The organism is Pseudoalteromonas sp. SG43-3, from assembly GCF_014164385.1.
Lineage (GTDB): Bacteria > Pseudomonadota > Gammaproteobacteria > Enterobacterales > Alteromonadaceae > Pseudoalteromonas > Pseudoalteromonas distincta.
Map to the genome: position 1 here is coordinate 57,672 of NZ_JACJFC010000013.1, position 57,671 is coordinate 115,342.

47 protein-coding genes (2 of these 47 cut by a window edge) are annotated in these 57,671 nt (G+C 40.4%); 25 read left to right on the forward strand and 22 right to left on the reverse strand.

The window, feature by feature from the left end:
- Positions 1 to 145, forward strand: partial view of a GTP cyclohydrolase I FolE gene (folE, locus tag H5157_RS13145; protein WP_002962341.1) — the 3' end only. 410 nt of this gene lie to the left of the window's left edge; only the last 145 of its 555 coding nucleotides appear in the window; the start codon falls outside the window, past its left edge; it ends in the stop codon at positions 143 to 145.
- A 4-nt stretch (positions 146 to 149) separates the two neighbouring features.
- Complete coding sequence (gene folX, locus H5157_RS13150) at positions 150 to 506, forward strand: dihydroneopterin triphosphate 2'-epimerase (protein ID WP_002962340.1); 357 nt, start codon at positions 150 to 152, stop codon at positions 504 to 506.
- A gap of 16 nt (positions 507 to 522) precedes the next feature.
- Here the strand turns inward: folX and H5157_RS13155 are convergent, their stop codons facing one another.
- Complete coding sequence (locus tag H5157_RS13155; RefSeq protein ID WP_024595772.1) at positions 523 to 957, reverse strand: YqaA family protein; 435 nt, start codon at positions 955 to 957, stop codon at positions 523 to 525.
- A gap of 228 nt (positions 958 to 1,185) precedes the next feature.
- Entirely contained in the window at positions 1,186 to 1,551 is a 366-nt protein-coding gene (locus H5157_RS13160) for a DUF4870 domain-containing protein (protein ID WP_024595771.1), read from the reverse strand.
- Between the two features lie 185 nt (positions 1,552 to 1,736).
- Here H5157_RS13160 and H5157_RS13165 point away from each other — a divergent pair, with 185 nt between their 5' ends.
- From H5157_RS13165 to H5157_RS13180, 4 genes are all read left to right on the forward strand, one after another.
- Entirely contained in the window at positions 1,737 to 2,438 is a 702-nt protein-coding gene (locus H5157_RS13165; RefSeq protein WP_154903805.1) for a spondin domain-containing protein, read from the forward strand.
- Positions 2,439 to 2,448: 10 nt separating this feature from the next.
- Positions 2,449 to 3,183, forward strand: coding sequence for a spondin domain-containing protein (locus tag H5157_RS13170; protein ID WP_024607274.1), 735 nt, complete (start codon positions 2,449 to 2,451; stop codon positions 3,181 to 3,183).
- Between the two features lie 62 nt (positions 3,184 to 3,245).
- Complete coding sequence (locus tag H5157_RS13175; RefSeq protein WP_024595587.1) at positions 3,246 to 3,971, forward strand: response regulator transcription factor; 726 nt, start codon at positions 3,246 to 3,248, stop codon at positions 3,969 to 3,971.
- 10 nt (positions 3,972 to 3,981) lie between these two features.
- A complete protein-coding gene (locus tag H5157_RS13180; protein ID WP_024595586.1) occupies positions 3,982 to 5,469 on the forward strand; it encodes a cell wall metabolism sensor histidine kinase WalK in 1,488 nt (495 codons plus the stop codon).
- A 43-nt stretch (positions 5,470 to 5,512) separates the two neighbouring features.
- Here H5157_RS13180 and H5157_RS13185 read toward each other — a convergent pair whose 3' ends face one another.
- Entirely contained in the window at positions 5,513 to 7,687 is a 2,175-nt protein-coding gene (locus H5157_RS13185; RefSeq protein WP_024595585.1) for a S9 family peptidase, read from the reverse strand.
- A 190-nt stretch (positions 7,688 to 7,877) separates the two neighbouring features.
- On the opposite strand from H5157_RS13185, the gene H5157_RS13190 reads away from it, so the two are divergent.
- Entirely contained in the window at positions 7,878 to 8,348 is a 471-nt protein-coding gene (locus tag H5157_RS13190) for a DUF2721 domain-containing protein (RefSeq protein WP_007377300.1), read from the forward strand.
- A gap of 92 nt (positions 8,349 to 8,440) precedes the next feature.
- On the forward strand, positions 8,441 to 8,893 hold the full coding sequence (locus H5157_RS13195; RefSeq protein WP_182724833.1) for a cytochrome c: 453 nt from the start codon (positions 8,441 to 8,443) through the stop codon (positions 8,891 to 8,893).
- A 112-nt stretch (positions 8,894 to 9,005) separates the two neighbouring features.
- Here H5157_RS13195 and H5157_RS13200 read toward each other — a convergent pair whose 3' ends face one another.
- From H5157_RS13200 to H5157_RS20945, 3 genes are read right to left on the reverse strand one after another with little or no spacing between them, the layout of a single operon-like run.
- A complete protein-coding gene (locus tag H5157_RS13200) occupies positions 9,006 to 12,161 on the reverse strand; it encodes an efflux RND transporter permease subunit (protein ID WP_182724834.1) in 3,156 nt (1,051 codons plus the stop codon).
- A gap of 14 nt (positions 12,162 to 12,175) precedes the next feature.
- The gene (locus H5157_RS13205) at positions 12,176 to 13,354 is read right to left on the reverse strand and encodes an efflux RND transporter periplasmic adaptor subunit (protein WP_182720426.1); all 1,179 of its coding nucleotides are present in this window, start codon (positions 13,352 to 13,354) and stop codon (positions 12,176 to 12,178) included.
- Between the two features lie 6 nt (positions 13,355 to 13,360).
- The gene (locus H5157_RS20945) at positions 13,361 to 13,486 is read right to left on the reverse strand and encodes a hypothetical protein (RefSeq protein ID WP_259395782.1); all 126 of its coding nucleotides are present in this window, start codon (positions 13,484 to 13,486) and stop codon (positions 13,361 to 13,363) included.
- A 156-nt stretch (positions 13,487 to 13,642) separates the two neighbouring features.
- On the opposite strand from H5157_RS20945, the gene H5157_RS13210 reads away from it, so the two are divergent.
- Positions 13,643 to 16,150, forward strand: coding sequence for a zinc-dependent metalloprotease (locus tag H5157_RS13210; RefSeq protein WP_182720425.1), 2,508 nt, complete (start codon positions 13,643 to 13,645; stop codon positions 16,148 to 16,150).
- Positions 16,151 to 16,221: 71 nt separating this feature from the next.
- Here the strand turns inward: H5157_RS13210 and H5157_RS13215 are convergent, their stop codons facing one another.
- The gene (locus tag H5157_RS13215) at positions 16,222 to 17,010 is read right to left on the reverse strand and encodes a PhzF family phenazine biosynthesis protein (protein WP_182720424.1); all 789 of its coding nucleotides are present in this window, start codon (positions 17,008 to 17,010) and stop codon (positions 16,222 to 16,224) included.
- 72 nt (positions 17,011 to 17,082) lie between these two features.
- Positions 17,083 to 17,697 carry a PQ-loop repeat-containing protein gene (locus H5157_RS13220; RefSeq protein ID WP_182720423.1) on the reverse strand — a complete coding sequence of 205 codons (615 nt, stop codon included), beginning with the start codon at positions 17,695 to 17,697 and terminating at the stop codon, positions 17,083 to 17,085.
- A gap of 290 nt (positions 17,698 to 17,987) precedes the next feature.
- Here H5157_RS13220 and H5157_RS13225 point away from each other — a divergent pair, with 290 nt between their 5' ends.
- Positions 17,988 to 19,121 carry a PepSY domain-containing protein gene (locus H5157_RS13225; RefSeq protein ID WP_024605420.1) on the forward strand — a complete coding sequence of 378 codons (1,134 nt, stop codon included), beginning with the start codon at positions 17,988 to 17,990 and terminating at the stop codon, positions 19,119 to 19,121.
- A gap of 49 nt (positions 19,122 to 19,170) precedes the next feature.
- Positions 19,171 to 20,331, forward strand: a complete 1,161-nt coding sequence (locus H5157_RS13230) for a lipopolysaccharide assembly protein LapB (RefSeq protein ID WP_182720422.1) — start codon at positions 19,171 to 19,173, stop codon at positions 20,329 to 20,331.
- A 16-nt stretch (positions 20,332 to 20,347) separates the two neighbouring features.
- Here H5157_RS13230 and H5157_RS13235 read toward each other — a convergent pair whose 3' ends face one another.
- From H5157_RS13235 to H5157_RS13250, 4 genes are all read right to left on the reverse strand, one after another.
- Positions 20,348 to 23,164 carry a PD40 domain-containing protein gene (locus H5157_RS13235; protein ID WP_182720421.1) on the reverse strand — a complete coding sequence of 939 codons (2,817 nt, stop codon included), beginning with the start codon at positions 23,162 to 23,164 and terminating at the stop codon, positions 20,348 to 20,350.
- Positions 23,165 to 23,286: 122 nt separating this feature from the next.
- Entirely contained in the window at positions 23,287 to 24,834 is a 1,548-nt protein-coding gene (locus H5157_RS13240) for a PH domain-containing protein (protein WP_182724835.1), read from the reverse strand.
- Positions 24,827 to 25,360: a PH domain-containing protein gene (locus H5157_RS13245; protein WP_182712512.1), complete on the reverse strand. Its 534-nt coding sequence runs from the start codon at positions 25,358 to 25,360 to the stop codon at positions 24,827 to 24,829. Before H5157_RS13245 ends, H5157_RS13240 begins: the two co-directional genes overlap by 8 nt.
- Before the next feature lie 36 nt (positions 25,361 to 25,396).
- Complete coding sequence (locus tag H5157_RS13250) at positions 25,397 to 26,245, reverse strand: D-hexose-6-phosphate mutarotase (protein ID WP_182712511.1); 849 nt, start codon at positions 26,243 to 26,245, stop codon at positions 25,397 to 25,399.
- A 427-nt stretch (positions 26,246 to 26,672) separates the two neighbouring features.
- On the opposite strand from H5157_RS13250, the gene H5157_RS13255 reads away from it, so the two are divergent.
- The 10 genes from H5157_RS13255 to H5157_RS13300 all read left to right on the forward strand — a co-directional run bounded on the left by H5157_RS13255 (position 26,673) and on the right by H5157_RS13300 (position 39,823).
- Positions 26,673 to 27,155, forward strand: coding sequence for a MarR family winged helix-turn-helix transcriptional regulator (locus H5157_RS13255; RefSeq protein ID WP_182692757.1), 483 nt, complete (start codon positions 26,673 to 26,675; stop codon positions 27,153 to 27,155).
- A gap of 100 nt (positions 27,156 to 27,255) precedes the next feature.
- Positions 27,256 to 28,575, forward strand: coding sequence for a porin (locus tag H5157_RS13260; RefSeq protein WP_182720419.1), 1,320 nt, complete (start codon positions 27,256 to 27,258; stop codon positions 28,573 to 28,575).
- Between the two features lie 129 nt (positions 28,576 to 28,704).
- Positions 28,705 to 29,100: a YbaN family protein gene (locus H5157_RS13265; RefSeq protein WP_024596096.1), complete on the forward strand. Its 396-nt coding sequence runs from the start codon at positions 28,705 to 28,707 to the stop codon at positions 29,098 to 29,100.
- Positions 29,101 to 29,224: 124 nt separating this feature from the next.
- On the forward strand, positions 29,225 to 29,857 hold the full coding sequence (locus H5157_RS13270) for a PepSY-associated TM helix domain-containing protein (protein WP_182692760.1): 633 nt from the start codon (positions 29,225 to 29,227) through the stop codon (positions 29,855 to 29,857).
- Entirely contained in the window at positions 29,857 to 30,366 is a 510-nt protein-coding gene (locus tag H5157_RS13275; protein WP_024596098.1) for a DUF2271 domain-containing protein, read from the forward strand. The genes H5157_RS13270 and H5157_RS13275 overlap by 1 nt, the downstream gene beginning before the upstream one ends.
- Positions 30,367 to 30,400: 34 nt before the next feature.
- Positions 30,401 to 31,246 (forward strand): DUF4198 domain-containing protein, encoded by an 846-nt coding sequence (locus H5157_RS13280; RefSeq protein WP_024596099.1) that lies wholly within the window; start codon positions 30,401 to 30,403, stop codon positions 31,244 to 31,246.
- 280 nt (positions 31,247 to 31,526) lie between these two features.
- Complete coding sequence (locus tag H5157_RS13285) at positions 31,527 to 34,055, forward strand: TonB-dependent receptor (protein ID WP_220491463.1); 2,529 nt, start codon at positions 31,527 to 31,529, stop codon at positions 34,053 to 34,055.
- A gap of 203 nt (positions 34,056 to 34,258) precedes the next feature.
- A complete protein-coding gene (locus H5157_RS13290) occupies positions 34,259 to 35,152 on the forward strand; it encodes a hypothetical protein (RefSeq protein ID WP_182724836.1) in 894 nt (297 codons plus the stop codon).
- Positions 35,153 to 35,372: 220 nt separating this feature from the next.
- Complete coding sequence (locus H5157_RS13295) at positions 35,373 to 37,769, forward strand: PKD domain-containing protein (RefSeq protein ID WP_182724837.1); 2,397 nt, start codon at positions 35,373 to 35,375, stop codon at positions 37,767 to 37,769.
- A gap of 164 nt (positions 37,770 to 37,933) precedes the next feature.
- Positions 37,934 to 39,823: a monovalent cation:proton antiporter-2 (CPA2) family protein gene (locus H5157_RS13300; RefSeq protein ID WP_182696064.1), complete on the forward strand. Its 1,890-nt coding sequence runs from the start codon at positions 37,934 to 37,936 to the stop codon at positions 39,821 to 39,823.
- 99 nt (positions 39,824 to 39,922) lie between these two features.
- Here the strand turns inward: H5157_RS13300 and H5157_RS13305 are convergent, their stop codons facing one another.
- From H5157_RS13305 to H5157_RS13350, 10 genes are all read right to left on the reverse strand, one after another.
- Positions 39,923 to 40,306, reverse strand: coding sequence for a hypothetical protein (locus tag H5157_RS13305; RefSeq protein WP_002960201.1), 384 nt, complete (start codon positions 40,304 to 40,306; stop codon positions 39,923 to 39,925).
- Between the two features lie 2 nt (positions 40,307 to 40,308).
- Positions 40,309 to 40,830 carry a YcxB family protein gene (locus H5157_RS13310; RefSeq protein ID WP_182696065.1) on the reverse strand — a complete coding sequence of 174 codons (522 nt, stop codon included), beginning with the start codon at positions 40,828 to 40,830 and terminating at the stop codon, positions 40,309 to 40,311.
- 130 nt (positions 40,831 to 40,960) lie between these two features.
- The gene (locus H5157_RS13315; RefSeq protein WP_182696066.1) at positions 40,961 to 41,395 is read right to left on the reverse strand and encodes a hypothetical protein; all 435 of its coding nucleotides are present in this window, start codon (positions 41,393 to 41,395) and stop codon (positions 40,961 to 40,963) included.
- 293 nt (positions 41,396 to 41,688) lie between these two features.
- Complete coding sequence (locus tag H5157_RS13320) at positions 41,689 to 42,402, reverse strand: hypothetical protein (protein WP_024589603.1); 714 nt, start codon at positions 42,400 to 42,402, stop codon at positions 41,689 to 41,691.
- A gap of 139 nt (positions 42,403 to 42,541) precedes the next feature.
- Positions 42,542 to 44,332: an alkaline phosphatase gene (locus H5157_RS13325; RefSeq protein ID WP_182720416.1), complete on the reverse strand. Its 1,791-nt coding sequence runs from the start codon at positions 44,330 to 44,332 to the stop codon at positions 42,542 to 42,544.
- An 11-nt stretch (positions 44,333 to 44,343) separates the two neighbouring features.
- Positions 44,344 to 45,933, reverse strand: a complete 1,590-nt coding sequence (locus H5157_RS13330) for an alkaline phosphatase (RefSeq protein WP_182720415.1) — start codon at positions 45,931 to 45,933, stop codon at positions 44,344 to 44,346.
- 209 nt (positions 45,934 to 46,142) lie between these two features.
- Positions 46,143 to 48,578, reverse strand: coding sequence for a TonB-dependent receptor (locus H5157_RS13335; protein WP_182720414.1), 2,436 nt, complete (start codon positions 48,576 to 48,578; stop codon positions 46,143 to 46,145).
- A gap of 208 nt (positions 48,579 to 48,786) precedes the next feature.
- Positions 48,787 to 50,526 (reverse strand): solute:sodium symporter family transporter, encoded by a 1,740-nt coding sequence (locus H5157_RS13340; RefSeq protein WP_182720413.1) that lies wholly within the window; start codon positions 50,524 to 50,526, stop codon positions 48,787 to 48,789.
- 101 nt (positions 50,527 to 50,627) lie between these two features.
- A complete protein-coding gene (locus tag H5157_RS13345) occupies positions 50,628 to 52,688 on the reverse strand; it encodes an alpha-xylosidase (protein ID WP_182724838.1) in 2,061 nt (686 codons plus the stop codon).
- A gap of 107 nt (positions 52,689 to 52,795) precedes the next feature.
- Positions 52,796 to 53,563: a sulfite exporter TauE/SafE family protein gene (locus H5157_RS13350; protein WP_024595864.1), complete on the reverse strand. Its 768-nt coding sequence runs from the start codon at positions 53,561 to 53,563 to the stop codon at positions 52,796 to 52,798.
- 180 nt (positions 53,564 to 53,743) lie between these two features.
- Here H5157_RS13350 and H5157_RS13355 point away from each other — a divergent pair, with 180 nt between their 5' ends.
- The 4 genes from H5157_RS13355 to H5157_RS13370 all read left to right on the forward strand — a co-directional run.
- On the forward strand, positions 53,744 to 54,493 hold the full coding sequence (locus tag H5157_RS13355) for a GntR family transcriptional regulator (RefSeq protein WP_024595865.1): 750 nt from the start codon (positions 53,744 to 53,746) through the stop codon (positions 54,491 to 54,493).
- Between the two features lie 215 nt (positions 54,494 to 54,708).
- Positions 54,709 to 55,671, forward strand: a complete 963-nt coding sequence (locus H5157_RS13360) for an aldo/keto reductase (protein WP_024595866.1) — start codon at positions 54,709 to 54,711, stop codon at positions 55,669 to 55,671.
- Positions 55,672 to 55,680: 9 nt separating this feature from the next.
- Positions 55,681 to 56,676, forward strand: a complete 996-nt coding sequence (locus H5157_RS13365) for a TauD/TfdA family dioxygenase (protein ID WP_024595867.1) — start codon at positions 55,681 to 55,683, stop codon at positions 56,674 to 56,676.
- On the forward strand, positions 56,676 to 57,671 hold the 5' portion of the coding sequence (locus H5157_RS13370) for a YeiH family protein (RefSeq protein ID WP_182724839.1). The gene runs 9 nt beyond the window's last position; only the first 996 of its 1,005 coding nucleotides appear in the window; it begins with the start codon at positions 56,676 to 56,678; its stop codon lies off the right edge, out of view. Before H5157_RS13365 ends, H5157_RS13370 begins: the two co-directional genes overlap by 1 nt.

Consider the following 57,671-nt stretch of genomic DNA (forward strand, 5'->3'; position numbering starts at 1 on the left):
CGTTATTGTTGAGGCAAAACACATGTGTATGATGATGCGTGGTGTAGAAAAGCAAAATTCAAGCATGCGTACATCAGTAATGTTAGGTAACTTTAGAAGCGATCCTAAAACACGTAACGAATTTTTGCAGCTTATAAAAGGTTAACCCTATGGCTAATGCAATTATTAACGTTACTAATTTACGCCTGCGTACGTTTATTGGCTTTAACCCCGATGAGCGTGAAAAAAAGCAAGATGTAGTGATCAATCTAGAGATTCACTACCCTGCTGATGATGCGTGTAAAACGGATGAAGTTGACCAAGCACTTAATTATAAAGTGATCACCAAAGAAGTTATTAGCTTAGTAGAGCAAGGGCACTTTTTACTGCTAGAAAAATTAGTTGCTGAAATTCTTGCCGTTTGTCACGCACACCCAAGCGTTCATTACGCTAAAGCACGTGTTGATAAACCACATGCACTGCGTTTTGCCGACTCAGTGTCGTTAACGCTTGATTGGGCTAAATAAGCACTTAAAAACTTATTTAAAAAAGCTTTTCGAATCCTACGGCAAGGGCGATAACCGCTAAATAGCGAGCGCCTTTGCCTAGTGTTACTAACAATAAAAAGGTACTAAGTCGTACTTTAAATATGCCTCCAATCACCGTTAATGGGTCCCCCACAACCGGTAACCAAGCAAATAACAAACTATACACTCCATATTTATTAAATTGCTTTTGTGCGCTATCAAGCCCTTTTTGCGATACAGGAAACCATTTTTTATCTTTAAAACGCAGTACCTGCGTGCCTAACCAGTAATTAACACAGCTCCCTAACACATTTCCAAGTGTTGCTACGCACCACATAAGCCATAAATTAACTTTATCTTGAGTAATCATTCCCACCATTATCACCTCAGAAGAGCTAGGCAGTAATGTCGCAGATATAAATGCGCTAATAAATAACGTGAGATAAAGCATAATGCCCTTATGGCTAAACGTAAAAACCCAGCCTATAGCTGGGTTTATAATACCAATTTTATTAAAAACATGATCATTCTAGCGTATTAAATAACTCACTAACTACGTTAAAAATTATTTATATAGAACAACTATGTATCATAATTTTAGCCTTGTTATTGAGCTATTTTCTTATCGCTATAATAGGTCACTAATTTAATGCAATTGGTATAAAAATAAACTGTGTGTTTATTTTATCAAATTTAAACTAAACGGGTAATTAAACTCTTTACCTTCATTAGCTTTAATACTTGCCATTACAACCATTACAAACCCAAAAATTGCCACTATAGGTAGTAATATTAAGCCGACTGCTACAAACATCAGCACAAAACAAACTACATATGCAATTGCCATCGTTATTTGAAAGTTAAGCGCCTTTTTACCATGCACATCAACAATTGGCATTTCATCTCTTTTAATTAACCACACAATTAATGGCCCAATTATTGAGCCAAACGGCACAACAAACCCAGCAAGCGCACTTAAATGGCATAACATAGCCCACGTACGGTCATCTTTATTAACTGGTTCAACCTGCTGATTTTCTTCCATAACACTCTCCTTTTTGTTTTATGTATGTTGCCTCTTAACTAAACAAATGTCTACAAATCAACCAACGTATTTATGTTTAAAAATCACAGCGTGAAATCTTGTGATAAAAAAGTGATAAGTTTGTGAGAGTTTCTGGAGACGATTATTCAATACTCAACTCGAATCATCACTTACAGGAAATAATAATGAAAACTTCTACATTAACAATCGCAATTCTTTTAGCGGCAGCTAGCCAATCGACTATGGCCGCAGAATTAGACCTAAAAGTAACTAACTTAACCAAAGGTATTCACTTTACTCCACTGTTAATTACAGCACACAACAGCGAAGACACACTGTTTGAAGTAGCAACGCAAGCATCTACAGCACTACAAACAATGGCTGAAGGCGGCAATATTGAAGAGTTAGTTGCACAAGCAACTGCTGCGGGTAGTGATATGGCTGCAAACCCAGCTGAAGGTTTACTTGCACCAGCCGCATCTACAACGGCAACACTGAGCACGACTGACGGTAATGAGTACCTATCTTTAACTGCAATGATGCTACCAACTAATGATGGCTTTGTAGGCTTAAACAGCTGGAAAATCCCAACAGAAGCGGGTACTTACACAATTAATTTAAATGCTTACGATGCAGGCACAGAACAAAACAATGAGCTTGTAGTTGAAGGCTCTGGCGCACCAGGTACTCCGGGTATTCCTGCTGCTCCAGGTGGCGACGCTGGCACTGGCGGTACAGGTGTATTAAGTGGTGATACAAACACTAACATTCATATTCACCCGGGTAGCTTAGGTGATGACGATTTAGAAGCGGGTAATAGCGATTTAAGTAATACAGTACACAGATGGTTAAACCCAGTAGCACAATTAACCGTTACAGTTAAGTAGGAGCATGATTATGTCATCTGCTAACAACCTTAAAAAAAGTCTACTAGTGCTTGCACTTGCAACCACACTTGCAGCGTGTAGCGATAATGATAACGACCCAGTTGTTGAAGAGCCGGTCGTTGTTGAGCCAATTGTTGTAGAACCTGTGATCAGTGAGTTTACTATTACTTTTAGTAACTTAACTGCAGGACAGCCTTTGTCACCACTCTCTGTCATTGCTTTTGAAGATGAAGCACCTTGGACCTTCGGTACAACAGCTTCTGTTGGCTTAGAAATGCTTGCAGAAAGCGGTGCAAATGAAGAATACCTCAGCTACGAAAGTGCACTTGCTGCAGTTTCAGCTGAAGGCGCTATTGGCCCTGGTGAAACCACCACAGTAATCATTACTGTTGAAGAGCAAGAAACGCTTAATTTGTCATTTGCTGCCATGCTTGGGAATACAAATGATGCTTTTACCGGTCTTAGTTCTTTAGATGTATCAACATTAGAAGTTGGCGGTTCGTTATCACGCACTACGACTGCTTATGATGCGGGTACGGAAGCAAATACAGAAACAGCTGAAACTGTGCCAGGTCCTGCCGCTAGCGGTGAAGGGTTTAACGAAATACGTGACGATACAGCCGATATAATAACGATGCATCCAGGCATTGTTTCAAATCAAGATGGATTATCTACATCAGCACTTGGTGTTGAACATAAGTTTGATAACCCAGTATCGAAAATAGTAATTACGCGCACGCAGTAACGTTCCAGCTTGTAATGGGGAAGTAAGGGAGCACGGATGCCCCCCTTTTTACGAGGTTATACATGCGTCACGAAAAAATATTAGTAGTAGAAGATGACAGAGAAATAGGTAAGTTAATTACCACGCAGCTAACGTCGCTTAACTTACATGTTGATCATGTTGTAAGCGCAGAACTAGCTTTAAAAAAAATAGCTAAGCATCCCTACGGACTTATTTTACTCGATATAAACTTACCCCAAATGGATGGTTTGAGCTTATGCCGAAAAATAAAAGAGCATTACCCTACTACCTCCGTTATTTTACTCACCGCGCTGAGTAGCGATATGGACAGAGTTATTGGCCTTGAAATGGGCGCCGATGATTATATTTGTAAACCCTTTTTTGCACGCGAATTACAAGCCAGAGTCAAAACCCAATTACGCCACAGATCACAACTACTCGCAGGCCAAAACAACGACAACTCCCCCGTTGATAGCGAACAAACACTAAATGTAGGCTCACTCAATATAGAATTTAGTTCGCACCAAGTGTATTTAGGCAAGCAAGCCCTTAACCTTACCGCCACCGAATTTGATTTACTCGTTTACTTTGCACGCCATCCTAATCATGTTTTTAGCCGTCAGCAGTTACTCGATAAAGTATGGGGTTACCAACACAGTGGTTACGAGCACACGGTTAATTCACATATAAACCGCTTACGTGCCAAGCTAGAAGAACACCAACAAGCGCCTATCATCGAAACAGTTTGGGGGGTTGGTTACAAACTAAACCCTAGCCAACTCAATTAAGACACCTATTATGAAATTATCTTTGTATCAAAAATTAGCTATATCGCTAGTTGTCATTTTTTGTTTTATTTGCGCCCTAGTTTACGGCTGGAGCAAGCAATTAGAACTCACCTCAAAACATCATGCTGAGCAAAATTTACATTTGGCGCTTGCCGAGCATTTAGTACAAGATAACCCATTAATAAAAGAAGGTGTTTACGACTATAAAGCGCTTGAAAACCTCTTTCATACCTTGATGTTATTAGGCCCTGCGTTTGAATTTTATTTTGTAGACGAAACCGGAAAAATTCTTACTTACTCAGCAAAGCCGGGTAAAGTTAAACGCACGCATATTAGTTTAACGCCTTTAAAAAGGCTGATTAACGACCCAAGCGCTGCACCTATCTATGGTGATAATCCTCGTAATAAAGAGCAACAAAAAATATTTTCAGCCGCGCCAGTATTTAATCAAGATAAGCTACAAGGCTATTTATATGTAATTATTGGTGGTGAGGCTTACGACACCTCACTAAGTACAGTAAAAAATAATGATAAGTTATGGCTAGCCGCTTTATGGCTTGGCTCTGCACTCGCATTTTTATTTATTGCGATGCTAATTTTGCTACGCTTTTTTACCAACCCAATTCAGCGCTTAGCCCGCGATGTTAGTAATATTGAAGCCGCTAACTACAGCCTTACCGACACCAAGCTAAGTAACTACTCAACGCAAAAAAGTAACGAAGTGCATAGTTTAGAGCGAAGTATTCAAGCCATGCTTACCCGTATTAACGAGCAGTTTAAAGCACTTGAGCAAGGCGATAAGCAACGCAAAGAGTTACTGACTCACTTATCGCACGACCTACGCACCCCACTTGCTTCACTGCAGGGGTTTTTAGAAGTTTTAAATCAGTCAGGTGAGCAATTAAGTCAAAAAGAACAACAAGAATACTTACAGGTATCGATTAATAATTGTGGGCAATTAAAGCTACTCATAGAGCAAATATTTGAACTTGCTCACTTAGAAAATGGCGAAATAAGTATAAATAAAGAAACCTTTAATTTAGGTGAGCTTATTTACGATTGCATGGCAAAATTTAGTTTAGCCGTTGATAAAAAAGGCATTAGTTTGTCGGTAGAACCTTCGATTTGTGACTTTCCTGTGGTTGCCGATATAGCTAAATTAGAGCGCGTGTTAAGTAACTTAATTGATAATGCAATTAGGCATACCCCTCGCGGCGGCAGCATTGCAGTACATGTAAAACGCAGTGACGATAATCAACTATTTGTGCATGTATCAGACACAGGCGTAGGTATAAAAGAAGATGAGCTGAATGCTATTTTTGACCCGCACTACCAAGCAAGTAATTCTAATAAAGAAGGGCGCCAGCAAGGTGGTTTAGGATTGGCCATTTGCAGAGGTTTATTAAAACTGATGGATAGTGAAATTTACGTACAAAGTGAAATTGGTAAAGGCACTATGTTTAGCTTTAATTTACCACAAAATAAGGTGCTTTCTTAAAAAGCACCTTATTGAGTTAAATCTATTTAAATATATAAATTAATTACTTTTTAATACCCGCTAAATCAAGCATAAATGCATAGTTTAGCGCGGTATCTTCTAAGCGTTTAAAGCGACCTGATGCACCACCGTGCCCTGCTTCCATATCTATTTTAAACAGTAACTTATTGTCATCAGTTTTATAGTCACGCAGCTTAGCAACCCATTTTGCAGGCTCAAAGTATTGAACTTGTGAATCGTGCAAGCCAGTCGTTACTAACATATTAGGATATGCTTGCTTAGATACTTGGTCGTATGGCGAGTAAGATAGCATGTAATCGTAATACGCTTTTTCGTTCGGATTACCCCATTCGCCGTATTCATTTGTTGTAAGCGGAATACTCGCATCAAGCATCGTTGTTACTACATCTACAAACGGTACCGCAGCAACCATGCCTTTATAAAGCTCAGGCGCTTGGTTTGCTACTGCGCCCATTAATAAGCCACCAGCACTACCACCTAACGCAAATATTTCATCTTTTGCGCCATACTTTTGAGAAACCAATGCTTTAGTTACATCAACAAAGTCATTAAACGTATTCTTTTTAGTGAGTAGCTTGCCGTCTTCGTACCAAGGACGACCTAGCATTTGCGAGCCACGTACATGGGCAATTGCAAATACAAAGCCACGGTCAAGTAAACTCAAACGCGTGCTTGAAAAAGTAGGGTCCATGGTTGCGCCATAAGAGCCGTAACCATATTGCAGTAGCGGGTTAGTACCATCTTTTTTAAACGCATCTTTTCGATAAACTAAGCTTACCGGTACTTTTATGCCATCACGTGCTGTTACAAAAATACGCTCTGAGGCGTAATTATCAGCATCAAAATCACCTAATACAGCTTGCTGTTTAAGTAATTTTTTATCGCCAGTTGCTAAATCTACATCGTACGATGAACCAGGTGTAGTCATGCTTGTGTAGTAAACACGTAATGTGCTGCTATCTATATCGTTATTACCATAAGTACCAATTGTATAAGCGCTATCGTTAAAGCTCAGTGGTAACTCTTTACCTGTTTTTAAATCACGCGCAATCAACTTTGATTGGCCCATTTCACGCTCTTGGTAAACTAAGTAGTCATTAAATAAATCAATGCCTTCGAGCTTAATATCATCGCGCGCTGGGATCACACTTTGCCAATTTGCTTTGTCACCAGCTTTATCAATATCCACTTTCATCAGCTGAAAATTTACAGCATCTAAGTTAGTTACAATGTAGTAAGTATTTCCTAGCTTCGAAATTTCATATTCAAGCCCTGCTTCGCGCTCAATTAAGCGTTTAGGCATTGCCTTAGCATCATCAGCACTTAGTACCGATACGCCTGATGCTGCTGTGCTGCTGTGCCAAATATAAATTTCTGACTCATCTTTGCTTTTACTCATACCCATGTAGTAACTGGTATCAGTTTCTTCGTAAATTAGCTCATCATCAGCTTGTGGTGTACCTAATGTATGACGATAAACTTGATAACCTAATAAAGTTTGTAAATCTTTTTTAATGTAATAAACCGTTTTATTATCGTTTGCCCAAACTATACCGCCGTTGGTGCCCTCAAGTGTATCTTCGAGTAATTTACCGGTTGTTAAATCTTTTATTTTTATACTATAAATACGACGGCTAACAGTATCTTCCCCATAAGCCATTAAATTGCCATTCGGGCTTACATTTAAGCCACTTACTGCATAATAATCATGGCCTTTCGCAAGCTCATTTACATCTAAAATAACTTGCTGTTCGGTACCTGCAAAATCGCTGCTGCGTAAGTAAGTAGTGTACTCGTTATCGCCGCGTGTTTGCGTTGAGTAAAAATAATCACCGTTTTTAACTGGGACTGAATCATCGTCTTTTTGGATACGCCCTTTTAGCTCTTCAAACAATTCACTTTGCAGCGTTTTGGTATGTGCAAGCATTGCATCTGTGTATGTATTTTCAGCTTCTAAATAGTTAATCACCTCTGGCGCTTTACGTTCGTCATCACGTAACCAATAGTAATTATCTACACGTGTGTCACCATGAATAGTCATCTCATGAGGCACTTTTTTAGCAACTGGGGCAATAGCTTGGGCTACTTGAACCGTTTTAACTTGTGTATTATTTTTTTTGGTTTCTTCAGGGGCTTGATTACAGCCACTTAAAATAGCTAGCGATAATGCAGCAAGTGCGAATGGAGTACGTTTCATCAGTCAAAGTCCTTGTTGGTTTTTATTTTTTATTAAGTAATTAAATATACCTAAAAATAACCTGTGTTGTGATTTACTTTGTGAAGCTATGTAAAGTAAATCAACGTAATTCCTCTTTTCTTAATAAGCCTACATCAGGTACTCTGTAGATATATAAGTCATTTTCAAGCTCAACTGATTAAGGGTAGGAATGAATAACGAAGTAATAAATATTTTAACTATGGCTAAAGTAATTCAAACAGCTGTTGCCCCAGTATTCTTGATCACGGGTATTGCCGCTACTTTAGGTGTTTTATCTAATCGTTTGGCACGTATTACCGATAGGGCACGTCAGTTAGAACGCAGATTAAAAGTAAGTACTGACGAGGACTTTAATAAATCACTCGCTACAGAGCTGCGCGCTCTTTTAAAGCGTTCTCGATGTATTCATATTGCTTTTAGTTTAAGTGTATTAAGCGCATTACTTGTATGCGCTGTGGTTATGTTGTTATTTTTATCGCACATTCAATCTATAAACTTAGGCGTGACTATTGCTTGTTGTTTTGTAGCAGCAATGGCATTACTCATATGTGCATTTATGTCGTTACTTGGTGAGGTATTCTTAGCAACTAGAAGCATGCGTCGCGGGATGATATTTGCAGATATTGATATAAACGATTAAGTTTTAGTTAAATCTATCGTATTCACTTGAATAAATACGATGTTAGATACAAGATACCGAATTAAGAATTACAATTTTCAACAGGGGCAAACATGAAATTAAAAAAAGTATTAGCAACAATAGCACTGGCAACGTGTGCATTTAGCGTATCGGCAAATTCTGCATTTAAAGAGCCAAGTGACGCGATTGAATACCGCCAAGCAGCATTTTCAATGATCTCAGTACAAATTGGTGACATGGGCGCAATGCTAAAAGGTAAAGTACCTTTTGACGCAGAGCAATTTAAAAAGCGTGCTAACAACGCAGCTGCACTTTCAAAAATGCCATGGGAAGCGTTTTACGAAGGAACAGATAAAGGCGACACAGCTGCACTTGCTGCTGTTTGGTCTGAAAACGATACTTTTATGGAAAAAGCAACTGCATTCCAACAATACGCAGATGAGCTAGCAGTAGCGGCTCAATCAGGCGATAAGGCCGTAATTGGTAAAGCTTTTGGCGCATGGGCTAAAGGCTGTAAAGATTGCCATAAGCAATTTAAAGATTAATTATTGTTGTTTTAATACTTAATGTGTAACAACAAATGATAAAAAGCACTGAATGGTTAATCATTCAGTGCTTTTTGTACCCGGCATTTAAGCCCGTATGTTATTTATTGAGCTAAACCTTCTGCGGGCGACGTTTAAATACAGTCCTAATCCCACCCAAAATGCGTGTAAACACCTTACCAATATCACTTAATATAATGTACAAGCATGGCACTAATATAAGTGTTATTAATGTTGCAAACATCACTGCAAAACCAAGCGCTACCGCCATAGGTATTACAAACTTAGCCTGCAGGCTTGTTTCAAACATAATGGGCAATACACCTGCAAATGTAGTAATTGAAGTAAGTAATATAGGTCTGAATCGAGCACAACCGGCATCTATTACAGCATTTTTAATACTAACACCTGTTTTACGGGCTTGATTCACATAATCGGTCATAACGAGTGAGTCGTTTATAACCACCCCTGCTGCTGCAATAATACCAAAGCCAGACATTAAAGTTATATCCAAACCAAACCAGTAATGCCCCCATATTGCTCCCGTTAAGCTAAATGGAATCACCGACATAACAATAAGTGGTTGCGCATAACTCTTAAGGGGTACGGCTAATAAAATATACACCAAAATCATACCGCCGAAGAAAAACATCTTCTGCTGATTAGCCTGATCTTGTTGCTCTTCAATGGCGCCACCTAGTTCTGACTTAACACTTGGATACTCTTCTTTGAGTTGTGGTAGTAGCTTTTCTTTAATTTGATCTACAACTTCGTTTGGCTCAATCACTTCTTCATCTATGTTTCCATAAACATACACAGTACGATATCCCCCTTCACGGCGGATATAACTAATACCTGGTGTTTCAGTAAGTTCAACTACATCACCAAGCAGTACTTCACGGCCCTGCGGGGTAGTAACAACCGCATGCTTAAGTGACGAAAATGCCTCTCGAGTCAGTTTAGGGTAACGCACCATTACACGTACTTCCTCGCCTCGGCGAATAACACGTTGAGCCTCACCACCGTAAAAGCTTGCCCCAACTTGATTTGCAATAGAAGCTAAGTCTAAACCTAAGTCGTAAGCGACCGGTTTTAGGCTCATTTGCACTTCTTTACTTGCAGGATCTATTGTTGAGCTAATATCAAACAAACCTTCTTGCTGTTGCAGCAACTCTATAAAACGACGTCCTGCATTATTTAATGTATCAATATCAGAGCCATATAATAAATAACCAAATTCGCCGTCACTGCTCCCTCCATTTACATCATCATAAATGGTTAATGATTTAACACCGGCAATATCGGGCATCGCCTCGCGCCAACGTCGTGATAATTCAAACGCGTTATAAGGCCTTATACTTTCATCAACAAGGGGAACAAGCACTTGTGCTTCAGTTCGCCCTTGGTTAAATACTAAAATATCTCTTATGAGTTTTTGACCATATTTGCGTTCGGTATCTTCATCAATCGCAATCACCATCGCTTCTATTTCACGAATAGCATTTATTGTTTGTATGTCAGATACATTGTCATTCATTTCTAGATTTATTTGCGGGTAGTCATGCGGGATTTTTGGCATAAACCCGGTACGAACTTGATTTGATGAGATTAAAGCAAAGGTTACGATTAATAGAGCAATAAATGAAAATAACACTGACCAACGCCATTCAACACAACGTATAACAAAGCGTTTATATGGGCCATTTACAAAACCAAAAAATCGCGTATTAAACCGATCGCGCCAGCCACCCTCTTTTATTGGTGAAAAATGAGTGTGAGCAATATGGGCTGGCAGTATCAACTTTGATTCAATCAAACTAAAAACTAAACACAACATTACCACCACTGCTATACCATAAAAGAAGGCACTTTCTGGGCCTGTAGATAACGTAAACGGAGCAAATACTGCAATGGTAGTTAGTACACCAAAAGTTGCAGGGGTTGCTACGCGTTTTGCGCCATTAATCACATTAACAACACCACCGCCTTTTTTTTCTATTTCGGTGTAGGCACTTTCGCCTATGACAATGGCGTCGTCCACCACAATCCCTAGCACCATAATAAAGGCAAAAAGTGATAAAATATTAATGGTTACACCAAACAATGGCATCATCATCATTGCGCCCAAAAAGCACACTGGCAAACCAATCATCACCCATAATGCCAACTTAAAGCGTAAAAAGATTGATAGCATAATTGCAACCAAAATAGCGCCCTGAATGAGGTTTGTAACCATCATGTCTAAGCGGGCATTTAGGTAATACGTAAAATCCATTAGTGGCTCTAAACGAACCCCCAGTGGTAGCTCTTTGTTTTTTAATTCTATAAATGCTTTTACTGAATCAGCAACTGGGATAATACTTTGCTCTTCAGTCGCTTTTACCGATATATAAACTGCATTTTCACCATTGAATTTAAAGTAACGCTCACCTTCAGTGAACTGATCTTTAATCACGGCAATATCTTGCAGTAACACTTTAGCGCCATTAGCCCCTATTTTTACCGGTATTTGCCTAAATTCTTCACCAGAGTAAAACTGATTTTCGACGCGAACAGAAATAACACCTGCGTCTGTTTTTAGCTGCCCCGCCGAAAAGTTAGCTGAGTAACGACGCACTGCATTCATTACATCACTAAGGGTTAGGTTATACTGACGCAGCGTATCGGGTTCGATTTCAATTGCTATTTCATCAAGAGGAACATCGTTTACCACTAACGACACGTTAGATAGCTGTAGTAACTCATCCTCTATTTGGTTTGCTATAGGCTTAAGCTCAGTAAGCGGCAAGTCAGCAACGAGCGTCATACCTATAACATCTTGCCTAAACTCAACCTGACTTATGGTGACCGGTTCCATACCGGCAGGAAACGTTGCTATACCATCAACCCGTAACTTAACTTTATCGAGTATATCGGTCAGCTCTACATCAGTATTAATTTCAAGACTTGCTCTACCGCCATTTCTAAATGCCCTGTACACACCTTTTTTAATTTCGGTCACATCTTTTAGCGACTCTTCAATTTTTATAAGTATGCTTTCTTCTATTTCCTGAGGAGAGGCACCGGGGTAATTAGCCTCAATATTAATGTAGTTAATCTCTACATTAGGAAACATTTGGCGTTGGATATTTAGAAAACTAATAATTCCCATCACCACAATAAAAATCATCATTAGGTTGGCAGCAACGGAGTTATTAGCGAAGTAAGCAATAATACCGGTTTGTTTTTCAGCGTTAGGCGCTGTATTTGGTAGTTCAGTGTTACTCATAACTCAGCCTACCTTTATAATTTTTCAGTGGAAGCATTTTCAAGTGCCTCTGTATTTTTAGTATTTTGAAGGCCCGCAATTTTTACAGCCATGCCTTTTTGCGGATATTCTGGCAAAGTAATCACCAACTTATCATCTGTTTTCAAACCATCACTGATGTAAAAGTACTCACCCTCTTCACGAATAACTGTGACTTTGCGCGGCTCAAGTTGCTGCTCTTCATTAACGATCCATACGGTTTTGTTATTAACTAACTCTTGCGGTAAGCGGTAAATATTATTAAGCATTGCACCTGCAAAATTTACCTGTACGTAGCTACCAAACTTAATGGCTGGTTGTATATTCTTAAGACCGTATGGGTCTTCTATACGCACTACTAAACTGCTCATACGCGTAGCGTTATCAACAATCCCTAGGTCGCGGTCAATTACACCTTCACGGGTGAAGCTGTTTAGGCCTTTTTGAATAATCGTTGCGGTAATACCTTTAATACGCTCTGGCAAAAAAACGCTATCGAACCCTGCTATAGGAATAATCACTTCAGCGGTCTCAATATTATTGAGTTCAGCAACTTGCGAACCCATAGTGACAAATTGTCCAACACCTATATTTCGACTAATAACCAATGCGTCGTAAGGGGCTGTAACATCACAATTATCCAAATCACGTTGCGCGCGCTTTAATGCAGCTTGCGCCGACTTAACAGATGCTTGTGCACTGAGCACTTGAGGTTTACGTAAAAATAAATCTGTGCGCGCTTTACTCGGAAAGCGCTTGGCTTCGTCTTCGGCTACTTGAGCTTGAGCTTGTTCCTCTATTAAACCCGCTTGTGCGCGAGCAAGCTCGGCCTCTGCAACAAGTACTGCTGCTTCATAGTTGTCTTTTTCGATAGTGAATAAGGTTTCACCGCGAGCAACTATGCCACCGGCTACAAAATTAGGATGCCAACTTAACACCTCGCCCGACACCTGCGCCGAGAGCAGTGTATTTTCAAGAGGCTTTACTTCACCGTAGCTATTAATAATAACTTGGTGATCGTTTGCAATCACTGGCTCAACTTGCACTGTTGGACGAGTATCAATTACTTCTTTTTTTTCTGGATCTTTTGCAATGGCATTGATTCCCATAAAGCCAACAACACCAACAATGAGCGCCACAAATGGAAAAAACCATCTAAGTGAATTTGTTTGCATATCCTATTATCCCCAAAATTCTATTAACGCCATAATACCAGAGCCATATGAAACATTAAGGTGACATTTGTAAGCAACTGTTGCAAATACATATAAACCGCTGCTATTTAGGGCTATAGAATATAACTTCACATGCAGCTCACCTCATTCGTTATATTTTGTTACAAACTTTTATTCATTAATATCAGTTTATTAGTGTTAAACACTTAAATTTCATCGCGAAGATGTGCGAAATTAAATTAATTTACGTACAGTCCAATTAAATTAACAAATATTAAAAGTCTCAAAATGAAATTAACGAGCATCACCCTTGCGCTTAGCTTAGCGTTTGGCAGCCATGCATTTGCAGCCGATAAAAAAGACGAAAAAGAGTCAAAAACACTTAGCGAAATGATCAAAGGACAAACTGAATTTGCCGGTATATTTAGCCTTTATCAAGACGAAAAAACCGGTAAGCACCTTATGGTGATTAACGAATCTCAACTCAATACGCCGTTTGTGTATTTTGCGCACACTGTCGATGGCGTTACAGATGCAGGCCATTATCGTGGTTCTTACCGCGAAACTAAATTAATTGAATTTAGAAAATACTTTGACCGTATCGATATTATTAGCAAAACACCTCGCTACAAATTTGACGAAAGCAGTGCAATTTCAAAAGCGAGTGATGCCAATATTAGTGAAGCGGTACTTGCGAGCATTAAAATAGAAAAAGAAGAAGACGGTAAAATAGCATTTAATGTAAATAAGTTATTTTTAAGCGAAGCACTTCACAAAGTATCACCTACGCCAAATCCAGCAGATAAAAACGCTAAAAAACGCTTTAAAGTAGGTAAACTAGACGATAAAAAATCACGCATTATTAAACAGCGTCCATATCCTAATAACTTAGACGTAGTTGTTGATTACGTATTTACTAACCCAAGCCCAACGGTACGTGGCTCAAATGCAGTAAGCGATCCGCGTAGCGTATCGGTAAAAGTTCAGCACTCGTTTGTCGCTCTACCTAGCAATAACTACGCACCACGTATGGATGATGCGCGCATTGGTTATTTTACAAATCAATTTGATCAAATGACATCTACCGATTGGGCACCTTATCAAGATGTTATAAAACGCTGGGACTTACAAAAGAAAGACCCAAGTGCAGCGCTTTCAGAGCCAGTAAAACCAATTACTTGGTGGATAGAAAACACCACACCCATTGAATGGCGCGATACTATTCGTGACGCTGTTTTAACGTGGAATACCTCTTTTGAAAAAGCCGGCTTTAAAAATGCCTTAGAGGTAAAAGTACAACCAGACGATGCAGACTGGGATGCGGGCGATATCAATTACAACGTACTGCGTTGGACTTCGTCACCTAAGCCTCCATTTGGCGGATACGGGCCAGCACTTGCTAACCCATTAACAGGCGAAATACTGGGCTCAGACATTATGCTTGAGTTTGTATTTATGAAAAACCGCTGGATTTACGACACGCTTTTCACACAAGGAACAATGAGCCACGGTGAAACAACAAATACCGGCGAGCTAAATTGCTCTCTTGGGCATGAGATTCAACAAAATCTAATGCTTGCCAAAGGCCTTGCTAGCGGCGACAAAATTGAAGATAAAGAAATGCTTCGCCAAGGTCTAACGCAATTGGTACTTCACGAAGTTGGCCATACTTTAGGTCTTAACCATAATATGAAATCATCAATTTTGTGGGATGAAAAAGAAGTACACGATAAAAACAAAACCCAAGGCATAGTAACCGGTTCTGTTATGGATTATGCACCCGCTAACATTGCCCCAATTGGTATGCAGCAAGGTGATATTTTTCAAACAAAACCTGGTCCTTACGATGATTGGGCAATTAACTATGGCTACAGCGTAGCGCTTGCAGATGAAGCTGCTGAGCAAGCTCGACTTGAAAAAATACTTGCTCGTTCAAGTGAACATGCCCTTGCCTTTGGTAACGATGCAGACGATATGCGCGCACCAGGTCGCCATATCGATCCACGTGTAATGATTGGTGATTTGTCGTCAAACCCTGCTGCCTATGGCGCAGATCGTATGGCACTAATTAATAAACTATTTACTGAGCTAAAAGATAAAGCAACGGTTAAAGGTGAGTCTTACCAACAGCTTGTTACCTCTGCTAATAGCTTATTTGGTCAGTACCGAGCTCAAGCAGGTGTGGTTTCTCGCCAGATTGGTGGCGTATACGTTGAGCGCGCTGTAGTGGGTGATACAAATGCAGATAAACCATTTACACCGGTATCGCTTGAGCGTCAAACACAAGCAATGGATATACTAGCCAAGTTTGTATTTGCGCCAGATGTACTACAAAATATGCAACCTCTTTATAGCTACTTACAGCTGCAACGTCGTGGCTTTAATCACTACGGCAAAAATGAAGACCCTAAAGCACACCAAATGATTTTAGGAATGCAAAAGTCTGTACTTGCACAGCTATTACACCCAGCGGTATTACTGCGTATTTCTGACACAGCTCTGTACGGTAACGAATATAGCCTAACTCAGTTTATGGAAGATTTAACCGCCAGCATTTTCGTGAAAAGCAAAGACGCAAACTCTATTAGTCACAACTTACAAATTGAGTATGTTAACCAGTTAATTGCAATTGCTGGTCTTGGCAAAGCAAGCAAATACGATAACTTGGCTAAAACAGCAGCGTTATATCAGCTAACTCAAATAGCCGATACCAGTGTTGCTTGGGGTGCAGATACAGCAACTAAAGCGCATAAGAAATATATTGATCGCTTAATTGCAAAAGCGCTAGAAGCATAAAACCTCTATTAATTGAGTAAACCAAGGCCACGCACGATTTACGTGGCCTTTTTTATAACTTAATTCACAGTTTAAATATAAATAGTGCCTTTTAAATACCTTACAGCATGTCCGGTCAAAGTGACGGTTGTATCACCCACTTTGCAAATTAAATGCCCGCCTCTGCTTGAAGCCTGATAAGCACTTAACGTAGTTTTATCCAATTGCTGCGCCCAGTAAGGTGCCAAGCCAGTATGAATTGAGCCCGTTACATAATCTTCATCGCCACCGCTTGCAGGCCAAAAATAACGAGATATAAAATCGTAATCATCACTAGGTGCAGTGGCCACTACATCAAGTGGATAAAGCGTTTTTAAAAGCTCGGAGTTAGTTTTTAATTCAAGTATTTGATCGGCATTTTCATAAATAGCAAAGTAAGCTTGGCGATTTTTAAGCATTTTACTCGGTTGTATAGACAAGCCATCAAGCAATTGCTGCGGTACATTTTGTACCTCAATCGGTGCTTGCTTAGGAAAGGTCATTGCAAAGCTGCCATCAGCGTTTTTATTAACGATTAGCTCGCCCACCGCATCAGCAACAAAGCGAATTTTCGATATATTATGCTCTTCACATAAAACATAGGCAGCCGCAAGTGTGGCGTGACCACAAAAGTCGATTTCCATCAAAGGTGAAAACCAACGAATAACAAAACTTCCATCGTCTTGAAGGCAGGTAAAAGCAGTTTCAGATACGTTATTCTCAGCGCCAATCTTTAGCATTAAATCGTCACTTAACCACGATTCTAGTGGGATCACTGCCGCATAGTTACCTTTAAATAACTCATTCGTAAATGCATCAATTTGATGAATAGTTAATTGCATTGTTTAAACTTTGTAATGATTAATAGCTTAAAACTGCCATACCTAAACTAAATTAGCACTTTTATTTTTGCTTTAAGCCATTACAGGTCGCATTCTATAATATTGCATACAACCAAATTGCACAGCATTGGTAAGCAATAGCATAATAAACATAAGTAAGTGCGCCGTGCTTGGAGCCGCTGTTGTAAGCTCAACAACTAAGCCGCAAATACCAGCAATAAACTGCAAGCTAAAGTAGCGCGCGCTTAAATTACTCACATTACCCGTACGCAATGTTTTATAAGTTTGCGGCATAACACGTACCGAACTCATCACAAGACCAACATACGTTAAAGCGCTTAATACCGTTGCAGTATCAAGGCTTGAATTTAAAAGCAGTGAAAAAGGCAGTAACGAAAAACCTAGCATAGTAACCAGCTGTACACGTTCTCGTTTAGCTGCATTGAAACGTGCAAAAAAATATAAAATAAGCCCGCTTAACGCACCGGTTACAATAAATGGTAACGCAATATAATAGCGCTCAAAGAAAATATTGTAGGTTATAAAATAAAGGCTTTGTGCTAATCCAAATGTCATCATTAATAGTGACAAACCAGAGACACTACGATTTTTTCGAATTTTGTTTAGTAATGGTAAAAAACTAAAAACCAAAATAAAAGAAGACAATATAGGCAAATAATGCGCCAAAGCAACCTCGCTCGTTATATAAATGTTAATTAAAAACAGAAATAAAAACATTTAATAAACATCTGTTTTTAAAAGGCTTTTACTATGAGCGCGGCATTGTAGAGCCGCGTAAATTTAACTCAACTAAATAAGATATTCTTATTTTAGGTACTGGAAAGCTAGGTATACAAAAACCGTAGAATTAAGTTCACGGTTTACCTATTTAATAGAAAACCTACTCACAAGCTATTAAATGAAAATGATAGTTGTTATCATGCGCAAGTCATTAACTGCAATATATAAAACTATCTATGAGAAAAACTCTTTTTAAAATTCACAGTTGGATCGCTCTTATAGCTCTCATTCCCTTGATTGTTATTAGTATTACAGGGAGCGTATTAGTTTTTAAAAGTGAAATAGATGGCTTACTTATGCCAAGCAGTCACTATGTTGTAAAAGCACTGCCAGAGCGCATGCCAATCGACAAATTAATCGCAAAAACAGAGCTTGCTTACCCTGAGTATGTAGTAGGTAGTTGGGAGATATTTAACGATGATACTGCTGATCGGGTTTACTTAGTTAAACGCGGGACAGAGCAATGGTATAAGTTTCATTTAAACCAGTATACGGGTGACATTTTGTCAGAGCCTGTTGGTACCAGCCATTATTTTACTGATTGGTTTTTAGAACTGCATTACACCTTTTTACTTAACGACTTTAAAAACCTGCCAGGGCAAACAGGCACAGTACTAGGCTTCTTTTTTGCTCTGTTTTTATTGGTATTAGGTATTACAGGACTTATTATTTATCGTAAATTTTGGCAGCGCCTATTTAGTGTGCGCTGGCGTGCAACACTGCAAATTGTACTTAGCGACATTCATAAAATGACTGGGGTGATAGGGTCGCCCATCATTATTATTTTAGCTATTACAGGTGGCTACTTTAACTGGGCGGTGTGGTATCACGAAGTTATTGAACACGCTGAGGAAGAGCACTTTGTACTAACCAAAAACTTGCACAGTAGCGATATTTCGTTTCAACACATACTCGATGACAGTAAAAAGCAAATACCCACTTTTAATGGTACGTTTTTAGTTATGCCGCTCGAGCCTGACGAAAATATCACCTTATTCGGCGAAGTCGATACAAATAACCCGCTTGCGAGCGAATACGCTAATACGGTTAGCTACGATAAGCATACAGGCGAACATTTAACTAACTGGGATATTCGCGAAGTAGGCGTTGGCTGGCAAGTAATTGATAGCTTTAGAAAACTTCATTTTGGCTACTTTGCAGGGCTAATAAGTAAAATACTGTGGTGCGTAATTGGTTTGAGCCCAGTGTGGCTAGCAGGTACTGGTTTTTACTTGTGGTTTACCCGCCGTAAACGTAAAAAACAATCACAAAAAAATCGCTCAAGTAAACGCAGTACAGCAAGTGCTTGATTAAAAACCCACCACATTGTAATGTAAAATTTAACAATGGAGTGGGTTTATGATGTTTTATAAAATAGCAGTCTGTATTACTTTTTTATATTTAGTTGGATGTAACACAACCAAGGTTCAGCAAGTAGAACAACAAATAGAGCTTGAACAACTATTAAACCATTCTTTGTTTAATAAACTCGACACTCCTTCTGAGTACAGTATTTTCGAGCTGCCAAATGTTGAAAAAGAAAAATTTTTAGCCTATGCCGAAAAACAAAAACAGTCTGAAATCCGTCATGACCGCATTATTTACAACTACCTCGAAAGCAACTTAGCTAACTTTAAATACCACGGCGATACACTTACTTCAGCCCAAGCCTTAAAACTTTCGCAAGGCAACTGCATTAGCTTAGCTGTTTTAACACAAAGCTATGCACAAGCTCTCGGATTAGAAACGAGCTTTCAAGAAGTAACAAGTCAGCCTGTATACGCAAAAGAAAATAATGTTGTTTATGTAGCAAGCCACTTTAGAACAAGAGTATACGCCCCAAAAATAGAGAAAAAAGATTATAATATTGTTGAATTTTTCAGAGCGGGCACCTTAATCGACTACTTTCCTACCCGTCGCAGCTTTTATTCAAGCAGTGCAGATTATAACGATTTAGTTTCTAAGTTTTACAGTAATTTAGCTGCAACAGCGCTAGCAGACAAACAGCTGGATATTGCTTACTCACTTATTCTACAAGCAAACAAATACACTCCCAATGATCCTGAATTATTTAATATAGCGGGCGTTTTGCATCGTCGGGCAGGTGATTTACAAAGCGCTAAAAACATCTATCAAACAGCACTTAGTAATAATGAAATAAGTATTAATTTAATCAGCAACTATCAGCTTTTAGCTAAAAAATTAGGCGACAAAGAGCTTGTCAAAGAGCTCACTTCACAATTAGTTAATAAAGAAAAAGACCCATATGAATTACTAGTAATCGCTAAAAACAACTTACAAGCTGGCCATGCTCATCAGGCTAAAGCACACCTTGAGCAAGCTATTACTAAAGCGCCTTACATTGCTGAGTTATACTTGGAACTCGCAAAAGTTCGCTATCAACAAGGTAATATTAAACAAACACAAACCTTGCTTGAGAAAGCTATCGAACTAGAACGTGATAACCAAAAAATCGATGTATATCAAGCTAAGTTACTATCCTTGCAGATGGATAAGTAACTTAGCCAATTAATATTTATAGCGAATAATAAAAGCTCAGCCACGCTCGCATTTCATCCTCAAAACTGTCGCCTTCTACTCGCGACAGTCCCATATTAAATATTAAGTCATTTATACCAGCAGGCCCCATTCCAAAACTAAAATCACCTTGGTGTTTTATCCCGTAACTTTGTGCATATACGGTGCCGTCGAGTTGATGCTGCTTGTAATAAAGCCACGGCATGCCTTCTTTAAAGCTAAAGCCGCCACCGTAACCTTGATAGCGCTTTGCAGCTGCGCTATAAAAAGGCAGCTCAGATGAAAGTACATATTCACTATTTTGCTGCTGATTAATAAGATTTGAGCTAAAGCCACCTAATGCAAGGCTGCTGTCATCACGTTGTTTTTGAGAAAAATTTGCATAAAGAGGAATACCAAACGCTTTACCAAAAATTTTGGCGACTAAATCGTAACCTTGCCAACTATTACTTTTACTACTGCCATCGTACCAACTCGCATAAAGGCTTTGGCCTATCACAAAGTCTTGACGATCATATTGCCAACTTTGGGCAACGCCTAAACGCGTCCAATTTTTATGGCGTTGTTTATAATCAGTGTAATTGTAGGCAAGCTCCGGCGTTAAACTTAGCTGCCCAAATTTAACAGGGTAACTTATTGCAGCAAAACCACCACGGGCATCCATATCTGCATTTAGCCTTTGTTGATACTGGCGCGATGTATTTAAATTATAGTCAAACAGTGCAAGTTTCAGTTTTACATCAAGCGCATTATATTTTGCCTGCACATAACCACCGTGCAGTGCTCCATCGTGTAAATCAGTGCTATATCCCGCTTGCAAGTCGAGCTGTTTTAATAAATCGCTACTTTTAATGCTTAAATCTAACAAACTGGTAGAAGCCGAATAATACTGCGTCCCTAGTGCAAAAGTAGCGTGCTGCTCGAGCACGTTGTAATTTGTTTGCTGCGTTGTTTGATGCGTATATATTTTAGCTTTTGGAAGCGTATGTTCGTTTACAATGAGCAGCGGTGCTTTTTTATTAGCCGAAAATTCAGTAACTACAGTGCTGTTTATAGCTTTTGGCAATGTTTTTACATTTGGCCCATCTGCGGTTATCGAAAAATAGAGTAACGAGCCATCGGCCATTTCAATCGGGTGAGCAACGGCTTCCTGCCCCTGAGTTAACTTGCTGAGTGTTTTACTCTCTATGTTGTAGTTATAAATATCAGTAGCGCTATTTAAGCCTGCAACAAAGTAAAGTGACTCACCATTATGGCTAAAGCTAGGCTGACTTAAATATTGATACCCGTTTGGCATAGGTATTAATTGCTGCTTATTACTACCCACATCTTGTATATACAATTGCCAGTTTTCATTTAATGACGTTGATAAATAAGCTAATTTAGTTTCATCAGGACTGAGTATTGGGTAATCGTAAGTTGTCTCAAGGCTTTTTGTAAATAATGGTGTGGTGGTTTGCGTATTGAGATCAACCTTTACTAATTCAGAGTAGCCACCTCTTATTTGCTCGCCATACAAGGTATCACCGTTACTGGTTACGCTAAATCGTCGTATACCAGCAAGCTTGGTAAGCTGTGTAATATTTCCAGTGTCAGTGTTATAGCTAAATATGTCTGACACTTTATTATAAATACCCGACTCTTCATTGCTGTACGCATTAAAATATAACGTTGTGCTATTTACCCATTGCGGGTTTGCAATACCGGCTCGATTAATTTGATTAAGCACTTGTTTTTGTTCGCGCTTAAACACACTTGGCGCTGTATCGGGGATGTCTTGTGCATCGTTTTTGAGTAGCTCTTTTTGCGCTTTAGTAAACTCCTCTTGCGCCTTTATGTTGTCGTCCGTGCTATAAATTATAAGCTTGGTATTGCTCTCTTTGTCTCGCTCAACAATTGCAATTTTACTACCATCTTTTGAAAGTGCAGGGTTACTTGCATATAAGTTAAGTTCAAGCCAAAGTTCACTATTAAGTAACGGCTCTCCTTGTTCTATTTGCATTGCTTTATAGGTATATTCAGCTATAAATCGGCGATATAGCTTGGCTGCACTTTGCCCAAACACACCGCTAAATGCCTCATCAAAGTCACGCGTTTTTACGCCTTGCATTCGCGTCCAAACACTATCGAGTGTTTGCTCTGAATAGTTTTGCTCTAGCCAATTTAAAAAGCGACTACCCATTAAATACGCCATTGAGCCGCCCATAAAGCCCTGCTCGCCATTTAATTGCCCATAGGTTGGCAAAGCACCTTGCTGAGCAAATTCTCGCAGTATTGACTCTGAGTAGTTATCAAATAAACGCCCACGGCCCGTCATTTTAGACTCAATCAATGTGGCATAACCTTCGGCTACCCAGCGCGGTGTATCACTGTAAGTTAAGTCGTATAAATCCCATATGCCACGTACTTTTTGCTGCCAGTGATTGCGTGTAGGCTGTGCTAAATGCACTAAGTGAATATATTCATGCAGTACAAGTAACTGCTGCCAGCCAGCGCTGTTTGATATAACGGTGTCGGATTGTGGTGGGGTTGTAAAAAGTGCCATTACAGGATTATTTGAGGTAGGTAGCGCAAAGCCATTTGCCGCATTTAGGGGATCAAACACCACTACATCAACTGTTTTATCAAGTGTTCGGTTTTGCTGCTCAAGCACTTTGGTGCGTACTATTTCAAGCTCTGCTGCAGTTGATTTAGCAAAATCAGCATGCTCAACACTGTAGTGAATGTTGAAATGTTCGGTATGAATAGTTTGCCAATCGGCTGCAAAGATCGGTGCTGCTAGTAATAAAGCTGATGCGATAAGTGTTTTTTTCATGAGCGTCCCTAAAATAATTCCTTAATACCATCTAGGGTATTATTAAATGTCTTTCATGGGCAGTAAGAAAATGTAATAAAACATGTGAAAATGGGTATTTACACATGTTTTATTAGGGTATTTTACATCCAGCTGCGAGTATCTGACTCAATCTGCTTAATTGTAAAATCAATAATAAAGTCAGCATCTTGCTGCTTTATGTAGGGCATAAATACAAAGCCTGAAGCAAGTTGTATATACAGGCTTTTTAAGCCTGACTTTCTCATTAGGTACGTACTTATACTGCGCGCACTTTGCGCTTTATAAAGCTCAAAAACACGGTAATGAACGCCAATCATACCTTTGCGTACAACCATGTAAAATCGACCATTATCCTCATGCATGTAATAACCATAACGCTGATACGACAAAGTCACCAAGCCAGAAAACACCACTAAAACACCAAGGCTTATCAAAGTATTAATATCAGCAATAAAACAAAAGCCAAACACTAATACACTGGGTAACAGTGAATAAAAGCCTAAATTTTTATACAAAAGCGCTCGCTCTGCGCGCTTAAAAGCGAGTTTTTTACTATTAAACCACGGGTAAATCCATTGGCATACACTATCAACTTGTTCGCTATTTAATACAGGTAGTACTAACGTTTGTTTATTTTTTTTAGCCGCCACACAGGCTGCTATTCCGCCGCTACTTGCTTGTAAACACTCAACGGTAAATCGCTTTAGTAATCGCCCCATTAGGTTTTGTTTAATAACAATAGATTGCACCTTGTCCATGCTCATTGAAAGCTGATGGCGCTCTAACAAGCCAGCAATGCGTTTAAACTTTTGACCTTTAAAATAAAGCTCAAAATTATAAAAACGAATAAGCGACATAGTCACCGATAGCATTACAGCCACCACAACTAACAAACCAATTAAGGTGATCATCGCAAAGGTAGCTGCGCTGGCCAGCATACCAAGCTCTTGTTGATAAAAGCCTTCTACTTTCGCAATAATTTGCTTCTCTAAAAAATCAACAATTAGGTTTATAAAAGGGGCAAAAGCAGCGATTGCTAAAATAGCCATATTCGACATTAAACCAAATTTGGCTATTTCTTTATTGCTAATGCTTAGGCTGTTTTCGATAGTGTCTGTTTCGCTTTGTTCAGTATTTGGTGCTTCTTGCTGTTGCTGCGCTTTAAAATCAAATATTTGTTTACGCATTTGCTGTGCATAATCTTTAGTAACACCAGGTAAAACAACTTCTTGCGACACACTGCCAGCGGCATCAAAAATACAATTAACTAAGTTTACGGGGGTAAAATAAAACGGCTCGGCAATATTAACGTTTTGCACACGGCCAAATTTAAGCGTAAGTCGCTCTTTTTTAAATACACCTTTGTTAAGCAATATTTCGTTGTCGCTACTAATACTAAACTTAAAATTTAAATAATATAAAAATGAGTAAACAAGTAGCAAAATTAGTGCAATACCGCCTGCAACCTGCGCCCAGAACAATTTATTTTCTACTTGAGTAACAAACACGACTAGCATGGGCAGTAAGTTTAAAAGGCCATCTTTTACAAAGCGCACACTAAAGTGCACAACAAAATATAAAAGTGCCCAGGGCGATACTTTTTGCCAGTAAATAGGGCTGGCTTTATCTTCGATAGTTGTATTACTCATCGACTAAAGCTGCCTGAGTAGTTGCGTCGTCTTGGCGGTAGTTTTGTACAAATTGGCGCATATTTTTACAATCATCATGGGTTAGCCCACTAATTTGTAAATCGGCACTTACACCGCCAGCGCTAAATAATTTAATACTCGCAAGGCTAAGTTTTCGCTCTATTGGCCCTTGGTGTATTTCCATATGCTGTACACGCGCTAAAGGTAATACCGTCACTTGTTGCCAAATAACGCCTTTTTTAAAAGCAATGTCATGATCTCGCACTGCAAAACCTCGCAACCTCACACTTATTATGTTGTACGCCATAGATACGGCCACCAAAATTGGCATACCAATTAGCAAATACGTTTGTGCGTTATTAGCAAAGGCTTCATTAAAATAACAAACAGCAATAAGCGCTCCAATTAGCGGTACATAAAACAGAAGCGAGCTAAGTTGTGTATGTAATAAGGCTTTATCAGCCAATGGCTTAAAGCTAATATCACTATGCTTTGGTAAATCCATTATTTGTTGATTGTTAAACACTATTTGTCCCTATTTCTGCTTTTAATTATGACTAGCTTACCAACTAATGGTAGTTATTAAGGTGTGGCTTTGTTTTGGCTCAAGCGTTACTTTATCTGTCAGTACATTAGCGGCCTCTAGGCACAGCATTGTTTTATACTCATCGTCAGCAAAATTAGATAAGCGTTTTGATTTTTCTATCCATGGATTCCACAGCACACACGAACTTGAGTTTTCGCGGCTCACATTAATAACACCTTCTGGCGTATTAATGCTTTGCACTGTACTTGCTTGTGTATAAACCATATCGGTTTCGCGATTAAAGCTTACAACATCATTTTGTACAAATGGCCCTTCACTAAACTCAATATATTGCGCGCCTTGCAAACCATCTACATGGGTGTTTGTAATATCTGAGGTAGGAAAATAGGTATGCAGTGCTTGAGTAAAGCTAAATGGCACACTACCTAAGTTAGTGGTCGTTAAGCGAACCTGTAATTTATCACTTAATACAAACTCAACTTTTAATGCGCACTGATGCGGCCAATACGTTGTATTAACAAGTTTCATGGGGAGCTTTAAACTAACTGTAATTTGCTCATCAGATTCGTGTACTTCATCGGCTTGCCATACGCTTGTGCGCGCAAAACCGTGGGCAGGCCACCCATCATTAGCGTGTGTACCAAACCACGGCCAACAAATAGGAATACCGCCTCGAATACTCGCCCCTTCTTGATAGGTTTCCTCTTGTGAAACCCAAATAAGTGGCTTGTTATTTTTAGGGATAAACTCGGTAATTTGCCCACCTTGCAAAAATATTTTTGCGTCGCACTTTTCACTAGCTACTTTAATAAACTCAAGTCCGGATTCGCTTTGCTCAATGCTAACTGATGGCGATAATTTCATACCTTCCCCTATAATACTGATACTAAAGATTTTTAATGTTTACATCTAAACAATAATGCATGCTTAAAGTATACGCTATTGATATTAAATATTGATTGCTGAATTTGTTCATTGCCGATTAATACATATACAGTAAACTCACAAACAATTACTTTGTACTAACAGCTGTAAATGAATAATACTAAAGTCTATACAATAAGACTTGCCAATTATTCACAACATACGTACTGTGCGCAACTTAATGCACACAAGGTGCTAAGAAAATTTACCAATATTTAAACAATATAATTTTACATTAGTTACTGCTCTAACTATTAAAAACCAATAAAAGCGGGCTAAAGTACAATATATTATTTGAATTCAATTTATTTGATGTGTAACATTTCGCGATTACGGCAAACTACCGCCCCATCGACGAGATAAGCAAATGCAAAAATATGACGAGTTATTGATTTCTTTACGTAAAGTTATCCGCGCGATTGACTTACATTCTAAGCAGCTAAATAAAACTTCGGGTTTAACTGGCCCACAATTGCTTATAATGCAAGAAGTGCAAAAAACCGATGGAATAACGGCGAGCCGTATTGCTCAAAATGTAAATTTAAGCCCAGCAACGGTCACCAATATTCTCGACAGAATAGAAAGCAGAAACTTAGTAACACGCGTACGCAGTCAAATGGATAAACGCAGAGTGAGCTTATACCTCACCGATAAAGGAAAAGAGTTACTTGATAAAGCACCTCAGCCATTGCAAGAACACTTTATTGAAAAGTTTTCTGCACTTGCTGAATGGGAACAGAGCCTTTTACTCTCATCAATGCAGCGTGTAGCCGCAATGATGGATGCAGATAAATTAGATGCATCGCCCCTTCTAGAAGTTGGTGCGCTTACTCAAGCTCCTAAAGAATAAATAATAAAAAAAATACATAGTTTTTGTACTTACCCTAAACGTAAGGCGTTTTTTTACGTCTTGAATTTTTTATTTTTTAATCAAAATCTGAGCGGCAATTATGACTAAACTCTCAAAATTAACACTAGCACTAGTTCTAGGTGGTGTTACAAGTACTTCTTATGCGTCTGATGATCTAGACACGTTACAAAGCCAACTTAAGCAGTTAAAGCAACAAATGCAACTGCTTGAAAATAAGTTAGCTGATGAAAAAACAAAACAGCAAAAAATTAATGAGCTACACAAGCAAGAAGTTGCAAAAATTAGTAAAAAAGCTGATAACAAAGAAGTTGTTGCTGCCGCCGAATCTGAGAAAAAAGACGAAGGCGTTAAAATTGGTGGCGCAGTGCGTTTTAATTACAGCACTAATTCATACGATGAAGACACTCAAGATCGTAGCGGCGACTTAGACTTTGAAGTATTTCGCATTAACTTATCTGGCGAAATAAACGATATTTCTGTTAATGGTGATTTTCGCTTTTACGATTACATGACCATTGTTAAGTATGCATACTTAGGTTACGAATTTACTGATGGCTGGGAAGCACAAGCTGGTATTGCACCTGTCCCTTTTGGTAATGGCCCATACAACTCACACAGCTACTTTTTTAGCACTAACTACTATGTTGGCCTAGAAGACGACTTTGACTTGGGTGTAACAGTAAACCGTAAACTAAAAGATAACTGGAAACTAGACCTAGGCTTTTTCAAAAATGATGAAGTAGGCGGCGTTGATGGCAGCTCTGAAGTTAACGAGCGTTACTCTTTTGATATAGTTGGTAGCCGTGCAACAACCGAAGGCACATACGATGCACCTGGCTCTCGCCTTGGTGAATACAACACATTTGCAGCTCGTACAGTGTACCAAATTGAGCATGGCGAAAACGCTAAAACCGATGTGGGTTTATCACTATTAAGCGGTGGCTTACATGATGGTAACGACCGTGCAGGTAACTACGGCGCATGGGCGTTCCACGTAAACAGCCAAATAAATAACTGGAATATTCAATTTCAGCACGGTGAGTACGACTACGACCTAGACGACAACAGCAACCGCTTTGTTGTAGGTGCGTTTGACTACTACGACACCGTATCAAGCGAAGCTACCATGACTAACTTTAACGTAGCTTACGACCTATCGGTTGATTTAGGCCCTATAACAGGCGTACAGTTTTACAACGATTACGGGATCATTTATGACAAATCTGACGACAGTGCAGATACATGGATGAACGTAACAGGTATGAGCGTATCAGCAGGCCCGTTATTTACGTACTTTGACTTTATTCAAGCACGTAACCAGCCATTTATTGGCGGAACAATTATTGGTGATGGCGATACAGAGCGTCGCTTTAACATCAACGTAGGTTACTACTTCTAGATAAGTAAAACCTATTTTATAAATTTAAAAGGGCAAACTTAGTTTGCCCTTTTTTATGTTTTTACACTTCGATTTTATAACTATTTGGCCTACAATCGAAAGTATCAGCCATTACTAAAAAGAGCCTAAGTGAATATAAAAGCAGTGTTTATTTGTTATAAAAACTTATGGTTTAAAGCACTTGGCTTAATACTTGTAGCCTTGGGTATTATTGGCATTGTGCTGCCGGTCATGCCTACCACTATATTTTTTATTTTAGCGCTCACCTGCTTTACTCGCTCATCACCCGCGCTTGAACAATGGCTGTTAAACCACCCTCGTTACGGTGTAACTTTGCAGCAATGGCAAGCCCATAAAGTAGTGCCTGTAAAAGCCAAATGCTACGCCGCCATTGGCATGTTAATTGGATTTACATTTTTACTGTATTCAGCCGCCCCTATTTGGGTTATTTATCTCGTTGCAGTAATAGAAGTATTGGTAATGATTTACCTTATTTTAAGACCTTCCAGCCCTCCTAAGCGTTAAATATTCATTTTTTACCTGCTTACCGCCTTTGTTTTAAAGTTTTTATGTAAAGATAAGTAAGTAAATTTGTAATAGCTAATGCAAATCATTATCATGCTGTAAATTTAATTTATTTACTGTTTTTATGTCGTTTATTAACAAGCGGGCTTTGTATAGCACAAGCCGTGCTCTACATATTTATATTTCTACAGCTTTGTTTTTTTTGCTTATCTTATTTTGCGTTAGCGGCATTGTGCTCAACCATATTGATTGGCTTAAAAACGATAAAAATAATGGCCAAGTAACGGCGGTAATTCCAGCAGAGCTAGTTACCAAAGCGAATGAGCAGCTGAATACGCTGCCAACGCTTTACCCTGAAATAGAAGCTTACCTAGCCGAGCAATATGCACTTACAAAAGTAAAAAGCATTGAGTGGGAAAAAGAAGACGCGCTTGTCATGCTCGACTACCCACTGCCTGCTGGGTTTGCCTACGCAGAGCTTGATTTTACAACTGGCGAGCTAAATCTTGATTACCAAACAGGTGGCTTTTTAAGCCTTATTGGCGACTTACATAAAGGCCGCCACAGCGGTGAAGTATGGAGTTGGGTAATTGATATATCTGCCGTACTAATGATTTTATTTGCCATCACCGGCATGATTATTTTGTTTCAAAATAGAAAAAAACGCTTAGCAGGAATATGGATAACCGTACTCGGAGTGGTAACTCCACTGGTTATTTATTTATGTTGGGTTCCACAAATAAAAGGAGTGTCTTAATGGTTAAATTTAAATTATTTATAAGCGCCGCATTACTGCTCGTAGCTGCGTTTTTTCAAACAACGGCGCATGCAAAAACACCACAGCTAGAGGTTGAATTAACACTTCCTGACTTAGAAGTACAACCGTATCACCGCCCATACGTTGCAGTTTGGCTTGAAACACCAGAGCGCAAACACGTTACAACGCTTGCACTTTGGGTGCAAAAAGCAGAATGGTTTAAAGACTTACGCCAATGGTGGCGTAAAGCCGGTAAAAGCGATGCCAACTTTGACGGCATTAGCGGCGCAACAAAACGCGCAGGTACTTACACCATAAATTGGCAAGGTAATGATTTAGACGGTAACCCAGTAAAACCAGGTAAATACTTACTAAATATTGAAGTTGTACGCGAAGAAGGCGGCAGAGACTACACCCGCGTTGAGCTCGATTTAACTAAATCAGGCAAACTAACAATTGATGGTAAAAACGAGTTTTCTAAAAGCTTCGTCACTGTAAGCACTAAGTAGCTGCTACTTAATCATTTGAATTTAAGGAAATACAATGAAAATTAATTTATTAAAAACGGCATTAATCGGCGCATTGAGCTTATCTGCTTTAGTGTCAACTTCAGCAAGTGCACACGGACGTTGGTTACTACCTTCGCATACATCTTTATCAGGCGATAAAGCGCATTACGTAATGATTGACGCTAGTATCTCTAACGAAATGTTTGCACCAGACAAAGCCTTTAAACCTAAAGAAAAAGGCGCCGAGTACGACGACACATTATTAATGGCACTTGCACCTAATGGTGAGCCAGTATCTGAAACCATTCGTGCTTATTACTTAAAGCGTAAAAGCTCAGCTGCGGTAAGCTTAACAGAGCAAGGCACTTACCACATTGCAATGACCCAAAAGCCAATGTACATGACCTTCTATAAAAACGAAGAAGGTAAGCGCAAGCGCGTATTTGGTAAAAAAACAGAAGCCGAGTTACCTAGCAATGCAAAAGATGTAACGACAACGAAGGTTGTTTCAACAGTAGATACATTTGTAAGCCGAAATGGCACCTCAAAACCTGCACAGCTAGGTTTAGGCTTAGAGCTTAGCGGTCCAACGCATCCAAACGATTTATTTGTAGGTGAACAAGCACGTTTTCAGTTACTACAAGATGGTAAATCTGCTGGTGAAGGCGTTGAAGTGAGTATTTTAAAAGGCGACACACGCTACCGTAACGAGCGTGGCGAAGTAAAAGTAACGACCGATAAAGACGGTATGTTTACAATTACGTGGAAAGAGCCAGGCCTATACCTAATCGAAACCTCTAACAAGGTTACCGTAAATGAAGAAGGCGTAGATGCAGGACGTTATGCATTATTTACAACGCTTGAAGTTGCCCCTGAATAATTTAAATTACTAAATTTAAAAAATTGAAAGGCCAAGCATGTGCTTGGCCTTTTTACGTCTTACTAACTTTTATCTAAAATCCCCTTGAATTCGCAACCATTCGACACAAGATTGCAACTACAACGATCCAAACGCCTATATCACGCGTAGACAGTGACCTTACTTGTTAACAACTTAGAATATCTTAGATAGTTTTTATCTTTGCACTAGGGTAGTCGCTTCTATATGATGCGCTCCTTTTTAAAATCAATAGTCAGCAGCCCTCAAGGGAATCAACATCATGTTAAAGCCATTATCAGCCAAAAAAGTAGCACTTAGCCTGGCCGTTTCTTCTGCACTTAGTGCACCCTATTCTTCTGTATTTGCTGCAGAACAAGATGTTCAAGCCGAAAAAAGCATTGAAGTGATTTCAGTAACAGGTACTCGCCGTAGCTTACGCAGTATTGCCGAAAGCTCAGTACCTGTAGATATTATTACCAGCGGTGATATGCAAAGTACGGGTCAGCTAGAAATAAGCCAAATACTAGCAAACCAAGTACCTAGCTTTAACTACCCAAGTGCCACTATGGGTGATGGTACTGACCATGCAAAACCAGCTGTTTTACGTGGATTAGCACCCGATCACACACTAGTGCTTATAAACGGTAAGCGCCGCCATGCCGGTGCGCTATTAAACTTAGCAGGTGTTGTTGGCCGAGGCTCTACCGCTGTTGATTTGAACATGATCCCAACCTCTGCAATTAAACGTGTTGAAGTACTACGTGATGGCGCAGCCGCACAGTACGGTTCTGATGCAATTGCTGGGGTAATTAACATTGTACTTAAAGATGCCTCAGAAGGCGGCAGCGTTAGCGTAACGTACGGTAAATACGATACTCAAATGGCTGGCGTACCTCAGCTAGAAAGCACCTATGCAGATGCTAACGGCGACTTAGCGTTTAATACCGGTGGCGACAGAGAAGTAAACGACGGTGCAACACGCACAGTTAGTGCAAACTCTGGTTTTGCGTTATCTGATAACGGCTTTGTAAACGTATCAATTGAATACCGCGATAACGACTCAACGCAGCGCTCAGGCTTTGACCCACGCGAACAATACAGCCGCCTTGATGATGGCACCCTAGACCCACGCGAATTTACTATCGATCGTTACAATCACCGTTTTGGTAAAGCAGACCTTGAAGATTACGCGTTGTTTTACAACATGGGTTACGATTTAGATAACGGCTTAAACCTTTATTCATTTGGTAGCTACTCAAAGCGTGAAGGTAATTCAGGTGGTTTTTACCGCCGAGCAAAAGACAGCCGTAACGTTTTAGAAGTGTACCCAGATGGCTTTTTGCCGCAAATTGAAACAGACGTACAAGACTACTCATTTGCATTGGGCTTACAAGGCGAAACTAACGACTGGACATGGGATGTAAGTACCAACTACGGCCGTAACGACTTTGGCTTCGGTGTTGTAAATAGTATAAACACATCACTAGGTGCCGACAGCCCAACTGAATTTGATAACGGTGCACTGGTTTACGATCAGTTTTTAGTAAACGCAACGGCCAATACCACACTTGATTTAGGTTTACCTGATGACGTATTTTTTACCGTAGGTACTGAATACCGCCACGAAAGCTACAAAATTGAAGAAGGCGAAGAAGCGTCTTACATCACAGCCCTTGATAGCGACGGTAACCCAATTGCAGCCGGTGGCGCGCAAGTACTTGCTGGTTTTGGACCAGAAAGTGCGACTGACGAAAGCCGTCATAACATCGCTTTATTTGTTGAGTTTGATACCTACTTAACAGAAAAATGGAACGTCGTTTTAGCGGGTCGTTATGAAGATTACAGCGACTTTGGCGACACATTTACCTCTAAACTTGCCTCGCGTTACAGCATTACTGAAAACCTATCGCTGCGCGGTGCAATTAGCACCGGTTTCCGTGCGCCATCTTTAGCACAAAGCTCGTACCGCCAAATATCAACAGTACTTGAAAACAACCAACCATTTGAAGTTGGTTTATTCCCAACCGATTCAGCCGCAGCGCAAGCACTCGGTGCTCAGCCGTTAGATGCTGAAGAGTCAGTAAACGTTACTGCGGGCTTTATGTACACGCAAGGCAGCTTTAGCTTAACCGTTGATGCGTACCGTATTGATATTGATGACCGTATTGTATTGTCTGAAAACTTAGAGGGCGATGCCGTAGTAGAAATACTACAAAATGCCGGTGAGCTAAATACCGAAAGCGTACGTTACTTTACCAACGCTATCGATTCACGCACGCAAGGTGTAGATATAGTTGCCACTTATAACCTAGATTTAGACAACTTAGGTGATTTACGCCTAAACGTAGCAGCTAATTTTAACGACACCGAAGTAACACACGTAAACGACAACCCAAGCGAACTTAACTCACTAGGTGACGACTACGTAGTGTTTGCGCGTCGTGAAGTAGGTCGCTTTGAAGAGGGCACGCCAGATAGCAAATGGAACCTATCAGCAGTGTGGAACTTTAACGAATGGCAAACAACGCTTCGTGCCACACGTTATGGTGAAGTCGCTGACATATCAACTACAGCTGATCGCGATGAATACTTAGACCCTAAATGGATCACCGACCTAGAAGTGGCATACCGTCCAGACGAATATTGGAAATTTGCCGTTGGTGCAAACAACTTGTTCGATCAGTACCCACAAGCAACCGTGGATAACATTGGTTACTCTGACTTTGGCCAAATATTCCCGTACACACCGTATGCACCTTACGGATTAGACGGACGCTTTTTATACGGTAACATTACTTACAGCTTTTAATTAACGTCTAATTAAAGCGAATATTTAAAAAGGATGCCATGTGCATCCTTTTTTATTAAAAATTAGTATATTTAACCAATTATTAGTAAACCTGCTTTTAAACACACCCATCAAAATCAATAAAATCAATAGCTTATACTTGGTCTCATTTTTGCTCTATATTGTTTATACAAATACAAACAATAAATACCAAAGGACTAAACATGAGCTCATCAACTGTATCTAATATTACAAAACCACTTTCGCTTATTGGCGGCATTTTATTATTAAGTGGCTGTGTATTTCATATATCGCCAAGCGTTGCCTCAGTAAAGCAGACTCAACAGCTATCACTGCCAAGCAATAATCTTGAATATTTAAATGTATTAAGCGGTGCAGGTAGCCTTGAAATAAAAGGCTCAAAAACGGCCACCAGCATCAGTGTTGATGCCACTATTTACACAGCCGACATTGAAGACGAATACGAGCTAACGCTCGAGCAAGACGGTAAACAAGCAAAGCTTGTTGCCCAAAATAAAAGTCGTAATGGTATTAGCTTTTACAGTGGTCAATCTCCAAGTATTAATTTAGTGGTTACTGTGCCAAGTAATCTAAATTTAGATATTGATGATGGCTCTGGCGATATTTTAATAAGTGCTATGCAAAGCAATATTGATGTTAAAGACGGCTCGGGGAATTTAACGATAAGTGGGGCTAAAAACCTAACTGTTGACGATGGATCTGGTGAAGTAAACCTTGAAAACATCGCAGGTAATTTAGAATTAACCGACGGCTCTGGCAGTATTCATATAAACAACGTAAGCGGTAATGCAACTATTGACGATGGTTCTGGCGAAATGCACGTGAGCAACATAACCGGTTTGCTAAACGTTGAAGATGGATCGGGTGATTTAGTGATAAGCCATATAAGCGGTGCAGTTAATGTTGATGATAACTCTGGTGACCTGCTTATTGAGCATATTGGCTCAAACGTAACAATTGAAGACGGTTCGGGTAATATTCGCGTTAACCATGCAAAGGGGCTGACTATTACTGAGTCGGGCTCGGGCGATGTAAGTATCGATAATATTAGCGGTTCAGTAAAAGTAGCTGACTAACTTTATTTAAGCGTTATTCAACTGCCATTTAATATACTTTATGCCCTATCAATCTGGGCATAAAGCACTCCCCTCAAAGTATAAATTATTTAAAAGCAGCACTGTTTCACGTTAACTATTTCCTAAAATAATGAAAATTTACTTATTTGATTTATTTTTTTGCTTTATATCTAATTTAGGTACATATTAATATTCAACTTATTAAAAGGATATTAATATTATGAAATGGAAGTTATTAATTTTAATTACTGCTTTATTCACCCTCGTAGCTTGTGGCTCTGGAGGTTCAGACTCCAAAACAGTAACTAAACCGCTCAGCACTAATACAAAGCCTATTGCGGTTATTACCACCGAGCAATCGGAGTTTAAAGTAAATACCACCCTCGTTTTTAGCGCAGCACAAAGTAGTGACCCCGATGGCGATGCACTCACCTATCAATGGCAATTAACCAGCAAAAACGAACAAGTAGAAATACCGATTACGGTTAATAACGAAAGTACCGTTGAGTTTTCAGTATCTGAAGCACAAGAGTACCAATTAGTATTAACCGTGAGTGACGGCAAGCTTTCAAGCAGTCCTGCACAAAAACAATTCACCGTTACTGCAAATACCCAACTAACGGCTAACGCAGGTAGCACACAAACCGTTAAACAAGGTGATGTTGTGCTTTTAAATGGCGCGCAAAGTAGCACAACCAGCGGCGCCATTAATCAATACAAATGGCAATTTATTACCAAGCCCGTAGCAAGTAATGCAACGCTTGAAAATGCGACTCAAGTTAAAAGCCAGTTTGTTGCCGACGAAATAGGCGAATTTAAAGTTGAGCTTACCGTTACTGATTCACAAGGTGATACGGCAAGCACTGTCGTACTCATAAAAAGTGAATCGCTTAATTCTAACTCATCGCCACAAGCGGTTATAAACGTAGAAAATAAAACAATTGCCCCAAATGAAGTTGTTACACTTTATGGTAACCAAAGCACTGATCCCGATAAAAACGATACGCTTAGTTATGCGTGGGCAATTACATCAAAACCCCAGGGCAGCACGCCTGCTCTTTCAAACATGCAAAATCATACCGCAGGGTTTTCAGCGTCAACAGCTGGAGATTACTCGCTTTCACTCACTGTTACCGATCAACAAAACGAAAGTGATACCGCATCTGTTACTTTAACTGTTACCACAAGTAATAAAGCCCCCGTTGCAACACTTGAATCCGAACGTGATATTACGTTAAACGAATCAACCACTTTGCAGTGCCAACAATGTAGCGATCCAGACGGAGATACGCTGAGTTATAACTGGCAGTTACAAGCCAAGCCTGTAAATAGTGCATCGCAACTCACTAACAACACATCAGCAACACCCTCTATTATTGCCGATAAAGAAGGCGACTACGTTGTAGTGCTTACAGTGTCTGATGGGCAATTAAGCTCAAACCAAGCAACTTCAGCACTGCATGCCGGTAGCAATAAAAAGCCTATCACTTTGGTAACTTATGAAACCTCCATAACGGTTGATGAACAAGTTTTACTTGATGCCTCAAATAGTTACGATCCAGAAGGCCAGCCACTAAGTTACCAATGGGAAATCATTTCGTCGCAAGGCCAAGCAACGCTTAGCAGTAATACAATATCAAAGCCAACGTTTAGCGCATCAGTAGAGGGGCAAGTTGTTATTTCGTTACGCACTAACGATGGCGTGCAGTTCTCTGACACAAAAACCCTAACAATTGATGTAATACAAAACGCATTGCCAGTAATTAGCTTCACGGGGGAGCAATCACGCTACGATGTAGTGGGCAATGCAGTTAAATTTGATGTAAGCCAAAGTTACGACCCAGAAGGAACCACTCTCGATTACGCTTGGACACTATCAGCCCCATCAGGCTCGAGCACCAGCTTAAGCAATGCAAACCAAAGTATTACCGAATTTATCGCCGATATGACAGGTAGTTACACGCTAACCGTTGTAGCAACTGATGCTGATGGATTTTCAAAAAGTGTGCAATTCTCAATTACAGTAACTAACTCTGCACAACTTACCGGTCGTATTAAAGGACAACTCACTAATGTGCAAAAAGCGGCTATAAGCAATGCACAGCTAACAATTAATGGACAGCAGTACAGCACCAATACAAATGGCTTTTTTGATGAAGAGGTTAATTTAGCGCAAGGTGAAAAAATAACGATAAAAACAGCAGATCAAAGGCTAGCAACTGGGGAATACAACTCTGTAGCAATTACGCAAAGCAACTTTACTGTGGATATAGGCCAAAATAGCATGCCCGTTTTACAAGCTGTTGAGGTTTCGGTATTTTTGTGTGCTGAGTTTTCAGGCCCCGACACAGTTAACCTACGCTTTAACATGGTAGATACACTTTTAGCGTCAGATAGCTTTCAATTTAGCTTTGATCAAACAAAACCACTTACTTTGCAAAAAAGCGGAAGTACTTACCTCGATAGCGAATTAGACATCGACCTACCTGCATCTGCCGAATTTGAAGTAACAGCAATTGAAACAAACGTTGAAAATACAATCAGCTCAAACATTACTATTTACCATTCTGATTCAGGCCAACCAAGCTCAGCAATTATAAGTATTTGTAATATTTAGTCCCCCAAATAAGCCCTTCAACATAAAGTGCTATTCTTAGCCCAGTAGTTATAACCATTAGTGTTATAACTACTGATAAATAAGCAACTTTGAGCCATATAATCCATTGTATTTTATAAGCAGCTAAGCCATTCTAAAAGCCTTGATGTTATTAGGATAAACGCGTGTTAGAAATTGCTTTAATTTACTTAGCAGCAGCCATTGTAGCTGTGCCTATTGCAAAACGAGTCGGACTTGGCTCAGTATTAGGTTATTTAATTGCCGGAATACTCATTGGCCCTTATGCGCTGGGTGTTGTGGGCGATCAAACCGATGTAATGCACTTCGCTGAATTTGGCGTAGTAATGATGCTGTTTTTAGTGGGCCTTGAGCTACAACCTTCGCGTTTATGGACATTACGCCACTCTATTTTAGGGCTTGGCGGCTTGCAAGTTGTGTTAACGGCAGCGGCAATTTTTGCATTTTGTTATTGGTTTTTTGCCATGCATTGGCAAACCGCACTCGCCATTGGTTTAATGCTGGCGCTCTCCTCTACTGCTATTGTGCTGCAGAGCCTTGAAGAAAAAGGCTGGCTAAAGCAAGAAGCCGGACAAAACGCTTTTTCGGTATTGCTGTTTCAAGACATCGCAATTATTCCTATTTTAGCCCTATTGCCACTGCTTGCATTTGCCCCGCAAACTAACACAAAAGAAATCAGCGATTCAATTATTGCAAGCTGGCCTGTATGGCAACAAGTATGTGTATCGGTTGCGGTTATTGCCGCTATTATTGCCGGCGGTAAATATGTATCGGCCCCGTTATTTAGATACATTGCCCAAACGCACATGCGTGAAATATTTACTATTTTTGCACTGTTTTTAGTGGTCGCTATTGCACTGGTTATGCAAAGTATTGGTTTATCGCCTGCATTGGGAACTTTTTTAGCAGGCGTTGTACTTGCCGAGAGCGAATTTAGACACGAATTAGAAGCCGATATAGAACCCTTTAAAGGCTTACTTTTAGGGTTGTTTTTTATAACTGTTGGCGCATCAATTAACTTTGAACTGCTATTTAACGAGTTTAGTACCGTTATTGCCTTAGTGGTTTTACTTATTGTAGTTAAAGCCTGCATTTTATTTGCCCTTGCCGTTACCTTTAAAATTAACAGCAAACAGCAATTATTATTTGCCCTAGCCCTTGCCCAAGGGGGTGAGTTTGCCTTTGTACTGCTAAGCGTAACCACTACGCTCAGCATTTTAACGCCCGAGCAAACCAGCCTTGTTACCTTAGTTGTGGCGGTATCAATGCTAATAGCGCCGTTATTACTTATGGTTTATGAGCAAATACAAAAACGCAGCAGCAGTGCTTTACCTGAGTTTGATAAGCCAGAGCAAATTAGCACCGCTAAGCACGTAATTATTGCGGGCTACGGACGTTTTGGTCAAATTATGGGGCGTTTACTGCACGCGCAAGGCTACGAAATTACCGTACTTGATCACAGCCCTAGCCAAATAGAATTACTACGCCGTTTTGGTAACACCGTATTTTATGGCGATGCCGCACGCCAAGAACTCCTTGAAGCCGCAGGCGCGCACACAGCGCAAATGCTAGTAATTGCAATTGATAACCCCGATAAAACCATTGAGATAATTAAGCTCGCGCATAAAAACTACCCGCAACTTAAAATTGTTGCTCGCGCAATCGACCGCCGCCATGCGTATCAGTTACTTAATTTAAAAGTAGATGCGTTTAACCGCGAAACAGTCGACTCAGCTATTAACCTTGCCGTAGAAGCACTCGAGTTACTAGGTAACACTAAGCAAGATGCAGAGCGTGCTGGTAAGCTATTTAGAGACCACGACCGCGCTGCAGTACTGCAACTTGCTGCATTATGGGGCGACGACGCCAGCTACGGCGTAGCAGTTCGCCAACGCATGGAAGATTTAAAGCAAGTACTGCAACAAGATAAACAAGCACAAAGCGATTTAAATACCTGCGACAGCGGCGACTGCGAAGACGGCTTAACCGAAGTAGCGAGTAAACCTAAAAAGCCTGATGATGCTCATCTTGAGTAGCGTCTAAAAACTGATATGTGCTATTAGCGTGAGTTAATAGCACTGTGAATAAGCGCCACAATCAAATAAGTTATCTGAAAGCATAGCTGTACTTTTTAGTTAGTGTTCAAAGCGCTTATATGTTCCACGCCAATCTGAGTGTTCAGGATATTTAATCTTATAAGCATTTATTTCAGCCTTAGAAGCGTACTGAAAATAGATAGAGAAATAGTCACTTATGTAGCTTTCGCCGTCACCCATTCTCCAAAATATATCGCTCGGATGATAATTTGGAAATTTAATCCAAGGCGGTTTTGGCGGAGTATGCTTTAACTTATTTTCATAACGCTCTTTAAGCATTTTATTCCAAGCAGCTCTATGCTCTAGATACTTGCCCCATTTTTCATCGGTAGTGTTAGCTGGTTTTTCACTTCCCATTGATGAAATAGGTATAAGCATTAAAATAAACACTAAGACGGTGTAAATATTTATAAAATGACGCATGACTAAATATGAGCTTTAATAAATGCTTTTAGTTCTTCTTTTTCGGCTTCGTTTGTAAATGTGCTAGCTGGGATTATTAAAGCCAATAACTTGTCTACAAATATATATAAATCGCCTTTATTTTCTTCCATTGCTTCAACGGCTTGCCATTTATAAAAGTAACTTCCAAGATGATTAGTCTCGCGAATGCCATCAGCTTGAAATTCAATTGTTTTATTGCCAATCATTACGCCATTTTCATTGGGGATTGATTGCTCTTTTAACTTATGATTATTGTATAAAAATACAATAATTAATATTAAAAATGGCACTGCTACAATTAACCCACTTGGCCAATGAAAGTCAGAAAGGCGAATAGACTCGACCTGAAAGATAGTCATAAAAACAACAGTTATTACAAACCAAACAATCACATTTTTTATAACTCCTGAGTCTTTTTTACCTTGAGGCGTACACAACCTTTTTATTGCAAAATCAGCATAGTCGGTATAATTCTTTTTAGTAACAGTGATAGATTTGATCATAAAAAATGAATCCTAACTTTGTTTAAACATAGCGAACTACTTAAGCTATATAAATATAAGACCAAACAAAACCCGAACAAACTATTTCAGGCGCTTTGATCGACGTTTAAAAATAATTTAATAATTCGATCTATTTTAGTGGTGGTGGGGGCGCGATGATCATTTCTGGTTGATTTGCTCTGAGTAACTCTTTTAAATTTAACTGTATTCTTTCACCACACATTACAATTCCTTTTTTGTCTTTTGTTGTTGAATAACCAAGTACTATATTTAATGAATCTAATCTCTCAGGATTAACTTGAAAAAATACCTTGTAATAACCTTCATAACTATTAGCTTCAGTAAAATCCAAGTCTGCTAATAAAGTATCTTTTATCACTACTGTAAATGACGTTAAATAATAGTCTTTAAATATCTCAGGTACGTAGACATCATAGCCAACAAAGTTACCTACGCTATAGTCTTCATTTATTTTTGCAAAAGAGGCTGATTGGCCTAGTTCATCATTGCCGCAGGCAAATAATAAGCTAGTCCATAAAAAACATATAACTAAAAGTACTCGCATTTAAGTTCCAATATAACAGCTTTGCTAATAAGTACTTTTTCAAGCGTCCCTATTGCGTGGACTTCTATTAGTATCAAATAGCGTAAGTTATTGCGAACTATAAATAATTAGCAGCAGGCGGTGCTTATTTATAAGATGAGGCGATTATTCGAAGTATTATTTAGGCGGAAGTATTTTAAATTCACTTTATTTTAGAGGCCGGTTGATAGCTCACCACAGCTTGCTGACTGAAGTATAAATTTACCCCCAACACAGCAAGCTCGTCCTACGCCACATTAAAACTCAACTAAAACCTAGTGGTGATGCCCGCCTTGAATAGCCTCGCCCTGCTGGTTATAAAAGCCAGTTGCGCCGTGCTCAATAAAACCAAGGTTTATCATTTTAGCTAAAAATGGGTCGCCTTCGTTATCGCCAATGTCGGCGTAATCGGTGGTTTGAAAGCGATCCCACTGTGCAAATTGAGCACTAATTAATGGCTCATTAGTGTTTACATTATTAAGGCTTAGTAATGTACTTGTTTGGCTTTTTTTATTACTAATACTAAATGTTTTAACTAATTTTGAATGCGTAATAAAGGCAAGGTTAAAGTCGTTGCCATTTTCGCTCAGTGTATAGTTTTTCACTTCATCACAGCCTTTGCCTTGTGTGCTTACTAAGGTCATTTTTTCGATTAAGTGGTTATCCACCAGCTGACTTTTAGCACTCCAGTTTTGTACGCCGCGTACCTCAGATGGTTGATATTCAATACCGCGTTGCTGGGCATTAAAATAACGTATTGGTCGTATTTGATTATTGGCTAAGTGCTGCCAAAGCTCGGTTATTACTTCACTTTGATGCGCTACTTGCTGATTGTTTCGCCAAAGGGTAAGTGACTCGCTACTTTGCTGCGCTTTATGGCTGTTGGTAATTTTATAATCCGCTTTTAATTGCTTGGCATCAATATCACATTGCGAGGCAAAGCTACTTGTACTTACAAGCGTGGCAATTATTAATAACGCTTTTTTCATTTAGCTATCTCTTATTTATATTTCAAGTTTATGGCAATAACATAACGATTATAAATGTCAGTTTAATGACAAAAACCCCGCAAAGTATGCGGGGTTTTTTATTTAGATATATTTAACTAAATTTATAACTAGGCGGTATTTATTGCGCTAGTTTTTCGTCTGCTGCTTTTACAAAGTCAGCGGCAAAGTCCATTACATGGAATAAAAAGCTTTGCTCGTTTGTGCCTGTTACCAAGTGTGCACCTGGGCCCATTGCATAAACGCCAACATCTTCACCGGCATGTGTTTCTGAGCCAAGTGGTACTAACGACTCTTGGTGAAAACCCGGTGTTGTTGTATCAACATCGCTTAAGTCAACACGCCCTGTTACCGGTGCGGCTAAGTAAGATGCATCGGCATTGGTTTCATCGCCTAAATCTCTGTAACCTAAACCATTAGTGTAGCCAACAGTTGTATAAGGCATATCATCGGCGGCGAGGCTTGGCTCAGTTTCGCCCACGGCAACCACTTTACCTAAAATTGGGTTACCGCGTTTAGGGTAACCGGCAATGGTAAATACATGGCTGTGATCGGCTGTTACAACTATTAATGTTTCTTCTGGGTTGGTGTTTTCCATCGCCACTTTAACGGCTTTAGCAAGCTCAATAGTGTCGTTTAACGCGTTATAAGCGTTACCCGCATGATGCGCGTGGTCAATTCGACCCGACTCAACCGTTAAGAAAAAACCTTGCTCGTTGTTATCAAGCACGTTTATTGCTTTTTCGGTCATTTGTGAAAGCGAAGGTTCGCCTGCAACATCGTTTGCACGGTCAGCTTCGTATTGCATGTGGGACTCGTTAAATAAACCAAATACTTTAGTGGCGTCGTCACTTATTGCATCAAAACCGGTTTGATCCATTACGTACGTGCCATTTGGATATTGCGTTTTCCACTCTGCGGTTAAGTCGCGGTTATCTGTACGATCCCCTTCAACAGCACTTACTGCATCGGCTGAATTAAACGCGGCATCTTTTGGTAAAAAGTGACGACGACCGCCGCCCATTACTACGTCAATACCGTCTACATCAACACCACTAAAGCGTGCTTCTAGGTTGGCTTCAAAGTTAACTAGTTGCGATGCAATATCTTCACACGTTGCGGCACTTTCTGGCATATCGGAGATATCTTCCCAGTTACGCTCTGCCGATTTAGCATACGTTGCAGCTGGGGTTGCGTGAGTAATACGCGCTGTAGAAATAATCCCTGTTGCTTTACCTGCAATTTCAGCAAGCTCTAATGAGGTAACTAGTTCGTGCCCTTTGCCTGATGCACAATTACCACGTTCAACCGCTTCATCTATACCTAAAACGCCCGCGTCGGTTTTAACACCCGATGCCATTGCGGTCATAGTGCCTGCCGAATCTGGCGTTTGCGCATCTACGTTGTATGTTTTTACAAAGCCCGAAAAAGGCATAGTTTCAAAGCTTAACTGGTGCTCTTCACCCATTTCGCCCTCTAACTGACCCGCTAAAATACGTGCTGCGGTTATGGTAGAAATACCCATACCATCGCCCACAAATAAAATAACGTTTTTAGCTTTGCCTGATTCAGTAACAATGTTGCTACTGGCTGTTTGTGCAGCACCTAATTTTGTTTGTGCTTCACTAAACCATGCATTACTAGTAAGCGAGGCTAATTGCTCGTTTGTGAGCGACGTTGCAGGTGCATTACACACTAAATTAGTTGAGTTAACTTCGTCGCTGTCTAGCACGTCGTTATTATTGGTATCTGCGCCTACTTGAGTCTCTACACCGCCATTAATGCACTGATCAGAGCCCACTGCAATAGCGTTATCTACTGCAATAATATTATTTTCATTTTTGTTATCGTCACTCGAGCAACCTGCTAGCGCGACCATTACTGCTAAAGAAAGTACTGTTAATTTGTTCATGTTAGCCGCCATTATTGCTGAGTTAGTTCAAGAGCTTGATTAATTAGATGAAACACTACGTTTTGTTCAATTACGCCTTGTGCTAGCTGAGCACCTGGACCTTTTGCATGCAGTGAAATATCTTCACCCGCGTGTGTTTCTGAGCCCATTGGTACAGTTGCTTCTTGGTGAAAACCTGGGGTCGTTGTATCAACGCCATTTAGCTCAACACGCCCTGCAACAGCAGCACTTGTGTAACTTGCATCCGCATCAGTCTCACTGCCCAAGTTTCTAAAACCTAAACCATTTGCGTAACCTACTGTGGTGTACGGCATATCGTCGGCGGCTAAGCTTGGTGTTGTTTCGCCTACTGCAACTACTTGACCTAAAATTGGATTACCACGCTTAGGGTAGCCGGCAATAGTAAATACATGGCTGTGATCAGCGGTTACTAAAATAAGGGTTTCTTCTGGATTGGTGTTATCTACCGCTGCTTGCACGGCTTTAGCAAACTCAATGGTGTCGTTAAGCGCGTTGTAAGCATTACCCGCGTGGTGCGCGTGGTCAATTCTTCCCGACTCAACCGTTAAGAAAAATCCGTTATCGTTTTTACCAAGCACTTCAATTGCTTTAGTGGTCATATCGGTAAGTGAAGGCTCGCCCGCTACATCGTTTGCGCGGTCAGCTTCGTATTGCATGTGGGATTCGTTAAATAAACCAAATACTTTAGTGGCATCGTCTGCTATTGCATCAAAGCCTGTTTGATCCATTACGTACGTAGCATCTGGGTATTGTGTTTGCCACTCAGTCACTAGGTTGCGCTCGTCAGTACGGTCGCCTTCTATAGCACTTACTGCATCTGTTGAGTTAGCTGTTTCGTCTTTTGGTAAAAAGTGACGACGTCCGCCACCCATTACAAAATCAAGACCGTCTACGTCGGTCCCTACAAATCGTGCTTCTAGGTTTTTTTCAAAGTTAACAAGTTGCGATGCAATGTCTTCACAGCCACCCGTTACGGCATCTTCTGGCATATCTGATACATCTTCCCAGTTACGGTCAGCCGATTTAGCATATGTGGCAGCAGGCGTTGCATGAGTAATACGTGCTGTAGAAATAATACCGGTAGATAGCCCTTTAATTTCAGCCAATTCAGTTGCGGTAATTAGCTCGTTACCTGCCACTGTTGAACACACGCCGCGTTCAATATCTTCATCTACACCAATAACGCCCACATCGGTTTTTACACCCGAAATAATAGCCGTCATCGTGCCTGCTGAATCAGGAGTTTGAGCATCTACGTTATACGTTTTAACTTGTGCAGAGTATGGGAACTCTTCAAAGCTTAAATAACCTTCTTCGCCAGATTGGTTATTACGCTGCCCTTGTAAAATGCGCGCGGCGGTAAGTGTAGAAATACCCATGCCATCGCCCACAAATAAAATAACGTTTTTAGCTTTAGTGGCTTGTGTAGCCTGCGCTTGTGCTGTTTTTGTTGTTAGTTTAGTTTGCGCAGCGCTATACCAGCTGCTGTCTTTTTGGCTTTGCGGTAGTACATCAGCATGGCTAACTGCGCTAAACGCAAATGTTAGCGCGATTGCCGCAGCGACTTTTTTAATTTTCATCCGTAATTCCCATTGTTTAGTGGTTATTTTTTGAAATGTGTAAACACAAAAAAGATCAACCGCTGCACTATAGAAAACAGATGTGACTGATAAAGGTAATTTTGATGAAAGTAAAATGACCAAACTATTACAACAATAAGTCACAAAAAAAGCGCAACGTGTTAAACGTTGCGCTTTTAAGGGAAATTATTGAGGGAGTTATTTAAATATTAAAAACGTGCTTTAAACGATACCCCAAAGTAGCGCTCTGCATCGCGCGGTATTTGATAACGGAAGTTATCGCCACTGTAGGTTGTTGCGTAACTTTCGTCGGTTAAGTTTTTAGCAATAAGTGATACTCTAAACGCGTCATCTTTAAACGATAAACCCACACTTGCGTTTAAAATACCGTAATCTGGTAATAAAGCAGCTGGATTAAATTCGCCTACGTTGTCTGGTAGGTCTGAGTATTGCTCGTCGGTGTAAATGTAAGAGCCGTTAATATGTACGTTAAAGCCATGGTCGGTTTCAATAAAGTAGTCAGCCGTTAGTGAGTATTTTAAATCTGGCGAAAATGGTACATCTAAACCTGAGCGGTCAGTACACGAACCAGCGGCTACCTCTGCCGGACAATTAAACTCGTCAATTTCAGCTTTAATGTAAGCAACACCACCAGTAAGGGTTAGCGACTCTGTTGCAGCCCACATAAAGTCAACTTCAACACCTTGCGTACTTACATCACCCGCATTGGTTAAGCGCGTAATACAAGTGCCGTCTGAACAGTCAAAGTTGTTAGCTTGAAAGCCTTCAATTTCGGTTCTGAAAAGCGCCATGTTAAATACAAATTCGCGGCTTGCGTATTTGTAGCCTATTTCATAAGCGTCAGACTCTTCAGGTGCTATTTCGCGACTATCGGTGTCTGGGTTAAAGTTATAATAAATATTAAAACCAGGGCCTTTGTAACCTTGCGAGTAAGTACCGTATACCATTTGACCATCGCCTAAATCGTATTGCATACCTAAACGACCCGATACGTTGGTTTCTTCGGCTTTGCCTTCATCATCTGTATTAAGTGTTGCTGGGCGCACACCTACACCGGTGCGGCCATACACATCATTACTTACACGGCGATGCGTGTAAGACACTTCATCGTCGGTGTAACGAATACCAAATAATACGCGTAAATCTTCAGATAAATCGTAAGTACCGTCGGCAAAAGCGGCCCAGTTGTTAAATTCTGTGCTCATAAAAGCAGTGGCCGATACAATATCGTTTGCGTTACAGCTAACACCTAGACCTTGTGTGTAACCATCTAGGTCGTTAAGTGCTGCATCAAGTTCAGCGCCCGATAAGTTATTTTGCGCGTAAAAAGCCATTGCGCTATCAAGCTGGCCACCATTATTTTGACAACTAGCATCGCGAGTAAAGTTACGTTGTGAATTCATGTTCCAATAAAATAAGCCAGCAACATAGTTAAATGGCCCAGCTAGGTTTGATGTAACTCTAAATTCTTGCGAAAACTGATCCCATTGCTGTGCACCTAAATCGTGTAATTGAAACGGCGCGTCAAATACCGGCTCGCTGCTGTCGCCAGCAATAGAGGTAAAGTCGCCTTCACGGTACTCTGTGTTATCCCACGAACGCTGCGCTGTAATTGAAGTATATGTATAGTCGCCAATTGTTTTATCAACTTGTACTGAAAACGCGCTATGTTCGTCAATTGTGCGCGACTCGTAGTCGTGATCAACGCTGCGTTGGTCTAAATCAATATCGGCTACGCCATCAACAATACCGTTACTATTTGGTACTGATTTTGAATCTGGATTACGGCCACTTGGTAGTGCTTCTAAGTCGGCACAACAATCATCGTCAGCGTTATAAAATTCAGCAATAAATTTTACGCTTAAGTCATCCTCTGGCTCGTATTTAAATACAGCACGTGCACCTTCACGGTCGTAACCGTTTACTTTTTCGTTGTTGTAAACGTTATCAATGTAACCGTCAAATTTACCTTTAAATACCGTTAGGCTTGCCGCTAGGTCGTCGGTTAAACCGCCGCTTATAACGCCTTTAAAACGGTATTCGTTATCTTGATAAAACGAGGTTTCTACGCTGCCTGTTGTGTCGTACGAGGGATCTTTTGTTGTTATGTTTACCACACCTGCTGAGGCGTTTTTACCAAACAATGTACCTTGTGGCCCGCGTAATACTTCAATGCGGTCTACGTCGTATAAATCGGCAAATGCTTGACCCGAGCGGCCAAGCACCACGCCATCAACAACAGTTGCTACACTTGGCTCGGCAGCAATACTAAATGAAATAGTACCAATACCGCGCACTGTTAGCGCTGAGTTACGGGTTGTGGTGCCTTTTCTAAAGCTAACTGAAGGGACAAGTGACTGTAAGCCTTCCATGTTATTAGCAAAAGCTGAATTAATTTGATCGCTATTAAGTACCGATACCGCAACAGGTACTTCGTTTAAACTTTGCGTTCTTTTTTGTGAAGTAACGACTATTTTTTCAAACGTATCGTTTTTAGCTGTATCTGTTTTTTGTTGTTCTTGTTCGGTTTGCTCTTGCTGCGCATGTACCTGCGCGCTAAGCGCTAAACCGGTTGTCATTGCTAACGTGACTGCCAAGCTTAAGACGGACTTTTTAGCTCTCATGTCATTCTCCATATTGTGCGTGTGTGCTGTGTGGTACCGCGCTAGCAATTGTGTGTGTTGCTAATAAAGCGGTGTCAGTGTGTGGTACTTTCCTTAAAGCTCTTATATCTTATATAAGAGCTTTAAATTTAAACAAACTATCTTGCTAATGCAAACATTATGTGAATTAAATGTGATTTAAGTTTGGAATACAGAATATAGCCGCAGGTTATGCGGCGTTTTTAGCACCAATACGCGCTAAGCTATTTTCGTAACTAACCTGCCAACGACGTACACTCCACCAGCTAAGCACTAAGGCTGTAGACCATACAGCAGCTAAACTTGGTACAAAGTACACACTGGTTCCACCAACCAATCCGAGTGGCGAAAATAATATATATAAGCTAACAATCAAGCTTACTAATACAATTGCGCAAGGTAATGCGTATTTCCAAGGATTAAGGTCTACCTCAGCTTTACGAGTAAATTGCCATGGTGTTTTAAGTGGTTTGTAGTAACCAATACCCAGCATTATCGCCAATTCAATTAAGAACAAAATGGCGTAAATATGAATAAAGTTAATGTCTACATCCCACACAAATTTAAGCAAGGTGTAGGCAATAATATGGAATATAATCGCGACTTTAGCGCCTAGTGCAGGCACTTTTCGAGTAAACAAACCTACCAATACAATTGTGATGACTGGAATGTTGTAAAAGCCTGTAAACACACGAATTATGTGCCATAAACCTTCAGGTGCGAACATCAATAATGGCGCAGTTATAAACGACAATATGGCAATAACAATACTAGTAATTTTGGCTACTTTTATAAGTTGGCTGTCTGTTACCTTATTTTTTTTCATTGGCTTATAAACGTCTAAGCAAAATAAGGTTGCCGCGCTATTGAGCAGTGAATTAAACGAGCTAAATACAGCACCTAGTAATACGGCCAAAAAGAACCCAGATAAATACTGTGGAAGCACTTCTTTCACTAAATGTGGGTAAGCTAAATCGATAGTGGGTAGGCTTTCGTGTTTATAAAGATGGTAAGCAATAACGCCTGGGATCATCATCATAAACGGTACTAACACTTTAAAGTACCCTGAAAACAACACGCCTTTTTGCCCTTCTACTAAGTTTTTAGCGCCCAGCGTACGCTGGATCACGTACTGATTAGTACCCCAATAAAACAAATTAGCGAGGATCATACCTGTAAAAATAGTGCCAAATGGCACGGGATCATCCTCGCTACCAATAGCATTGAGCTTTTCTGTGTCGGTGTTTACTAGGGTGCTTAACCCTTCTGAAAAACTACCTTCGCCTAGTGCTATCAAACCCAGTGTGGGCACTAGAATACCAATAATTAATAACCCAACACCGTTAATGGTATCTGATACCGCAACCGCCTTTAAACCGCCAAAAACAGCGTATATAGCGCCAACTGAGCCCACTGTAATAATGGTCACAATCAGGCTTGCTTCGTAACTCATATTTAATAAGGTAGGAACATCAAACAGCCTAAGTACGGCTATTGATCCTGAGTACAAAACCGAAGGGATCGTTATAAAACAATACCCTACCATAAATAAGATCACCGTCATGCGGCGTACGGTATCATCAAAACGATCTCGTAAAAATTCAGGCAAGGTAGAAAACGCACCCGCTAAATAACGAGGCAAAAAGATCAACGCCATAATGATGGTTGATACTCCTGCGGTTACTTCCCACGCCATTGAGCTTAGGTTGTAACCATAGGCTGAGCCATTAAGGCCAATTAGTTGCTCGGCCGATAAGTTAGTGAGGATCATTGACCCTGCTATAAATGTACCTGTTAACCCACGACCCGCTAAAAAGTAGCCATCTTGGGTGTTAACTTCCCCTTTGGTTTTTTGGTACGAGATATATCCCACCAGCGCCATAAACGCCAAGCACGATAGCAGTGTCATGGTAATGTTCATACCTTCCATCTTGCGCCCCTTTTAGCTTACTTTACTCGGTAAAAAGTAAGCTAATATCTTTATTATTGTGTGTTGTATGTGTGTAGTGTGTGTTTTTATTAAGCCGAGATTTATTTAGGCCATGCTGTTAATTGGCTCATGTCTTGTTCTGTGTGTTGAACCTCTGGGCCAAGCATTAGGCTGTCGCCTTCGCGTACAAATACTGCCATTTCTTCAAGTGCGAGTGTGTGCTCGTAGTACTTACCACCTTCGTAAGATTGTTTATCAGGAAAGCGAATCCAGTTGCCTTGTGGTAAATAAAACTTCACTTTACCGTTTGGTACGACACACGGCACTACTAACAATTTTTCACCGCACATAAATTGCTGATCAAAACTATGCGCTAGCACATCATCAGGAAATGCTAAAACCATTGCACGCTGAATTGGCAAGCCAGTTTGCTGTGCTTGTATGGCACTTTGCTCTAAATAAGGAATAAGTTGGTAGCGCAATTTAAGCGCTGCAAATACCGCATCACTTGCTTGCTCTGTGTAAGACCAAGGTTCGCGAGGACCAATACCGTGTAAGCGCATATGTGCGCTAAATACCGACGCTTGTGCCCAGCGCACGTAAAGTTCTGCGTCGCGGGTGTCTTTGTAAAAACCACCAATGTCGGTTGCAAAAAATGGCCCACCCGACATACCCCACGCTAAACTGCCACGAATGCTTGCCGCTAAACCCTGCCAATCGGCCTGTGGGTCGCCGCCCCATTGTGCAGGGAAACGTTGGCTGCCAGTCCACGCTGAGCGGCTAAACAAAAATGGCCCTGTTTTACAGTACTTTTCTGCAGCTTCATAAACGCAGCGGTTGTACAGCATGCTATAAACATTATGCAGTCTAATGCCGCTATCGCCACTGTGCGATACCATGTTTTCGTCTTCTAGCTGTTCGCCAAAGTCTGCTTTTATCATATCTACGCCCAGCTCAAACAATGGCTTGTGCGATTCGAGCCAGTATTCGTAAGCGTCGGGGTGAGTAAAATCTAAAATACCCGACTCTGGTAATGGTGTAAGTACTTCGCCAAATGGGCTTAAATCCCACTCGTATTGATACGCTTTACCGGTGCGTTTATCTTTTATAAGCCAGCCATTTTCGGCCGCTTTAGCAAATAATGGGTTATTTACCGAGATCATCGGGTATTCCCATACGCAAATTTTAAAATCCATGGCTTTTAGTTCATCAAGCACTGGTTTTGGGTCGGCGTAGCGTGTTGGATCCCATTCAAATGCAAAGCGGGTGTCGGTGTCTTGCCATGCGCGGCCATCAAGAGTAATTACGTCGCACGGCATACTTTTAGCACGCACTTCGCGGGCAACACTCAGTAATTCGTCAGCATCTTTGTAATACGCTTTTGATAAAATAACACCAAAGCTCCACTGCGGTGGCACCGGTGCAAAACCTGTTAGCTCACAGTAACGGTTAATGCTTTGAGCAGGTGTTTGTTCTTGATATAAAAATACATCTAGCGCCTCATCTTCAACTAAACATACATATGCGCGTTGCGACCACAGTGCGTAACCTACGCCATGAGTTACCGGTGCAGGTGTATGTACAAATAAGTTCCAGCCTTCTGGGCTCCATGCATACGGTGTGTTTTTATAAGACTTTTCGGCGTTAACGCCTAGCGCATCGTGGTTGTATGAACGAATAAGTTGGCCGCGTTTATCAAGCTTTCCCCATTTTTCGCCAAGACCATACACGGCCTCATCGTAGTTAAGCTCTAAGCTTAATATCCAGCCGTTATCAGTTTTAGCCAGTGGCGGTAAACGATGCTGGCGTACAAAGTGGCCATCGGTTGCTGATTGCTGCACTAGCTCATCGTTTTTATAAAGTTTGAAATGAAAAGGGTCGCAGTAAAACTCTAGCCGGTATTCGCCACCACTTACACTGTAATCATTATTGTTTTTGCTAAGTGTGAGGGGGTATTCTGATGGGGTTGTGGTTAATATTTTAAACTGCTCGTCATGCGTGGTGCCTGCATTTAAACGTAAACCAAACTGGCTTATCGTTACGCTAATATCACCAAACTGAGTGGGCAAAACCAGCACATTACCTTGTAACTTTGGCTGTGCGGTTAAGCGTGCTGGTTCTATTGCGTTCCAGTCTGGCTCACGTAATTCAAATGCATTCATGGGAGTTCCTTAACCAATTATTAGTCTTGTATAAGACACAAGTTAAATAATTGTAATCCCCATGTCAACGTAAATAAACTCAAGATGAATTATTTACATCGCATTTTTTAAAAAATGCCAGGTGCCGATGTAGCCACCAGCGATACGCCGCTCAGTCCTAGTAACGTAATAGCTATAATGCGTATCCATTTAGCGTCAACGTAAGGCGTTAATTTACGAGCAAAATGCGTAACTAACAACACTAAGGGAATAGCCGCTGCAATTAAAAACATAATGTCGAGCCCCGGCAAAGTACCAAATAAAGCGATACCTACACGTACTAACCCGCCAATAGTAAATACCGCTAATAACGTACTGCGAATAGCTTCAATAGACCAACTTTGTTTATAACACTGAAACACAAGCGGCGGCCCTGAGGTTGAAAACAACCCACCAAGTAATCCACTCACCCCTCCAGCTATTAAAAACGAACGAGGGCGGCTTTGTTTATTAGCACGATCGCGGCCAATCAGCATTAAAGCGCAGCACAGCAGAATACTTACACCTAAAATAAAGTTTAAATAGTGCGTTAAATGCGACGACATAAACTCAAGTAGCACAAAACCTATCAGCATTAACGGTATACCGGTATACAACATAAGTTTTAGCTCGGGTACTTTTACCGAACTGCGGTTCTTAACGACCACGGTTGTTGAATTAACTAACCCTAGCAAACTCACTAAAAATGTAGTTGCCGTAAGTGGCAATACATCAAGCAACGTAAAGCTTGCAACCACCAGCAACCCAAAGCCAAACCCGCTAAGAGTTTGCATTACAGTGGCAAGGCTTAGGCACAACGCCATAAGCAAAATGAGTTCAAAAGAAATACTGAGCACTTTTAATTTCCTAAGGGTGAGCTATTGTAGTGTAACGATTTGTTTTTAGGCATAATGTATATTCTGCGCCTATAAAACATTACAGCAGTAGTTCACGTTTAATTGAGCTAGCGCAAATATGCGTAAAAGGTTTCACCTATGATATAACTACAGGTGGATTAAATTTAATGGTAAATAATAATGAGTAACTCTATGTTTGATCACAAATTAAGTGGCCCAAGCTTGGCTTTTCAACCGCTTTACTTACAAGTGGCTGATTATATTAAACAGCTCATTGTTGAAAGACGCTGGGTACCTGGCGAAGCACTACCAAGCGAATTTCGCCTTGCTGAAGAATTTAACGTAAGCCAAGGTACGGTTCGTAAAGCACTTAATTTATTAACCGACAATAAAATAGTGACTCGTCGCCAAGGCGTTGGTACGTTTGTATCAGAGCATACCGCGCAAGATGCCTTATTTAGGTTTTTTCCGTTACAAGCAGACGGTAAAGGTGCCGATTTGCCAAAGGCTGAACTGCTATCGGTTGAGCTTTGTGCAGCGCCAGTTGAAGTAATAGAAGCGTTACAACTCAATAAAAAAGACAAAGTTACCAAGCTTGTTCGTAGGCGCATTCTTAATAACGAATTTTGCATGAGCGAAACTATATACCTACCACAAAGCTACTTTCCTGATATACATCAAAGTAGTGATATTCCGCATACATTGTACCATTACTATCAAACCAAATTTAACCAAACTGTACACAAAACCCAAGACAGTATTAAAGCTGTACTTGCTACAGCTGATGATGCCAAAATGCTTGCTATTAAAGCTGGCGACCCACTGCTGTTGGTATCACGAATTACCGAATCAATCGAAGGTAAGCTAATTGAATACCGCCAAAGCAAATGCCGTAGCGATCATTACCACTATCAAATTGAACTTGATTAATTAAAAGCGTGTTTAGTGCTAAAAACTCACTTTAGCGCATAATAATTAAATATTTTTTAAAGGCAGCAAACGCTGCCTTTTTGCTGCCTGTAGGTTTTTTAACCCACCCATTTACTACTTTGCTGTTAACACAGTATTGACACTGTTTGATTCGTATAATAACTTATGTCTTATACAAGACCCAAGTCATTATGCATTTTTAACAGGAATTCCCAATGAGTTCATTAAATAATATCCCTCCAGTAGGGTTCGGTTTATGGAAAGTAGCACAAGAAGATTGTGCGCAAACGGTATACCAAGCCATTAAGGCAGGTTACCGCCATCTTGATTGCGCATCAGACTACGGTAACGAAGAACAAGTAGGCGATGGCATAGCCCAAGCAATAAACGATGGTTTATGTACTCGCGAAGAATTATGGGTAACATCAAAACTGTGGAATACCTTTCATGCACCAGAGCATGTTGGCCTCGCGATTGATAAAACACTGAGTGATTTAAAGCTAGATTACCTAGACTTATACCTAATTCATTTTCCGATTGCGCAAACATTTGTGCCAATAGAAACCCGCTATCCACCAGAGTGGTTTGTTGACCCAGACGCGCAAAATCCACAAATGGAGCTGGCAAAAGTGCCGCTATATTTAACGTGGCAAGCAATGGAAGAGCAAGTACATAACAACAAAGCTAAACGCATTGGAGTATGTAATTACTCAAGCGCGCTGCTTCACGATTTAATGACCTACGCAAATATCAAACCCGCTATGTTGCAAATTGAGTCGCACCCTTATTTAACGCAAGAGCGATTAGTAAGATTAGCTAAGCAGTACGATATTCCGGTTACTGCGTTTTCACCACTGGGTGCGCTTTCATACCTTGAGCTAGAAATGGCTGATAAAACTGAATCAGTTCTTGAGCAAAGCGTTGTTAAAGCGGCTGCACACAATCATGGCAAAACGCCAGCACAAGTAGTTCTTCGCTGGGGCGTGCAACGCGGCACAGCCATTATTCCAAAAACTTCAAAACTTGCACGCATGAAAGAAAACCTCGCACTGTTTGATTTTGAATTAACAGAGCAAGAAATGGCGCAAATTTCTGCGCTTAACAGTAATCGCCGATTTAACGACCCTGGGCACTTTTGTGAAGCTGCCTTTAACCGTTTTCACCCAATTTACGATTAGGAACATACAATGTCAGCTACCGAAATTAACTACGCCTCAGTGCCAACTCAATTAACATTCGATGATTCGGTTTTTCCGTGCATTGTGGTTAATAACAATAACGCCAGCACCGTTGAAGAAGCGGTAGCTTTCATTCGCGCGAATAAAAGTGAACTGGCTACAAAGCTTCGCAGCTCAGGTGCTGTGCTGTTTCGTGGCTTCCCGGTAAATAGCGCCGAAACCTTTGATACTTTTTCAGCAGGGTTTGATTACGACAATTTTACTTATAAAGAGTCACTGTCTAACGCGGTACGTATTAATTTTACCGAGCGTGTATTTACAGCCAACGAAGCGCCAAAAGATGTAGAAATATACTTACATCACGAAATGGCGCAAACGCCTATTTCGCCAAGTAAGTTATTCTTCTTTTGTAAATCGGCCGCAGAAGAAGGTGGTGCAACACCTCTTTGCCGATCAGATAAGTTATTTAGCGCATTAAAAGAATACGACAGTAAACTTGCCCATGATTTTGAACACAAAGGCCTAAAATATACCACCTATATGCCAGCCGCTGACGACGCAACATCAGGCCAAGGCCGAAGCTGGAAAAGTACGCTAAGTGTAGAAACCAAAGACGAAGCACATAATAAATTAACCGAACTTGGTTACGAGTGGGAATGGCTTGAAGACGGCTCACTAAAAGCCGTTACACCGGTACTGCCTGCGGTAGTAACTCTTGAAAATAACGTACAGGTTTTTTATAACCAACTGATTGCCGCTTACATGGGCTGGAAAGGTGTACGCGAAAACCCATCAATCGCCATTACTTTTGGCGATGGTAGTGCAATACCCAAAGCAGGACTTGATAAAATTGTTGAGCTTTCTAAAGTATTTACCTTTGATCTTGCATGGCAAGACGGTGACGTTGCTTTAGTTGATAACGAAATGGCTATGCATGGTCGTCGCCCTTTTACAGGTGAACGTAAGCGCCAAGTATTAGTAGCACTTACCGCAGCTAAAGCGTAATGCAGCGCTTAAGCAGTAAATTAAGCTGTAAAATATCACCTTTATGGCAAGGTGCCAGCATTGCTGCAATGACTGGCCTTGCCGCCTTATTTTTGAGTGAGCATTACGGCGCGCCAGCCATGTTGTTTGCTTTGTTACTGGGTATGGCAGTCTCATTTTTGTATCAAAGCGATAGCCCTTGCGCCAAAGGTATCGATTTTACCGGCACCACGGTTTTGCGTGTAGGTATAGTACTGCTAGGCACACGCATAGCGCTGGGAGATTTAGTAACACTGGGTTGGCAAACAGCACTTATGCTAGCGGGCGCTATATTTACTACTATTATTTTAGGCGTAGTACTAGCACGCGCATTTGGCTTGCAAAAGCGCTTTGGTGCACTTACAGGTGGTTCGGTTGCTATTTGTGGAGCGTCTGCTGCGCTGGCTATCTCGTCTATTATGCCAAACAGCGAACATAAAGAACGCGACACCTTATTAACCGTTATTGGCGTAACAGCCATGTCGACTCTAGCTATGATCCTCTACCCTATCGTGGTTAATTATCTTGAGTTTGACGCCCATAATGCAGGCGTATTTTTAGGTGGCACAATACATGATGTAGCCCAGGTAGTGGGTGCAGGTTATTCGGTATCACCCGAGACAGGCGATATAGCAACTCTAACTAAGCTAGTACGTGTTGCAATGCTACTACCCGTTGTACTTATTATGATGGTTGTTATTAATCACTCAAATAAAGAAAAACACGGAGAGTTACCTAAAGTACCTGGGTTTTTAATTGGCTTTGTAATACTTATGGTAATAAATAGCTGCTTTTCAGTTCCTACAATAGTACTTGAAACCGCTAACGAACTTTCGCAGTTCTTTTTAATTGCTGCTATTTCAGCCATAGGTATGAAAACTAATTTAGGAAAACTAACCGAAGTAGGTATGAAACCCATTATTTTAATTGTGGCTGAAACACTTTGGATTGCGTTATTAATACTTGGATTTGTAATT

Coding starts and splice junctions, on each gene's coding strand:
- H5157_RS13240 (WP_182724835.1), bottom strand. CDS start 24,834: ATGAGTAATACAACTATCGAAGATAAAGCCAGCCCTATTTACTGGCAA.
- H5157_RS13280 (WP_024596099.1), top strand. CDS start 30,401: ATGAAAATTAATTTATTAAAAACGGCATTAATCGGCGCATTGAGCTTA.
- H5157_RS13310 (WP_182696065.1), bottom strand. CDS start 40,830: ATGATCAAATCTATCACTGTTACTAAAAAGAATTATACCGACTATGCT.
- H5157_RS13285 (WP_220491463.1), top strand. CDS start 31,527: ATGTTAAAGCCATTATCAGCCAAAAAAGTAGCACTTAGCCTGGCCGTT.
- H5157_RS13335 (WP_182720414.1), bottom strand. CDS start 48,578: ATGAGAGCTAAAAAGTCCGTCTTAAGCTTGGCAGTCACGTTAGCAATG.
- H5157_RS13290 (WP_182724836.1), top strand. CDS start 34,259: ATGAGCTCATCAACTGTATCTAATATTACAAAACCACTTTCGCTTATT.
- H5157_RS13260 (WP_182720419.1), top strand. CDS start 27,256: ATGACTAAACTCTCAAAATTAACACTAGCACTAGTTCTAGGTGGTGTT.
- H5157_RS13205 (WP_182720426.1), bottom strand. CDS start 13,354: ATGCAAACAAATTCACTTAGATGGTTTTTTCCATTTGTGGCGCTCATT.
- H5157_RS13215 (WP_182720424.1), bottom strand. CDS start 17,010: ATGCAATTAACTATTCATCAAATTGATGCATTTACGAATGAGTTATTT.
- H5157_RS13200 (WP_182724834.1), bottom strand. CDS start 12,161: ATGAGTAACACTGAACTACCAAATACAGCGCCTAACGCTGAAAAACAA.
- H5157_RS13340 (WP_182720413.1), bottom strand. CDS start 50,526: ATGGAAGGTATGAACATTACCATGACACTGCTATCGTGCTTGGCGTTT.
- H5157_RS13170 (WP_024607274.1), top strand. CDS start 2,449: ATGTCATCTGCTAACAACCTTAAAAAAAGTCTACTAGTGCTTGCACTT.
- H5157_RS13355 (WP_024595865.1), top strand. CDS start 53,744: ATGAGTAACTCTATGTTTGATCACAAATTAAGTGGCCCAAGCTTGGCT.
- H5157_RS13225 (WP_024605420.1), top strand. CDS start 17,988: ATGAGAAAAACTCTTTTTAAAATTCACAGTTGGATCGCTCTTATAGCT.
- H5157_RS13230 (WP_182720422.1), top strand. CDS start 19,171: ATGATGTTTTATAAAATAGCAGTCTGTATTACTTTTTTATATTTAGTT.
- H5157_RS13365 (WP_024595867.1), top strand. CDS start 55,681: ATGTCAGCTACCGAAATTAACTACGCCTCAGTGCCAACTCAATTAACA.
- H5157_RS13315 (WP_182696066.1), bottom strand. CDS start 41,395: ATGCGAGTACTTTTAGTTATATGTTTTTTATGGACTAGCTTATTATTT.
- H5157_RS13180 (WP_024595586.1), top strand. CDS start 3,982: ATGAAATTATCTTTGTATCAAAAATTAGCTATATCGCTAGTTGTCATT.
- H5157_RS13210 (WP_182720425.1), top strand. CDS start 13,643: ATGAAATTAACGAGCATCACCCTTGCGCTTAGCTTAGCGTTTGGCAGC.
- H5157_RS13165 (WP_154903805.1), top strand. CDS start 1,737: ATGAAAACTTCTACATTAACAATCGCAATTCTTTTAGCGGCAGCTAGC.
- H5157_RS13270 (WP_182692760.1), top strand. CDS start 29,225: ATGTCGTTTATTAACAAGCGGGCTTTGTATAGCACAAGCCGTGCTCTA.
- H5157_RS13305 (WP_002960201.1), bottom strand. CDS start 40,306: ATGCGTCATTTTATAAATATTTACACCGTCTTAGTGTTTATTTTAATG.
- H5157_RS13195 (WP_182724833.1), top strand. CDS start 8,441: ATGAAATTAAAAAAAGTATTAGCAACAATAGCACTGGCAACGTGTGCA.
- H5157_RS13190 (WP_007377300.1), top strand. CDS start 7,878: ATGAATAACGAAGTAATAAATATTTTAACTATGGCTAAAGTAATTCAA.
- H5157_RS13175 (WP_024595587.1), top strand. CDS start 3,246: ATGCGTCACGAAAAAATATTAGTAGTAGAAGATGACAGAGAAATAGGT.
- H5157_RS13345 (WP_182724838.1), bottom strand. CDS start 52,688: ATGAATGCATTTGAATTACGTGAGCCAGACTGGAACGCAATAGAACCA.
- folX (WP_002962340.1), top strand. CDS start 150: ATGGCTAATGCAATTATTAACGTTACTAATTTACGCCTGCGTACGTTT.
- H5157_RS13235 (WP_182720421.1), bottom strand. CDS start 23,164: ATGAAAAAAACACTTATCGCATCAGCTTTATTACTAGCAGCACCGATC.
- H5157_RS13360 (WP_024595866.1), top strand. CDS start 54,709: ATGAGTTCATTAAATAATATCCCTCCAGTAGGGTTCGGTTTATGGAAA.
- H5157_RS13250 (WP_182712511.1), bottom strand. CDS start 26,245: ATGAAATTATCGCCATCAGTTAGCATTGAGCAAAGCGAATCCGGACTT.
- H5157_RS13330 (WP_182720415.1), bottom strand. CDS start 45,933: ATGAAAATTAAAAAAGTCGCTGCGGCAATCGCGCTAACATTTGCGTTT.
- H5157_RS13155 (WP_024595772.1), bottom strand. CDS start 957: ATGCTTTATCTCACGTTATTTATTAGCGCATTTATATCTGCGACATTA.
- H5157_RS13275 (WP_024596098.1), top strand. CDS start 29,857: ATGGTTAAATTTAAATTATTTATAAGCGCCGCATTACTGCTCGTAGCT.
- H5157_RS13160 (WP_024595771.1), bottom strand. CDS start 1,551: ATGGAAGAAAATCAGCAGGTTGAACCAGTTAATAAAGATGACCGTACG.
- H5157_RS13185 (WP_024595585.1), bottom strand. CDS start 7,687: ATGAAACGTACTCCATTCGCACTTGCTGCATTATCGCTAGCTATTTTA.
- H5157_RS13320 (WP_024589603.1), bottom strand. CDS start 42,402: ATGAAAAAAGCGTTATTAATAATTGCCACGCTTGTAAGTACAAGTAGC.
- H5157_RS13295 (WP_182724837.1), top strand. CDS start 35,373: ATGAAATGGAAGTTATTAATTTTAATTACTGCTTTATTCACCCTCGTA.
- H5157_RS13325 (WP_182720416.1), bottom strand. CDS start 44,332: ATGAACAAATTAACAGTACTTTCTTTAGCAGTAATGGTCGCGCTAGCA.
- H5157_RS13255 (WP_182692757.1), top strand. CDS start 26,673: ATGCAAAAATATGACGAGTTATTGATTTCTTTACGTAAAGTTATCCGC.